The 57,671-nt window shown below is 67.9% G+C and carries 53 protein-coding genes and 4 pseudogenes (2 of these 57 cut by a window edge); 29 read left to right on the forward strand and 28 right to left on the reverse strand.

The genetic code is table 11. From position 1 onward, the window contains the following. The 5 genes from HF577_RS00535 to HF577_RS39065 form a co-directional block, all read left to right on the forward strand. A protein-coding gene (locus HF577_RS00535; RefSeq protein WP_312858852.1) for a DUF418 domain-containing protein crosses the window boundary here: on the forward strand, positions 1-538 show its final stretch. The gene continues 719 nt to the left of window position 1, outside the view; the window shows 538 of its 1,257 coding nt (coding positions 720-1,257); the start codon falls outside the window, past its left edge; it ends in the stop codon at positions 536-538. Further along, the gene (locus HF577_RS00540; protein ID WP_169393690.1) at positions 535-1,806 is read left to right on the forward strand and encodes a sensor histidine kinase; all 1,272 of its coding nucleotides are present in this window, start codon (positions 535-537) and stop codon (positions 1,804-1,806) included. Before HF577_RS00535 ends, HF577_RS00540 begins: the two co-directional genes overlap by 4 nt. A gap of 35 nt (positions 1,807-1,841) precedes the next feature. Next, positions 1,842-2,489, forward strand: coding sequence for a response regulator transcription factor (locus HF577_RS00545; RefSeq protein ID WP_169393775.1), 648 nt, complete (start codon positions 1,842-1,844; stop codon positions 2,487-2,489). A 319-nt stretch (positions 2,490-2,808) separates the two neighbouring features. Beyond that, positions 2,809-3,432, forward strand: a complete 624-nt coding sequence (locus HF577_RS39060) for an amidohydrolase family protein (RefSeq protein WP_211173582.1) — start codon at positions 2,809-2,811, stop codon at positions 3,430-3,432. Continuing rightward, the gene (locus tag HF577_RS39065) at positions 3,432-3,824 is read left to right on the forward strand and encodes an amidohydrolase family protein (RefSeq protein WP_211173583.1); all 393 of its coding nucleotides are present in this window, start codon (positions 3,432-3,434) and stop codon (positions 3,822-3,824) included. The genes HF577_RS39060 and HF577_RS39065 overlap by 1 nt, the downstream gene beginning before the upstream one ends. A gap of 349 nt (positions 3,825-4,173) precedes the next feature. On the opposite strand, the gene phnF is transcribed toward HF577_RS39065, so the two are convergent. Further along, a complete protein-coding gene (phnF, locus tag HF577_RS00555; protein ID WP_169393691.1) occupies positions 4,174-4,950 on the reverse strand; it encodes a phosphonate metabolism transcriptional regulator PhnF in 777 nt (258 codons plus the stop codon). A 145-nt stretch (positions 4,951-5,095) separates the two neighbouring features. Here phnF and phnG point away from each other — a divergent pair, with 145 nt between their 5' ends. The 10 genes from phnG to HF577_RS00605 are packed head-to-tail and all read left to right on the forward strand — an operon-like array spanning position 5,096 to position 12,864. After that, complete coding sequence (phnG, locus tag HF577_RS00560) at positions 5,096-5,578, forward strand: phosphonate C-P lyase system protein PhnG (protein ID WP_169393692.1); 483 nt, start codon at positions 5,096-5,098, stop codon at positions 5,576-5,578. After that, entirely contained in the window at positions 5,575-6,249 is a 675-nt protein-coding gene (phnH, locus tag HF577_RS00565; protein WP_169393693.1) for a phosphonate C-P lyase system protein PhnH, read from the forward strand. The genes phnG and phnH overlap by 4 nt, the downstream gene beginning before the upstream one ends. Position 6,250: 1 nt before the next feature. After that, complete coding sequence (locus tag HF577_RS00570; RefSeq protein WP_169393694.1) at positions 6,251-7,330, forward strand: carbon-phosphorus lyase complex subunit PhnI; 1,080 nt, start codon at positions 6,251-6,253, stop codon at positions 7,328-7,330. Beyond that, positions 7,327-8,247, forward strand: a complete 921-nt coding sequence (locus HF577_RS00575; protein WP_169393695.1) for an alpha-D-ribose 1-methylphosphonate 5-phosphate C-P-lyase PhnJ — start codon at positions 7,327-7,329, stop codon at positions 8,245-8,247. The genes HF577_RS00570 and HF577_RS00575 overlap by 4 nt, the downstream gene beginning before the upstream one ends. Beyond that, positions 8,244-9,023, forward strand: a complete 780-nt coding sequence (gene phnK / locus HF577_RS00580; RefSeq protein WP_169393696.1) for a phosphonate C-P lyase system protein PhnK — start codon at positions 8,244-8,246, stop codon at positions 9,021-9,023. The genes HF577_RS00575 and phnK overlap by 4 nt, the downstream gene beginning before the upstream one ends. An 8-nt stretch (positions 9,024-9,031) precedes the next feature. Further along, positions 9,032-9,751: a phosphonate C-P lyase system protein PhnL gene (gene phnL, locus HF577_RS00585; protein ID WP_169393697.1), complete on the forward strand. Its 720-nt coding sequence runs from the start codon at positions 9,032-9,034 to the stop codon at positions 9,749-9,751. After that, positions 9,748-10,506 carry a DUF1045 domain-containing protein gene (locus HF577_RS00590; protein WP_169393698.1) on the forward strand — a complete coding sequence of 253 codons (759 nt, stop codon included), beginning with the start codon at positions 9,748-9,750 and terminating at the stop codon, positions 10,504-10,506. The genes phnL and HF577_RS00590 overlap by 4 nt, the downstream gene beginning before the upstream one ends. Further along, positions 10,503-11,669: an alpha-D-ribose 1-methylphosphonate 5-triphosphate diphosphatase gene (locus tag HF577_RS00595; RefSeq protein ID WP_169393699.1), complete on the forward strand. Its 1,167-nt coding sequence runs from the start codon at positions 10,503-10,505 to the stop codon at positions 11,667-11,669. The genes HF577_RS00590 and HF577_RS00595 overlap by 4 nt, the downstream gene beginning before the upstream one ends. Next, a complete protein-coding gene (phnN, locus tag HF577_RS00600) occupies positions 11,666-12,247 on the forward strand; it encodes a phosphonate metabolism protein/1,5-bisphosphokinase (PRPP-forming) PhnN (protein WP_169393700.1) in 582 nt (193 codons plus the stop codon). Before HF577_RS00595 ends, phnN begins: the two co-directional genes overlap by 4 nt. After that, on the forward strand, positions 12,244-12,864 hold the full coding sequence (locus HF577_RS00605) for an LbetaH domain-containing protein (RefSeq protein WP_211173584.1): 621 nt from the start codon (positions 12,244-12,246) through the stop codon (positions 12,862-12,864). The genes phnN and HF577_RS00605 overlap by 4 nt, the downstream gene beginning before the upstream one ends. A 94-nt stretch (positions 12,865-12,958) precedes the next feature. Here the strand turns inward: HF577_RS00605 and HF577_RS00610 are convergent, their stop codons facing one another. Genes HF577_RS00610 through HF577_RS00620 form a run of 3 tightly spaced genes read right to left on the reverse strand, consistent with a single transcriptional unit; the run spans position 12,959 to position 16,513 of the window. Further along, positions 12,959-14,692 (reverse strand): PhnE/PtxC family ABC transporter permease, encoded by a 1,734-nt coding sequence (locus HF577_RS00610; RefSeq protein ID WP_211173585.1) that lies wholly within the window; start codon positions 14,690-14,692, stop codon positions 12,959-12,961. Next, positions 14,689-15,549: a phosphonate ABC transporter ATP-binding protein gene (phnC, locus tag HF577_RS00615; RefSeq protein ID WP_169393701.1), complete on the reverse strand. Its 861-nt coding sequence runs from the start codon at positions 15,547-15,549 to the stop codon at positions 14,689-14,691. Before phnC ends, HF577_RS00610 begins: the two co-directional genes overlap by 4 nt. 37 nt (positions 15,550-15,586) lie before the next feature. Further along, positions 15,587-16,513 carry a phosphate/phosphite/phosphonate ABC transporter substrate-binding protein gene (locus tag HF577_RS00620; protein ID WP_211173586.1) on the reverse strand — a complete coding sequence of 309 codons (927 nt, stop codon included), beginning with the start codon at positions 16,511-16,513 and terminating at the stop codon, positions 15,587-15,589. 409 nt (positions 16,514-16,922) lie between these two features. Here HF577_RS00620 and HF577_RS37240 point away from each other — a divergent pair, with 409 nt between their 5' ends. Next, positions 16,923-17,180: a site-specific integrase gene (locus HF577_RS37240; protein WP_211173587.1), complete on the forward strand. Its 258-nt coding sequence runs from the start codon at positions 16,923-16,925 to the stop codon at positions 17,178-17,180. A gap of 455 nt (positions 17,181-17,635) precedes the next feature. On the opposite strand, the gene HF577_RS39540 is transcribed toward HF577_RS37240, so the two are convergent. Further along, positions 17,636-18,151: a transposase gene (locus HF577_RS39540; RefSeq protein ID WP_312858853.1), complete on the reverse strand. Its 516-nt coding sequence runs from the start codon at positions 18,149-18,151 to the stop codon at positions 17,636-17,638. Continuing rightward, positions 18,088-18,585 (reverse strand): IS110 family transposase, encoded by a 498-nt coding sequence (locus tag HF577_RS37820; RefSeq protein WP_312858854.1) that lies wholly within the window; start codon positions 18,583-18,585, stop codon positions 18,088-18,090. The genes HF577_RS39540 and HF577_RS37820 overlap by 64 nt, the downstream gene beginning before the upstream one ends. A 308-nt stretch (positions 18,586-18,893) precedes the next feature. On the opposite strand from HF577_RS37820, the gene uppS reads away from it, so the two are divergent. After that, positions 18,894-19,679, forward strand: coding sequence for a polyprenyl diphosphate synthase (gene uppS / locus HF577_RS00635; RefSeq protein ID WP_169393703.1), 786 nt, complete (start codon positions 18,894-18,896; stop codon positions 19,677-19,679). Positions 19,680-20,628: 949 nt separating this feature from the next. Here the strand turns inward: uppS and wzt are convergent. Continuing rightward, positions 20,629-21,423: a galactan export ABC transporter ATP-binding subunit Wzt/RfbE gene (gene wzt / locus HF577_RS00640; RefSeq protein WP_169393704.1), complete on the reverse strand. Its 795-nt coding sequence runs from the start codon at positions 21,421-21,423 to the stop codon at positions 20,629-20,631. 127 nt (positions 21,424-21,550) lie between these two features. Between wzt and HF577_RS00645 the strand changes: the two genes are divergently transcribed. After that, positions 21,551-22,192, forward strand: a complete 642-nt coding sequence (locus HF577_RS00645; RefSeq protein ID WP_169393705.1) for a TetR/AcrR family transcriptional regulator — start codon at positions 21,551-21,553, stop codon at positions 22,190-22,192. Between the two features lie 690 nt (positions 22,193-22,882). Here the strand turns inward: HF577_RS00645 and HF577_RS00650 are convergent. Both HF577_RS00650 and HF577_RS00655 read right to left on the reverse strand, forming a co-directional pair. Then, complete coding sequence (locus HF577_RS00650) at positions 22,883-23,596, reverse strand: class I SAM-dependent methyltransferase (protein ID WP_169393706.1); 714 nt, start codon at positions 23,594-23,596, stop codon at positions 22,883-22,885. A gap of 80 nt (positions 23,597-23,676) precedes the next feature. Next, entirely contained in the window at positions 23,677-24,234 is a 558-nt protein-coding gene (locus HF577_RS00655) for a GrpB family protein (protein ID WP_312858855.1), read from the reverse strand. Between the two features lie 377 nt (positions 24,235-24,611). Here HF577_RS00655 and HF577_RS00660 point away from each other — a divergent pair, with 377 nt between their 5' ends. Beyond that, on the forward strand, positions 24,612-24,824 hold the full coding sequence (locus HF577_RS00660; RefSeq protein WP_211173588.1) for a tyrosine-type recombinase/integrase: 213 nt from the start codon (positions 24,612-24,614) through the stop codon (positions 24,822-24,824). Here the strand turns inward: HF577_RS00660 and HF577_RS00665 are convergent. Further along, positions 24,821-25,708: pseudogene (locus HF577_RS00665) on the reverse strand (IS5 family transposase). The gene HF577_RS00660 and the pseudogene HF577_RS00665 overlap by 4 nt on opposite strands. 9 nt (positions 25,709-25,717) lie before the next feature. On the opposite strand from HF577_RS00665, the pseudogene HF577_RS00670 reads away from it, so the two are divergent. After that, positions 25,718-26,573, forward strand: a pseudogene (locus tag HF577_RS00670) (IS5 family transposase). A gap of 1,524 nt (positions 26,574-28,097) precedes the next feature. On the opposite strand, the gene HF577_RS00675 reads toward HF577_RS00670, so the two are convergent. From HF577_RS00675 to HF577_RS00700, 6 genes are all read right to left on the reverse strand, one after another. Next, the gene (locus tag HF577_RS00675) at positions 28,098-29,189 is read right to left on the reverse strand and encodes a Gfo/Idh/MocA family protein (protein WP_169393708.1); all 1,092 of its coding nucleotides are present in this window, start codon (positions 29,187-29,189) and stop codon (positions 28,098-28,100) included. Further along, positions 29,186-30,475, reverse strand: a complete 1,290-nt coding sequence (locus HF577_RS00680) for a Gfo/Idh/MocA family protein (protein WP_211173589.1) — start codon at positions 30,473-30,475, stop codon at positions 29,186-29,188. Before HF577_RS00680 ends, HF577_RS00675 begins: the two co-directional genes overlap by 4 nt. Then, on the reverse strand, positions 30,462-31,772 hold the full coding sequence (locus tag HF577_RS00685) for an ABC transporter substrate-binding protein (RefSeq protein ID WP_169393709.1): 1,311 nt from the start codon (positions 31,770-31,772) through the stop codon (positions 30,462-30,464). Before HF577_RS00685 ends, HF577_RS00680 begins: the two co-directional genes overlap by 14 nt. Positions 31,773-31,840: 68 nt before the next feature. Next, on the reverse strand, positions 31,841-32,680 hold the full coding sequence (locus tag HF577_RS00690) for a carbohydrate ABC transporter permease (protein ID WP_169393710.1): 840 nt from the start codon (positions 32,678-32,680) through the stop codon (positions 31,841-31,843). After that, positions 32,673-33,617, reverse strand: coding sequence for a carbohydrate ABC transporter permease (locus tag HF577_RS00695; RefSeq protein WP_169393711.1), 945 nt, complete (start codon positions 33,615-33,617; stop codon positions 32,673-32,675). Before HF577_RS00695 ends, HF577_RS00690 begins: the two co-directional genes overlap by 8 nt. A 268-nt stretch (positions 33,618-33,885) precedes the next feature. After that, on the reverse strand, positions 33,886-34,230 hold the full coding sequence (locus HF577_RS00700) for a Gfo/Idh/MocA family oxidoreductase (RefSeq protein WP_169393712.1): 345 nt from the start codon (positions 34,228-34,230) through the stop codon (positions 33,886-33,888). 119 nt (positions 34,231-34,349) lie between these two features. Here HF577_RS00700 and HF577_RS00705 point away from each other — a divergent pair, with 119 nt between their 5' ends. From HF577_RS00705 to HF577_RS00715, 3 genes are all read left to right on the forward strand, one after another. Then, positions 34,350-35,390: a LacI family DNA-binding transcriptional regulator gene (locus HF577_RS00705; RefSeq protein WP_169393713.1), complete on the forward strand. Its 1,041-nt coding sequence runs from the start codon at positions 34,350-34,352 to the stop codon at positions 35,388-35,390. A 52-nt stretch (positions 35,391-35,442) separates the two neighbouring features. Then, positions 35,443-35,934: a type 2 periplasmic-binding domain-containing protein gene (locus HF577_RS00710; protein ID WP_169393714.1), complete on the forward strand. Its 492-nt coding sequence runs from the start codon at positions 35,443-35,445 to the stop codon at positions 35,932-35,934. A 101-nt stretch (positions 35,935-36,035) separates the two neighbouring features. After that, positions 36,036-36,821, forward strand: a complete 786-nt coding sequence (locus HF577_RS00715) for a polysaccharide deacetylase family protein (protein WP_169393715.1) — start codon at positions 36,036-36,038, stop codon at positions 36,819-36,821. Between the two features lie 195 nt (positions 36,822-37,016). On the opposite strand, the gene HF577_RS00720 is transcribed toward HF577_RS00715, so the two are convergent. The 6 genes from HF577_RS00720 to HF577_RS00745 all read right to left on the reverse strand — a co-directional run bounded on the left by HF577_RS00720 (position 37,017) and on the right by HF577_RS00745 (position 45,080). After that, positions 37,017-37,853, reverse strand: a complete 837-nt coding sequence (locus HF577_RS00720) for an IS5 family transposase (RefSeq protein WP_169393716.1) — start codon at positions 37,851-37,853, stop codon at positions 37,017-37,019. Positions 37,854-37,936: 83 nt separating this feature from the next. Beyond that, the gene (locus HF577_RS00725) at positions 37,937-38,284 is read right to left on the reverse strand and encodes a hypothetical protein (RefSeq protein ID WP_169393717.1); all 348 of its coding nucleotides are present in this window, start codon (positions 38,282-38,284) and stop codon (positions 37,937-37,939) included. 1,269 nt (positions 38,285-39,553) lie between these two features. Beyond that, positions 39,554-40,513 carry a LysR family transcriptional regulator gene (locus tag HF577_RS00730; protein ID WP_169393718.1) on the reverse strand — a complete coding sequence of 320 codons (960 nt, stop codon included), beginning with the start codon at positions 40,511-40,513 and terminating at the stop codon, positions 39,554-39,556. Between the two features lie 492 nt (positions 40,514-41,005). Next, positions 41,006-42,478 (reverse strand): amino acid permease, encoded by a 1,473-nt coding sequence (locus tag HF577_RS00735; RefSeq protein ID WP_312858856.1) that lies wholly within the window; start codon positions 42,476-42,478, stop codon positions 41,006-41,008. A gap of 159 nt (positions 42,479-42,637) precedes the next feature. Next, the gene (locus tag HF577_RS00740; protein WP_246265121.1) at positions 42,638-43,708 is read right to left on the reverse strand and encodes an alpha-hydroxy acid oxidase; all 1,071 of its coding nucleotides are present in this window, start codon (positions 43,706-43,708) and stop codon (positions 42,638-42,640) included. A gap of 1,042 nt (positions 43,709-44,750) precedes the next feature. Next, entirely contained in the window at positions 44,751-45,080 is a 330-nt protein-coding gene (locus tag HF577_RS00745) for a transposase (protein ID WP_246265124.1), read from the reverse strand. Between the two features lie 5 nt (positions 45,081-45,085). On the opposite strand from HF577_RS00745, the pseudogene HF577_RS37825 reads away from it, so the two are divergent. Beyond that, positions 45,086-45,250 (forward strand): annotated as a pseudogene (locus HF577_RS37825) (transposase); the annotation flags it as partial. A gap of 80 nt (positions 45,251-45,330) precedes the next feature. On the opposite strand, the gene HF577_RS00755 reads toward HF577_RS37825, so the two are convergent. Continuing rightward, positions 45,331-47,025 (reverse strand): AMP-binding protein, encoded by a 1,695-nt coding sequence (locus HF577_RS00755; RefSeq protein ID WP_169393721.1) that lies wholly within the window; start codon positions 47,023-47,025, stop codon positions 45,331-45,333. Between the two features lie 431 nt (positions 47,026-47,456). Between HF577_RS00755 and HF577_RS00760 the strand changes: the two genes are divergently transcribed. The 4 genes and pseudogenes from HF577_RS00760 (at position 47,457) to HF577_RS37255 (ending at position 49,846) form a co-directional block, all read left to right on the forward strand. After that, a protein-coding gene (locus tag HF577_RS00760) for an IS5 family transposase (protein WP_407692176.1) occupies positions 47,457-48,349 on the forward strand; the annotation gives its coding sequence in 2 pieces (ribosomal slippage) (positions 47,457-47,838 and positions 47,838-48,349; 894 coding nt in all). Between the two features lie 197 nt (positions 48,350-48,546). Continuing rightward, complete coding sequence (locus HF577_RS00765; RefSeq protein ID WP_169393722.1) at positions 48,547-48,711, forward strand: hypothetical protein; 165 nt, start codon at positions 48,547-48,549, stop codon at positions 48,709-48,711. Positions 48,712-48,720: 9 nt separating this feature from the next. Continuing rightward, positions 48,721-48,870 (forward strand): annotated as a pseudogene (locus HF577_RS40040) (ATP-binding protein); the annotation flags it as partial. A gap of 13 nt (positions 48,871-48,883) precedes the next feature. Next, on the forward strand, positions 48,884-49,846 hold the full coding sequence (locus HF577_RS37255) for an ATP-binding protein (protein WP_211173591.1): 963 nt from the start codon (positions 48,884-48,886) through the stop codon (positions 49,844-49,846). Between the two features lie 418 nt (positions 49,847-50,264). Here HF577_RS37255 and HF577_RS00775 read toward each other — a convergent pair whose 3' ends face one another. From HF577_RS00775 to HF577_RS00790, 4 genes are all read right to left on the reverse strand, one after another. Beyond that, a complete protein-coding gene (locus HF577_RS00775; protein WP_211173592.1) occupies positions 50,265-51,377 on the reverse strand; it encodes an IS5 family transposase in 1,113 nt (370 codons plus the stop codon). A gap of 514 nt (positions 51,378-51,891) precedes the next feature. Then, positions 51,892-52,851 (reverse strand): dioxygenase family protein, encoded by a 960-nt coding sequence (locus HF577_RS00780; RefSeq protein WP_246265125.1) that lies wholly within the window; start codon positions 52,849-52,851, stop codon positions 51,892-51,894. Positions 52,852-53,296: 445 nt separating this feature from the next. Continuing rightward, the gene (locus tag HF577_RS00785; protein WP_169393723.1) at positions 53,297-54,451 is read right to left on the reverse strand and encodes an alpha-hydroxy acid oxidase; all 1,155 of its coding nucleotides are present in this window, start codon (positions 54,449-54,451) and stop codon (positions 53,297-53,299) included. A gap of 249 nt (positions 54,452-54,700) precedes the next feature. Beyond that, positions 54,701-55,918 (reverse strand): FAD-dependent monooxygenase, encoded by a 1,218-nt coding sequence (locus HF577_RS00790; protein ID WP_169393724.1) that lies wholly within the window; start codon positions 55,916-55,918, stop codon positions 54,701-54,703. Between the two features lie 797 nt (positions 55,919-56,715). On the opposite strand from HF577_RS00790, the gene HF577_RS00795 reads away from it, so the two are divergent. After that, on the forward strand, positions 56,716-56,889 hold the full coding sequence (locus tag HF577_RS00795) for a hypothetical protein (protein WP_169393725.1): 174 nt from the start codon (positions 56,716-56,718) through the stop codon (positions 56,887-56,889). 654 nt (positions 56,890-57,543) lie between these two features. Here the strand turns inward: HF577_RS00795 and HF577_RS00800 are convergent. Then, a protein-coding gene (locus tag HF577_RS00800; RefSeq protein WP_211173593.1) for a LysR family transcriptional regulator crosses the window boundary here: on the reverse strand, positions 57,544-57,671 show its final stretch. Its footprint extends 769 nt past the window's final position; 128 of the gene's 897 nt are visible here — the last part of the coding sequence; its start codon lies beyond the right edge, outside the window — the gene reads right to left on this strand; its stop codon occupies positions 57,544-57,546.

Below are 57,671 nucleotides of genomic sequence, written 5' to 3' on the forward strand. Positions count from 1 at the left end.
GTACGGCGGCTCGTGGCTCGCGGTCGACGTCCTCGGCGGCCGGGAGGCGTTGATCGCTGCGTTGGCGCCGCTGGCGACGCAGGTACATCTGTCGCCGGAGCAGCTCGTCGAGCTGACGACGAGCTCGAGCATGGGCACATCGGGCACCTTGACACCGGCTTTCCTGCTGGTGGACGCACCGCACAGCGGTACGACCTTCGAGGTCATCGGTTCCACCGGGGTCGCCGTCGCGGTGCTCGCGCTGTGCCTGATGCTCGCAGAGCGCGGCCGGGTGACGGCTGCGGTCGAATGGCCCCTGGCCGCGGCCGGTGCCATGGCTGCCACCATCTACGCCGGTCACATCGCGGTGATGGCCCTGCTGACCGCCGCAGTGCCGAGCTGGCAACAGCAGCAGCCCTGGCTCGCGACGGTGCTCTTCGTCGTCGTCGCGATCCTCCTCGCCCTCGCCTGGCGTCGGTTGATCGGGCGCGGCCCGGTGGAGTGGGTGCTGCACACCGTGTCGACGCGCGCCGGCCGCTCGGGTAGAGATCAGGGATGACACCTCCGCACCCGGTGGCGCCCGTTCCCGCTGTCGACCGCGTCGCGGCCTGGCTGCGGGCGCACCGGATCGCGGTGGACGCCGTGGTCGCCGCGATTGCCGCTCTGCCGAGCCTGCAACTGGCGCGCACCGGCCTCGACGTCGTGCTCGCCGTCGTGGCCTGCGCCGCGCTGGTGGCCCGCAGGGTCCGGCCGGTGGCCGTCGGCCTGGTGGTGGCCGGCGTGGGCGTCGCCGCGATCCTCACCAACTCGACCCCCGCGATCGTCGTGGTGGCGGTGCTCGTGACGGGATACTCGCTGGCGGCGTACGGGCCTCGGTGGTCGGGCGTCGCCGCCGCAGTCGTCTCGGTGGCGGGCGCCGGGCTGATGCTGCTGGTCATGACCCTCCGGATCGGGCCGGCAGCGCCTCTCGCCGTTCGCTCGGTGCTCGGCGCGGCGGCGGTGCTGGCCGTCATCGTCTGGCTGGGCGGGGCGCTGCGGCGGGCCGGCCGACGCAACGTCGAGCACCTGCGCGAACGCACCCGCCTGCTGGAGGCCGAGCAGGCGACCCAGGAACGGCTCGCCCGGATGGCCGAACGTGCCCGGATCGCCCGGGAGATGCACGACATCGTGGCCCACTCGCTCTCGGTGATCATCGTGCAGGCCGACGGCGGCCGGGTCGCCGCGGCGAACGACGGGTTCGGCCCGGGGACGAGCCCCGCGTCGATGTTCGGGGACATCGCCGACACCGGCCGCTGCGCGCTCGCCGACATCCGTGCCCTGCTCGGGCTGTTGCACGAGGACGACCGCGAGGAGACCGACGACGGCCTCGGCGCCCCGCAACCCGGCATCGACGCGATACCGGCCCTGATCGAGGAGCAGCGCCGCATCGGCACGCACGTCCGTCTGGTCGTCACGGGCGAACCGCGTCCCTTGCCCGCGGGAACGGCGTTGACGGCCTACCGCGCCGTTCAGGAGGCCCTCACCAACACGCTGAAGCACGCCGGGCGCGGAGCGCGGGCGGTGGTCGAGCTGACCTGGCACGTCGATCACCTCGCCGTCGCGGTGGTCGACGAGGGCTCGGCGCGTCCGCCGGGCCGTCCGCCCGTTGCCGGCAGCCTGGGCGGACACGGGCTGCGGGGCATGCGCGAACGCGTCGGCGCGCACGGGGGCTTCGTCGATACGGGCCCGGAGGGAAATGGCTTCGCGGTGCGCCTGCGGCTGCCCTACGCCGCCCCGCCCACGCCCTCCCCCGAACGCCCTCTGATCGTGCCGCGGGCGATCACTTAGGCTCGTCCGGCGTGGGCGATGGGCCGTTGCGCGTCATGGTGGTCGACGACCAGGACCTCGTCCGCGCCGGCTTCCGGATGGTGCTCGACGCCCAGCCCGGCATCTCCGTGGTCGCCGAGGCCGCCGACGGCGACGAGGTGCTCGCCGTGCTCGCCGACCTGCCCGCAGACGTCGTCCTCATGGACATCCGGATGCCCCGCGTCGACGGCGTCGAGGCCACCCGCCGCGTCGTCGCCCACCACCCCGACACCAAGGTGATCGTGCTGACCACGTTCGACCTGGACTCCTCGGTGACCGCCGCGATCGCCGCCGGCGCGAGCGGTTTCCTGCTCAAGGACGTCACACCGGAGTTCATGATCGAGGCGGTGCGCAGCGTGCACCGCGGCGACGCCGTCGTCGATCCCGTCTCCACCCGGCGGCTGCTGCGCCAGGCGGCACCGCTGCTCGCGGGGTCGCCGCAGCCGGACCGCGGCGACGCCGCGCGTATCGCCGCCCTCACCCCGCGGGAGCGGGAGGTGCTCACCCTCATGGCCCACGGCGCCACCAACGCCGAGATCGCCGCGGCGCACTTCGTCGCCGAGACGACCGTGAAGACGCACGTGGGCAACATCCTGGCCAAGACCGGCTCGCGCGACCGGGTGCAGGCCGTGGTGCTCGCATTCCGCACTGGTCTGGTGCACTGACCGCTTCGGAACGGGAGCCGAGTCGGATTTGGATCAAACCCCACACCACCGACAACAGCGTCCGACTTCCGGGGCGGGCTGATATGGCTCGGCGAGCGCGACCTCTCCGCGGCCCGCGCCCGGTTCGACGCCGGCGTGCGCCGGGTGCGGCTACGCCCCGGCGCTGGGTCACGTCGCCGAGGTCGACGCGGCCCTGGGCGCCCACGAGGCCGCCATCGACCGCCCCGCCCCTGGCGGTGCCGACCGTACAGTTGATTCAGCAGGCGCCGTCGATCTTGATGGTGCCTTGAACAGTGGATCGAGAGCCTGGAGCGGCCACATGGGCAAGATCGCATTCGAAGAGGCCTTCAGCGCGGGTGAGGGAATCCCGGACTACGTCAACCCCGAAAACTTCCTCGACGCCGGGAGCACCGAACCGGACTACGTCAGCCCTGATATCTCCCAGCGCCTGGCAGACCTCGGCGCGGGACGGCTGGCGGAGATGGACGCCGCCGGCATCGACTACCTGCTGCTGTCGCTGACCGCGCCCGGCATCCAGGCGATCACCGACCCGAAGCGTGCCGTCACCCTGGCCCGGCTGGCTAACGACAAAGCCTGCGCGGCCGTGGCGGCCCATCCCACCCGCTTCGGCGGCATGGCCGCCCTGCCCATGCAGGACCCGGCCGCGGCCGTAACCGAGCTCGAGCGCTGTGTGAACGAGCTCGGGTTTCCGGCGGTCATGCTCAACGGCTTCACCAACATCGGTGACGTCGAGACGGGCTGGTACTACGACCACGAGCGCTACCTGCCGTTCTGGAAGCGTGTCGAGGAACTTGGCGTGCCGGTCTACATTCACCCGCGCGACCCCTGCCGGGTGCCTCGGCCGCCTACGAGGAGCACCCGGAACTGTTTGGGGCCGTATGGACCTTCACGGTCGAAGGCGCCACCCACGCGCTACGCCTGATGACCAGCGGCCTGTTCGACAAGTTCCCCGAACTGACGATCATTCTCGGACACCTGGGCGAGACCCTGCCGGCCAATATGTGGCGCATCGAGCATCGCGCGGCCAAAATGGGCAAACTTGTCAAGGCCCAGAAACCGCTGCGTCACTACTTGCAGAACAACTTCTACGTCACGACCAGCGGCAACTTCCACACTCCGACGCTCAACGCCACCATGGACGAGTTGGGCTCCGACCGCGTGCTGTTCTCCGCCGACTACCCCTACGAGTCCATGCGTGAGGCCGCCGACTGGTTCGACAACGCCGCCATCAACGAGAACGACCGGGCCAAGATCGGCTACCTCAACGCCAGGCGCCTGTTCAACCTGCCAGAGAAGATCGGCAAGCAAGCCTGACAACGGCACGTCTCGGCACCACCGATCACCTGCCGGTGATCACGCCACCGCCGGGCTCGACCCACGACCGGTGGCAGCAGCGCAGGGCTCATTGATCGACGGAGAACCTCCGGTTGGAAGGCGATCGGGCGCTGCGCCGCACGCTGTTCCGCTCGCGCATCTGGCGACCCGCACTCGTCCGCGCCGGAATGCTCGGGGCGGTGGTGCCCGACGGAGACGCCTACCTCACCCGGTGGAGCGACACCACCGACAAGCGGCACGGGAGGCAGTTCATCACAGAGCCCGCAGCAACCAAGCACGTCGCGCACGAGCAGGCCGGCGGGCTGGTGTCGGCCGAACCGCAACGTTGTCAGTCGGACTCCGGCCTCGCCTGCGGCAGGGCATCGGCGGCCGGGTCCCCGTGCTGCACGTCGAGCTCGACCCGATCGGCTGCAAAGCGTGTGATGTTGTAGAGCAAGGGCGTGGTGTCGGGAAGCGTGTTGAGCGCCCGCACGACGAGCACCATCGATCCGGCGGGAAGCTCGAGCTCGATCGCTTCGGCAGTGGTTGCCGCGCGCCCGGCGATCGTGGTGGAGGTGCGCACGTAGTCGTGGATGCCGACGGCACGCAGCGCTGCGGTGATCGAGCCGTCGGGCCCGTAGTGCTCGACGAGGCCGGGCACGCGGTCCGCGACCAGCCACGCGGTCCCCCGCGCGATCGGCAGGCCGTCCACGCACCTCACCACCTCGAGCCGGAGGGCAGGACGGCCTGCGAGGCGGAGGCGTTCGACGACGTCGGGAGGCGGGTCGGTTTCGATCGCCGACTCGAGCAGCTTCCCGGAGGCGACCGCGCCGCGCGGCCCCAAGCTGTCGGTCAGGCGGGTGCGCAGGCCGATGCGGTGCACCAGCACGGCGTGCTCCGCCACGAAGGTGCCGCTGCCCCGGCGGGCGACGACGAGGTGATCGGCCGCGAGCGCGGCGACGGCCTGCCGCACCGTGTGGCGGTGCACGTCGAACCTGAGGGCGAGCTCCGTCTCCGACGCCAGTTTCGAGCCGGGGGGCAGTGAGCCGCCGACGATCTCGCCGCGCAGCTCGTCGGCGATCAACCGCCACGCCGAGTAGCCGCTGGGCGATCTCCGCGTACCCACTCGGGCACCCTACCGACCCCGCCCGACCGTTTCGGTCCGTTCCCGGAGAGTTCACCTCGCCGCGGGCTGTGCGGCGCCAGGGCGGGCTACCGTTCAAGTTATCTAGATAAGTAGACAACTTGACTCCCCGGAAGGGAGGCTGCGGATGCGCGCGACCACCACGGCCGCACCGGCTACCGCTGCCCGGCAGAAGTGGATGCGGACGCTCGCGCTCGCCGAACCTGCCGACCTCGCGGCGGCCTGGCAGGACTGGCAGCCCAAACCCGAGGTGCGCCGGATCCGTGGCCCGGAGATCGGGCTGGTGATGGTGCGAGGCCGGATCGACGCGGGCGGTGCGCGGTTCAACCTGGGCGAGGCCACCGTCGCCCGGGCCACCGTGCATCTGCACGGCGAGGCCCTTCGATCCGACGTGCTCGGCATCTCCTACGTGCTCGGGACCGACCTCGAGCACGCGGAGCTGGCGGCGGTCTTCGACGGCCTGCTGGTCGACCCCGACCTGCACGACCGGGTACTGGCCGAGGTCGTCGCACCGCTGGCGCGCACCCAGGCCGAACGCGACGAGCGCCGTCGCCGCGACGCCCGCAGCACCCGTGTGGACTTCTTCACCGTCGCACGGGAACACGCGTGACCGGCCCGGCGGGCGCGCCCGCCATTCCGGCCCCCGGGTTCGCCGACCCGACCCGCGACGCCCAGCGCGCGTTCCGGGCCGTGCTCGACGCGCTCGCGCATCCCACGCGCTCCTACCCGCTGAGCGGTCCCGCCCGCTCGCCGGCGGCGCTGGGCCGCGGCCTCGCCGCTGTGGCGCTGACCCTGCTCGACGAGGACTGCTCCACCTGGCTCGGGGGCAGCCTCGGCGCCGACGCGGAGTGCGCCGCCTGGCTGGGCTTCCACACCGGGACGCGGCTCGTCGCGGAGCCGGCCGACGCGCAGTTCGTCCTCGCCGATCCACGCTCGCTGCCCCCACTGGCCCAGCTCCGGCGCGGCACCGACGAGGCACCGCACCGCTCGGCCACCGTCCTGCTCGACGTCCGCGGATGCACCGGCACGGCCCGGTTCCGTGCGGCAGGCCCCGGCATCGACGGCGCGACCGGTTTCGCCGCCCCGTGGGCCGACGCGGAGTTCCTCCCGCAGTGGACCGCGAACACCGCGACCTTCCCCCGCGGCGTCGATCTCCTGCTGGTCGACGAGGACGCCATCGCCGCACTGCCGCGCACCACCCGACTGCACGCCGTCGGCCCCGCACCGATCGGTTCCGCGTCAGCTCCTCCCACATCAACCCGTCCCGCACAGGAGGCATGACATGTACGTCGCCGTGAAGGGCGGGGAGCGCGCCATCGCGAACGCGCACGCGCTCCTGGCCGAGCAGGGCCGCGGTCACCCGCACCTGCCCGTGGTCGACCCGGCGCAGGTCGAGGGCCAGTTCGGGGTCCTCGTCTCCCGGGTCATGACCGAGGGCTCGCTCTACGACCCGGAACTCGCGGCACGCGCGCTGCTGCAGGCGCAGGGTGACGTCCTCGAGGCCGTCACCCTGGTGCGCTCCTACCGCACCACCTTGCCGCGCTTCGGTTACACCTGCGCCATCGACACGTCCGGACTGGCGCCGCAGCGGCGCATCTCCGCCACTTTCAAGGATCTTCCCGGCGGGCAGCAGCTCGGAGCGACGTTCGACTACACGCACCGGCTGTTCTCCGCCGCCGGTGCGGCCACTCCCGATCGGCGCGTGTCCGACGGGGTCGATGGCGAGGATCAGGCCATGCCCCGCGTGGCCGATCTGCTGGGCGCCGGCGCGCTGATCGAACCGGATGCCCACCCCGACCAGGACGCGACGCAGCCGGGCGACCTCACCCGCGAGCCGCCGGTCTTCCCGATGAGCCGGGCGGAGCGGCTCCAGGCGCTGGCGCGCGGCGACGAGGGCTTCCTGCTCGGCCTCGCCTACTCGAGCCAGCGCGGTTTCGGCAACACCCACCCCTTCGCCGGGGAGGTCCGGGTGGGCGAGGTGGAGGTCGAGTTCGACGCTCCCGAGTTGGGCTTCGGCGTTCCACTGGGGCGCATCGAGATCACCGAGTGCCAGATGGTCAACCAGTTCACCGGCAGCGCCGAGACGCCCGCGCAGTTCACCCGCGGCTACGGCCTCGCCTTCGGCCGCAGCGAGCGCAAGGTGATGTCGATGTCGATCGTCGACCGGGCGCTGCGCAGTGCGGAGTTCGACGAGCGCGTCGTCTCCCCGGTCCAGGACGAGGAGTTCGTCATCAGCCACAGCGACAACGTGCAGGCCACCGGATTCGTGGAGCACCTGAAGCTGCCGCACTACGTCGACTTCCAGGCCGAGCTGATGCTGGTCCGCCGTCTGAACGAGGAGTTCAAGGAGTCGCGCGCATGACCGCCGATCTGATCGGCTACAACGTCGGCTACCTCGACGAGCAGACCAAACGGATGATCCGCAGGGCCCTGCTGAAGGCCGTCGCGATCCCCGGCTTCCAGGTGCCGTTCGCCAGCCGCGAGGTGCCGATGCCGCGCGGCTGGGGCACCGGAGGCGTGCAGGTCACGGCCGCCATCATCGGCGAGCAGGACGTCCTCAAGGTCATCGACCAGGGCGCGGACGACACGACGAACGCCGTCTCGATCCGGAACTTCTTCAGGTCCGTCGCCCACGTAGAGACCACGACGCGAACCGACGAGGCGACCATCATCCAGACCCGCCATCGCATCCCCGAAACCCCGCTGGCAGAGGGACAGGTGATCGTCTACCAGGTGCCGATGCCCGAGCCGCTCCGGTTCCTCGAACCGCGCGAGACGGAGACCCGCCGCCTGCACGCGCTCGAGGAGTACGGGCTCATGTTCGTCAAGCTCTACGAGGACATCGCCCGCTTCGGGCACATCGCCAAGACCTACGACTACCCGGTGCTCGTCGGCGGCCGCTACCTGATGGCGCCGTCACCGATCCCGAGCTTCGACAACCCCAAGATGCACATGAACCCGGCGCTGCAGCTGTTCGGTGCCGGCCGCGAGAAGCGCATCTACGCCGTGCCCCCGTTCACGAGCGTCGAGAGCCTCGGCTTCGAGGACTTCCCCTTCGAGCCGCAGCGGTTCGACGATCCCTGCGCGATCTGCGGCGCGACCGGCGGCTACCTCGACGAGGTCATCACCGACGACGCCGGGGGCTCGATGTTCGTCTGCTCCGACACCGACCACTGCGAGCGGACCGCGGCTGCGCCGAACGACACCACGTCGACCGCCACCACGTCGACCACCACAAGGCCGAACCCCGCCACGCCGAACACGAAGGCGATCGCATGACCGACGAACGTCCGCTGTTGGAGGTGCGTGGCGCCGGCCACCGCTACGGCCTGCGGTACGGATGCCGGGACGTGGACTTCGATCTCTGGCCGGGCGAGGTGCTCGCCGTCGTGGGCGAGTCGGGATCGGGCAAGTCGACGCTGCTCGGCACGCTGTCGCAGCGGCTCGAGCTGACCGAGGGGAACATCCGCTACCGCATGGCCGACGGCCTGCCGGTCGAGCTCGCGGGGTTGTCGGAGAGCTCCGTGCGGCGGCTGTGGCGCAGCGAGTGGGGCTTCGTGCACCAGGATCCGGCCGACGGCCTGCGTATGCACGTCAGCGCGGGCGGCAACGTCGGCGAGCCGCTGATGGCCAACGGCTGGCGCCACTACGGCCGCATCCGCGAGACCGCGGCCCAGTGGCTCGAGCGCGTCGAGATCCCCGCCGACCGGATCGACGACCACCCGTCGACCTTCTCCGGGGGCATGCGGCAGCGGCTGCAGATCGCCCGCAACCTGGTGGTCTCACCGCGGCTGGTGTTCATGGACGAGCCGACCAGCGGCCTGGACGTGTCGGTGCAGGCGCGCCTGCTCGACCTGATCCGCAGCCTGGTCTCCGACCTCGGCCTCGCGGTCGTCGTCGTCACCCACGACCTCGCCGTCGCGCGGCTCATCTCGCACCGCACGCTCGTCATGAAGGACGGCCGCGTCATCGAGTCCGGTCTCACCGATCGCGTGCTCGACGATCCGCACGCCGCGTACACGCAGCTGCTCGTCTCCTCGGTCCTGCAAGGGTGATCCGCCACATGAACCGACAGACGCCGATCCTGGCCGTCTCCGCGATCGACAAGACCTTCACCATGCACCTGCAGGGCGGGCAGCGGCTCGCCGTGCTCGAGCGCCTCGAGTTCGAGGTGTTCCCCGGCGAATGCGTCGTCCTCGGCGGCCCCTCGGGTGCCGGCAAGAGCACGATCCTCAAGCTGGTCTACGGCAACTACGCCGCCGACCGTGGCCGGATCGTGCTCGGCGCGGGCACGGGCGCGGTCGACATCGCCGCCGCGGACCCGCGGTCCGTGCTCGCGGCCCGGCGCCACACCATGGGCTACGTCAGCCAGTTCTTGCGTTGCGTACCCCGGGTCCCCGCGCTGCAGGTCGTCGCCGAGCCGCTCGTCGAGCGCGGCGTCGCACCCGACGAGGCGCGCGAGCGCGCCGCGGACTTGCTGACGCGCCTGTCGATACCGCCGCGCCTGTGGTCACTGCCCCCGGCGACGTTCTCGGGCGGCGAGCAACAGCGCGTCAACATCGCCCGCGGCTTCCTGCCCGAGCTTCCGCTGCTGCTCCTCGACGAGCCCACGGCGTCGCTCGACGCCCGCAACCGGGACGCCGTGATCGAGCTGATCCGAGAGAAGCGCAGCCGGGGCGTCGGCATGCTCGGCATCTTCCACGACGTGCAGGTCCGCACCGCCGTCGCCGATCGGGTCCTCGATGTCGAGGCCTTGGCGCCAGGCGCCGGGGCCGCAGCATGACGGCCCGGTTCGCGATCTACGCCGCACCCGGCACCGGGTCGGCCGACGCCGCCGCGGTCCGCCTGCGCGAGCAGGCGGAGTCCTGGCTCGGCCGCCGCATGGACGGGACCCGCCCGGATCCCCGGCTGCCGAGCGGCTGGACACGCGCGGCCGTCGACGAGATCACCGTCAACGCCCGGCGCTACGGTTTCCACGGCACCCTCAAGGCCCCGTTCCGGCTGGCCGAAGGCCGCTCGGTCGAGCAGCTGGAGCAGGATCTCGAACGGTTCGCCCGGACGGGCCGCCCCATCGCACTCCCGCAACTGCGCCTGCATCGCATGGACGGCTTCTTCGCCCTGGTGCCGGGCGCCGACGCACCGGAGCTGCACGAGCTCGCCGCGGCACTCGTGACCGGATTCGACGCCTACCGCGCGCCCGCCACGGCGACCGAGATCGCCCGCCGCAACCCCGACGCGCTGACCCCGCGGCGGCGCCGGATGCTCGAGACCTGGGGGTATCCGTACGTGCTCGACGAGTTCCGCTTCCACCTGACGCTCACCGACCGGATCCCGCCCGACCGGCACGGCCAGGTGCACGACGCGCTGGCCGCCTGGTTCGCCGACTGCCTCGGCCGGACGATCGCCGTGGACGCGCTCACCCTCTGCACCCAGCCCACGCCGGGCGCGCCGTTCCGGCTGCACTCGGTGCACCCGCTTCGACGCCCTGCCGACCGTCCCCGCGCCTGCGCCGCGGCCGCCCACGAAGGAACCCGATGAGTCGCGAGACCGTCCTCGGCAACGCCCGCATCGTCCTGGACGACGAGATCCTGCACGGGTCCGTCCACATCCGCGACGGCGAGATCGCCGACATCACGGCCGGCCCGGCCGCAGGCGAGGACCTCGACGGTGATCTGCTGATCCCCGGCCTCGTCGAGCTGCACACCGACCACCTCGAATCACACGCCCGGCCCCGCCCCGGCACCCGGTGGGACGCGGTGCCCGCCGTGCTCGCCCACGACGTGCAGCTCAGCGGCGCAGGCGTGACAACCGTGTTCGACGCCGTCCGGATCGGCACGCTGGAGGGCCGCGACGACGAGACCACGTTCGCCCGCTCCCTCGCCGCCGGGATCGAGCAGGCCCAGCAGGCCGGGATCACCCGCGTCGAGCACTTCATCCACCTGCGCTGCGAGGTCTCCGCCCCCTCCGTCGTCGCCGAGTTCGAGGCCTTCGACGACGTCTCGTCCCTGCGCCTCGCCTCGCTCATGGACCACACCCCCGGACAGCGCCAGTACGCCGACGTCGAGGCCTACCGGCGCTACATGCTCGGCAAGGGCCGGTTGCCGGCGGACGCGATCGAGGAGTTCATCGCCCAGCTCAAGGAGATCGCGCTCGAGCACTCAGTGCCGAACCGGAAGGCGATCGCCGGGCTCGCCGCGGACCGCGGGATCGCGCTCGCCACCCACGACGACGCCACCGTGGAGCACGTCGAGGAGGCCGCGTCGTTCGGCGTGCGGATCTCCGAGTTCCCCACCACCGAGGTCGCGGCGCGCGCCGCCCGCGAGCGCGACCAGCTCGTCGTCATGGGCGCACCGAACATCGTCCGCGGCGGCAGCCAGTCCGGCAACGTCGCCGCAGCCGCGCTGCTCGACCTGGGCCTGCTCGACATCCTGTCGTCGGACTACGTGCCGTCCAGCCCGCTGCAGGCGATCGTGCAGCTCGACGCCGACGGCCGTTGTCCGCTGGTGGAGGGGGTCCGGCTGGTCAGCGGCAATCCGGCCCGCGCCGTCGGGCTCGACGAGCGCGGCGTGATCGCCGTCGGCAAGCGCGCCGACCTGGTGCGGGTGCACCCCCACGCGCTCCCGGCAACACCGCGTCATCCGCGCGGGCACGTGGTGCCGGTCGTGCGCGCCGTCTACCGGCAGGGGGTGCGGGTGTCGTGACCGCGCGAATCGGACCAGGCGCCTTCGTGGCGGTCGTCGGCGCGAGCGGCGTCGGCAAGGACGCACTGATCAGCGGGGCGCGCGCGCACTGCGGGCGCGCTGTGCACTTCCCGCGGCGCGTGATCACACGGCCGCCCGGGCCCGGCGAGGACTTCGACTCCCTGAGCGAGGCCGCTTTCCTCGACGCCGAGGAGCGCGGCGACTTCGCGGTGTCCTGGCGGGCGCACGGTCTCGCGTACGGCATTCCGGTCTGGGTGGACGAGCCGGTCCGCGCAGGCGAGGTCGTCGTCGCGAACGTCTCCCGCGGAGCCGTCAGCGCGCTCGAGGAACGTTACGACCACGTCGTGGTCGTCCGGGTCACGGTGTCCGACGCCGTACGCGCCGCGCGACTGCGAGCCCGCTGCCGGGAGTCGGTCGACGCCATCGCGCGGCGGCTGGCCCGGGTGGACCCGGCGCCGGAGCGCGTCGCCGACCACGAGATCCGCAACGACGCCACCGTGGCCGAGGGCAGCGCCCAGCTGCTCGCGATCGTCACGGCGGCGCTCGCCACGACCGGCCGATCGGGAGAGCGGGTGTGAGCGCGCAACGCCTCTCGGAGCAGCCCGTGATCGGGCCGGACGTGAGCATGAGCGACAGCGTCCTCGGCCGCTACACCGAGATCGGTGCGGGAACCCGGCTCTCGAACGTCGTCATCGGCGACTACAGCTACTGCGACCGGCTTTGCGATTTCGCCAACACCACCGTCGGGAGGTTCTCGAACATCGCGAGCTTCGTGCGGATCGGGGCGACCGACCACCCCCTGGACCGCGCGAGCCTGCACCACTTCCTGTACCGCAGCGCCAAGTACTGGGACGACGCCGAGGACGACGCCGAGTGGTTCCAGCGGCGCCGCGCGCGCCGGACCGTGATCGGTCACGACACCTGGATCGGCCACGGGGCACAGGTCAAGCCGGCGGTGACGGTCGGGGACGGCGCGGTGATCGCGTCCGGGGCGATCGTGACCACGGACGTCCCCGCCTACGCGATCGTGGCGGGTGTGCCCGCGAGGGTGCTGCGCTACCGGCAGCCGCCGGAGATCGCCGAGCGCCTGCGGGACCTCGCGTGGTGGGACTGGGACCACCGGACGCTACGGGCCCGCCTGGCGGACTTCCGCAGGCTCACCGCCGAGGAGTTCCTCGACCGCTACGGGGACTGACCGGGTCGGCAGCGCGTGGCGTCGTCGAACTCCGCCGATCTCGGGGTGCGGTCGGGCGACCGTCCCGTCGGGGTGCGGCGACGCCACCGACCGGTCAGCGGAACACCCGGCGCATCCACGCCGCGATGCCCTCGACGACGAGCACGGTGCCGAACACCATGATCACGAGCGTGGTCACCTGGCCATGCAGCGTCAGCACGGTCGAGGCGTTGGTGAGGTAGAAACCGACGCCGCTGCCGCCGACGATGCCGAGGACCGTCGCCGCCCGGATGTTCGTGTCGACGAGGTAGAGCGAGTTGCCGATCAGCGACGGCAGGCCCCGCGGCCACGTCGCGGCGAGATAGCGCTGGCTCCGCGTGGCGCCCGCGGCGCTCAGCGCGCGTTCCGGGCCGGGGGGAAGCTCCTCGAACGAGTCCGCGACCAGCTTGCCGAGCAGTCCGACGCCGCCGAAGGCGAGTGCGACCACGCCGGCCTGGTTGCCGAGGCCGGTCACCATGATCAGGAAAATCGCCAGTACGAGCTCCGGTACCCCCCGGAAGATCACCAGGATGGTGCGGAAGGTGGTGCGGACGGCGTTGTTCGGCGCGACGTTGCGAGCGGCGAGCGAACCGACGAGCAGTGACAGGACGAGGGACAGCACGGCGGATGCGAAAGCGACCTCGACCGTCACGAGCAGGGCCTGGGCGAACTCGTCGAGGCTGTGGCTGCCGAAGTTCGGCGGCCAGAAGCTCTGCAACGTCGGCACGACGTAGTTCCAGCTGATCTGCCCGAAGTCGACGTCTGCCATCCAGTAACCGGCGACGACGATCGCGACGGCGGTCCACGCCCAGCTCAGGTTGCGCACGCGAGCCCGGGTCCAGGGGCGACGCAGAGCCGCTTCGACGCCGAGGGCAGCCACGTGGCCGCCGGGCGGCTGCCCGCGGACGGGCGGGCGCTTCCCGGCCGCCCGCAGGATCCGGCCGCCGAGGCCGTTGCCCACGGCGTCGACGCCGAGCAGGTTGCTGCGGATCATCGAGGAGATGATCTCGAGCACCACGCAGAGCACGAAGATCACAGCGGCAATGCCGAGGCCGCGCCCGTAGCCCTCGGGGAACTGCGCGAAGGCCACCTTCATCGCGTAGCCGAGGCCGCCGACCCCGGCGTAGCCGAGAATGGCCGAACCGCGCAGGTTGATGTCGAAGCGGTGCAGCACCGTGGCGATCCACGACGGCAGCACCTGTGGGAACACCGCCGACCAGAACTCCTGCGCCTTCGAGCCGCCCGCGGCACGTACGGCGAGCTGCGGACCGTGGTCGATCTGCTCGATGGCGTCGGCGAAGAGCTTCGAGATCATCCCGATGGAGTGGATCCCGATGGCCAGGATCCCGGGGAGCGAGCTGCCGAGTGCGAAGGCCAGCGAGAACGCCAGCGCCAGCACCACGTCGGGCACGGCGCGGGTGATGACCCCGATCGCCCGACCGAGGACGCGCAGCCAGCCTGCCGGTGTCGTGTTTGCCGCGGAGACGTAGGAGACCGGGATCGAGATGAGTGCGGCGACAACGGTGCCGAGGATGACGATGCCGAGCGTCAGCCCGATCAGGTACGCCAGATCGGGCGGCGCGGGGAGGCTGACGGGGTCCATCAGGCTGAACACCTTGACCGCGTTCTGCGTGCTCGCCGCCACGTTCGACCAGGAGAAGTCCAGCGTCGTCAGTGAATAGACCCCGAAGGCGAGCATGAACAGGACGGCGCTGCAGCCCGCGATCCTGCTCGTGGGGATCCGAGGACGCCGGAGGCTCGCCGCGGTGTCGGCCTCGGGCGGGCGGCTCGTCGTTCTCGCCGCGGTCACCGCCGCCCGCCCCGGGCCGCCGTCCCTACGGAGACGCCGTCGCCGACGTCGATGGCCCCCAGCTCGGTCTCGATCGCCGTCAGCTCGGCGGTGGACGCGGCGACGCGCCCGTAGATCTCCATCACCTCCGCCCTGCCCAGACCGTCGGTGGTGGTGTCGAGCACGACTTCGCCGTGGCGCAGACCGACGATCCGGTCGCCCCAGCCGAGCGCCAGGTCCACCTGGTGGAGGCTGCACACGACGGTCAGGCCGTCGTCGGCGGCGATCTCCCGGATGAGCCGCATGACCTGGTCGCTCGACTCCGGGTCGAGGCTCGCGACAGGCTCGTCGGCCAGCAGGATGCGCGGATCCTGCATCAGCGCTCGCGCGATCGCGACCCGCTGTTGCTCGCCACCCGAGAGCTGATCGGCACGCTGGTAGGTCTTCTCGAGCAGGCCGACCCGTTCCAGATGCGTGATCGCGAGGAGCTTGAGGGAGCGGGGATAGGCCCACAGTCCCAGGCGCGGTCCGCGTAGGCGGGACAGTGCGCCGGTCAACACGTTCTCCAGGACCGTCAGCGACGGCACCAGCTCGAACCGCTGGAAGATCATGCCGACCCGGCCGCGCAGGGCGCGCAGTGCCGCGGGTCTCAGCGTGGCGACGTCCTCGCCGAGGACCTCGACCACACCCGCGGACGGGCGCTCCAGCCCGTCGAGGTGGCGGAGCAGCGTCGACTTGCCCGACCCGGAACGGCCGAGCAGCACGACGACCTCGCCCTGCTCCACCGTCAGGTCGACGGCGCGGAGGGCTCTCGTGGAGCCGAAGTCCTTCGTGACCCGGGACACCGAGATGATGGGGGTGGGCTTCGGGCTGCTCATGACCGCGTCGGTCCGTTCCGTCGATCGGGCGCGCCGGCTACTTCGAGCACTTGGCCGCTGGGATGGACGTGCAGAGATCGGTGATGGACTTGTAGTACGACGCGTCCTCCTTCTGCGCGCCGAAGTACCCCTCTGTGAAGCCCTCGGTGAGGGGGACGCCGGAGGCCTTGATCGCGTCGAGCGACGCGCCCTGCAGTGCCGCGGTGAGCTTGGCCTGCGCATCTGCGGGCAGCGTCGTCGAGATCGCGAGCGGGCCGCCCGGGACGTACTCCTTGCCGATGACCGTGACCTCGCCCTTCGCGACCGCTGGGTCGACAACCGTGTCCTCGGCGAAGCCGACGTCGCACTGCTTCGAGGCCACGGTCTGCTCGGACTTGTCGTGGGCACCTGCGAAGTAGGCCGTGAAGTCGTTGAACGTCGGGTTGCCGTTCGCGTCGGTGCCCGAGCTGTTGACGTCGAGGCCGGCCTGGTGCAGCTGGTACAGGCCGAAGAGGAAGCCGGAGGTCGAGTTGGGGTCGACGAAGCAGACCTTCTTGCCCTTGGCGTCGGCGAGTGTGGTGATCGGCGAACCCGCGGGCACGATGGCCTCGGAGTAGTAGCCGGGATCCTGGACCTTCGGCGAGGTCAGCGTCGCCGCGACCGGTGTGAGCTTCGCGCCCTTGTTGACGGCCATGACGTACTGCAGGGCCCCGGAGGTGATCATGTCGACCTTGCCCGCGACCGCGGCGGCGATCAGGGCCGTGTAGTCGGAGGTCGGGTAGTACTCGACCTTGTAGCCGGTCGTCTTGGCGATGTAGTCCTCGAGCGGTTTGTTGTTCGAGTCCGAGCCTGCCTGGTCCGGCGTGGCACCGAAGACGATCGTGCCCGCGGACTTGGCCCAGGTCCCGGAATCGGCCTGCGAGCCGGACGGGGCGTTCCCGCCACAGGCGGTCAGCGCGCCGAGGCTGATCAGCGCGGCAGCCACAAGGGTTCCGATGCGCGTAGTGCGAGACAAGAGCACGGAGAAGCCTTTCGCGAGGTGTGCGAGCGGATCGGGGAGGGGACGGGCCCCCGGTGACCTGCAAAGTAGGTGTCCGACATGGCCCCTCGGCCGTTCTGCGGTAGCGGGCGAGTGACCTTGTATGAACATCTAGACAACTCGCGGTCGGGTGATCGCGGCGCTGTCTTCCGGGTCACTTCGGCCGCAGCGACCACTCGAGCCCCACGCCCGAATCCCCCGTAGCGCGCCTGTTCGAGCTCGACGGGTGGGATGTCGCCGCAGCTTCGAACAGTCGTCGGTGGTTGAAATCGCCGCACGCCGGCCCAGGATCCGGCGCGAGTAGGCATCGAGGACGAACGCCACGGAGACCCTCCCGGACCAGGTCGCCACCGCCGTGCACCACGTCGCACGCAGTCAGGTCGGCGGGCTGCGGTTCCACGACCCCCACCACTCCTACCCCACCTGGCTCGTCGACGACGGCGTCCCGCCCAACATGGTGCAGCGGGTCATGGGACGCGAACGCTCGTCCACGACGCTGGACCGCTACGCCCGGCGCACCGACAACAGCGTCCGCATCCTCCAGGCGCTCGACGACCAGGCCGACGACGAGGACCCCGACGACCCGACGGAGCCTGTCCCCGCTCCGGCCTGAGACTGCTGCTCCGGGAATGCTCCGAGAAGGGAGCCATCATGCGAAACGGCCTGGCCGGAAGCTCTGAAAAGAGCCCCTGACCAGGCCGTTCGGCTGTGGGCGATACTGGGATCGAACCAGTGACCTCTTCGGCGCCTCTCTGTGTCAACACCTGAGCTACTTCCGGGCGGCCGTAGGCTGCGTGGTGGCGGGTCCGGGAAGTGACTTGTCCGAAGAGTCGGCTATCGGGGTTAGGCCGGCCGCGCTGGATTTAGTAGTCGCCCCCGAGTGTCCTCCCGGGCCCGTCGCCTGCGAGTCGCGCACCAACTTCCGGTAGACCACATCGGACAGCCGCCGTTTCAGACACCGCAGCGCCTCCTTGTGGCTCTTCCCCGCCGCACGTTTCCGCCGGTAGTACTCCCGGCCCGCGGTGTCGTGACGGATCTAGGTAATCGCCATGACATGCAGCGCATAGTTCAACTGCCGATCCCCGCCCGCGACAACCGATGCCGAACCACATCCCCAGAGGACACCGCGATCGGCGCAGAGCCGGTGTAGGACGCAAACGCCCCCGCCGAGGCGAACCGACTGATCGACCCGACCCGCGCCAAGATCTTCCCGGCCAGCATCCCACCGATGCCAAACAGCTCGGTCAGCGTCGTTCCCGACTCCCCGACCGCGGTGGTGATCTGCTCGCCGGTCGCGGCGATCCGGCCATCAAGCCGGCGGACCTCGGCAACCAGGTCCACCGCGAGCCGCCGCCGGATGGACCCGAGAACATCACGCGGCCGAACCCGACGCAACAAGCCCGCAGCATCATCGGCAGTCAGTCCCAGATCAGCGCCACCCGGCAGCAGGTGCGCGAGCAGCACATGCAGTCGATTCACCGTCTGAGTACGGGTCTTGACCAGGTCGTCGCGGTGCTCGGTCAGCGCCCGCAGCGCCATCGCGAGCTCGTCGAACTGCACCGACACCACCCAGAGGCCGTCCACGCGGCGACACCCACCGAGACGGCGTCAGCCTCATCAGTCTTCCGGCCATGACCCGTCGAGAGCGCCCGCACCCGCGCGGCCAGCTTCGCCGGCACATCCAGCACCGCCAGCCCGTCGGCGAGCAGCCTGGTCGCCAACGGTGCACCCAACCCGCCCGCACCCTCGATCGCCCACCGCGACCCTGACCAGCCCCGGGCGAACCGGCGCAGTTGCCGATAACCGTCCCGATTGGCCTCCACCCGAAGCGAGGTCCGCGGCTGCAACGATCCGTCCACCGCCACCGCGGTCCAGGATCGCTTGTGCGGATCAACCGCGATCACCACCGGACCCGAGCCAGCACTCCGACGCGACACCCAACCTCCTCCACGACAGCCAGCAGGAGCTCGAGGAGACGGCACACCGACTTCGGGCGAAGCAGGCCTCTCTTCAGCCACTCACCTCGACGGCGATGGCCGGGACGCAGGCCGAAGAACAGTCAACCCCACACGGGGCGACACGTGTGAACCGAGCGACCCCGACCACCGCCTCAGAGATCATGGCTGCAGACCTGATCTCCTGCCGGCATTGAACAAGTCGGTGTGAACGCGGACGCGGTAGCCCGTCAGCTAGCCTCTCGTGACGTCGCATGCCGTCTGAGCAGGAGTTCCCTGACGGTACGTGGCAAGTGGTAACAGCGGCTCATTGGCCGTTCGCTCCGAGATTGCTCCGTCCCTGGAGAAATCGCCGGCGGTAGCCTTCCGCGATGCGACATGGCTGGCTGGCCTCACCGATCCATCGCCTCTACGAGCGTCGGTTGCAGTGTTCCGTGACCGCCGGCGAGCTTCCTCGCCACGTCGGCCTAGTCATGGACGGTAACCGGCGCTGGGCCCGGCAGATGGGGATGGACAACCCCAGCATCGGTCATCGCTACGGCGCCGAGCACGTCGACGAGGTCCTGGGCTGGTGCCGGGAGCTGGGCATCGAGCACGTCACCGTCTACGTCGCCTCGATCGACAACCTGCACAAGCGCAACGGATCCGAGGTCACCTACCTGCTCGACGTAATCGAGAACATCGTGACCGAACGCCTCGCCCGCCCCGGCAGCTCGTGGCAGGTTCACCTGGCCGGTCGACTCGACGTCCTGCCTGACTCAACGGCGCACGCGCTCAAGCTTGCTGAGGAGCAAACTCGTGGCTGCGCCACCGGGGCTCACGTCACCATCGCCGTCGGCTACGACGGGCGCACCGAGGTTGTCGACGCGCTCCGTTCCCTCCTTGACGTCGAAGCCCGTGCCGGTGCGAGCCTGACCGAGGTGGCGGCCCGGATCTCTGACGAGGCGATCGCCGCGCACCTCTACATGGCCGCTCACCCCGAACCCGATCTGATCATCCGAACCAGCGGGGAACAGCGGCTGTCTGGCTTTCTACTCTGGCAAGCCGCGAACGCCGAGCTGTACTTCTGCGACACGTACTGGCCAGCCTTTCGCAAGGTCGACCTCCTGCGTGCGCTGCGCGACTACGGCCGACGCGAACGCCGCCTCGGCCGGTAGTCGCGCTTAGCGCGCGCAGACGTTGAAGCGGAACGAATCGCCGCAGAACCCCCACCCGCGGCGATGGGCCAACACCTGCTCTGAGGTGCGCGAACGCCTGTCGACGGTTCTCGTCGCTTTGCGCTGCCGGTGGGCGTCCTGACGATCGACCGACGAACGGGCTCGGCCATCGTCCGACCCAAGCAGCAATGGACGTCATGGCGGTCTACCGGGAGTGGCTGCCCCTTGTTCATCTCAATCCACGAGGACGTCGCAATAACGATACCGTTCCCACCATGGGCAGAGGCAGGGCGAAGCAGAAACGTGATCATGGCCCGGTCCGGACGGCGGCAGCGCAGGTGTTCCCGCCCCCGTCGGGCCGGTCCCTCCCGCGCCGAGCGGTGGCGGTAACAAGCCGGCGCCGGACCACACTTCCGCGTGCGCAGGCACATCACCGGCCGCCGATCCTCTGCTTCAGCGGTAGTTGGTGAACCGTGTCTGACCAGCCGTTACGCGACCGCGGGCGCTCTGACCTGCCGCACAGTGTCTGCGCGTGTCGTCATGTAACGGCCAGGATTGGCGGTCTTCTGTACCCGATTTGTACCGGGAGTGCGAGACACCAGCTTGGGAACCAGCGTGTCGGCCGGTCGCACTGGGCCTGAGCTGCTCTCGCCGCCGGTCTGTCTGCGCCGCCGTTGACCGCTGGTGACCGCCCTCAAGGCCCGTGAATGGCCCGTGGCTGAGGCGCTGACGAGCGCACGTCAGAGCGCGTATGGCATACCGCGACAGTGAGATGGACGAGTGGGCGGCGGGTCGGCAGCTGCCCTCGACGCACCAGGACCCGGCTCGCCGTGTGGTAGCCCTCCGGGAGTTCGACGGGATGCCACACCACCAGTGGCATCAGGGTCGCAGCCGGCCTGTAGTCGTACATCGACATGACCTCGTTGTTGCGTTGGGTATCGGTGCGCGGTCAGAAAGGTTTGCCGCCCGCCGCGTCGACCGGTTCACGGTTGTTGTTGTCATGCGGAGCCTGACCCTTGTACGCCGCGAGGGTTTCCTCTAATGGCCCATGCATGCGCATCCGGCCTTCGTCCATCCAGATGGCGGTCGTACACAGCTCTCTCAGCAGGTCGTCGACATGAGAGGCGAACACTAGGATCCCGGAGCGTTGAGCGAGGTCCACGAGCCGCTGACGTGCCTTGGCGAGGAATGCCGCGTCGATCGAACCAAGGCCTTCATCGAGGATGAGAATTTCGGGGTCGATGGCAGTCACCACGCCGACTGCGAGCCGGACTCGCATACCGGCAGAGTAGGTGCGCAGAGGCATGCTCAGATAGTCGCCAAGCTCGGTGAACTCCGCGATGTCGTCGAACCGCTTCTGCATCTGCTTGCGAGTCATGCCGAGGAACAGACCACGGATCGTGATGTTCTCGTAACCCGAGACTTCGGGATCCAAGCCCACGCCGAGGTCGAACACGGGCGCGACCCTGCCGAAGATCCGCGCGCTGCCCCGTGTCGGCTCGTAGATGCCGGACAACAACCGCAAGAGGGTGGACTTGCCAGCACCGTTGTGCCCCACCAGAGCTACTCGATCGCCTTCGCCCAGCGACAAAGTGATGTCCTGCAGGGCCTCGATGATCGGGACCTTCGCGCTGGTGGCGATCTTACTGCCGACCTTGCCGAGCACCTGCTTCTTGAGGGACCGGGACTTGGCGTCGAAGATCGGGAAATCGACGTAGGCGCCCCGCACGTCGATGCTCACCATGCGCTACCACCCCTGCTGATCGACTGCCGTACGCGAACCAACATTATCATTCGTGTTCGGCCGGTCGGGCCGGCCACGGTCGAAGGTCGGGACCAGGCGCCCACCAGCGGGAGGTAGCGTGCGATCGGTGAGTGAGCGATCCGCCGACCAGGGCTTTCATCCTCCACAGCAGGCCCGCAGCCGGGAGTCCCTGCAGAAAGTGTTGGCCGCCGCTGAGCACGTGCTGGCCAGCCAGGGCATCGAGGAGTTCACCGTCGCGGCGGTCGCTGAGCAGGCGGGCATGTCGGTGGGTGCGATCTATGGCCGGTTCTCAGGCAAGGACCAGCTGCTCCACGCCGTGAAGGACCAGTTGCTCGGACTCCTGGAGACCAGCGTCAGCGAAGCCCTTCACTCACCGGCGCCCGGGCTCAAGGGGATCATCGGCGCCTTCACCCAGGCTCTGGCGCGCACCTTCACACGCCACAACCGGATCTTCCCCGAGTTGCTCGACGGCCAGCGCACCGAAGGACGCGAGCGTGGCCTCCAAGCGCTGGCCGCAATCCAGCAAGCCTTCGCCGAAGCCGTCCAACCCTGCCTCGAGGAAGTCCAGCGACCGGACCGCGCGATGGCCATCCGCATGGCCACTCGAACAATCATCGGCTCCTGCGTGCACCGTGCCGCCACCTGTCGATTCTGGCCCGACGACATGACCTGGAGCACGTGGGCCACCGAAACAAACGAAATGGCACTCGCCTACCTCACTTCACCGGACGATCGAGATCAGCTATAGAGGCGGAAAGTGTTGAGTGAGAGCCGGTTGCCCTCGTGGAGGTCGATGGGATGCCCACCATGCCCGATTGTGGGTGAACGGCCAGTTAAGAGCGTGTGGCCCGGCCGCTCCACACGGGCGACCCCGGACTCGACGAATTGTTCGCCCACGCCCTGCATGACCCGCTCCTCGCCACAGCCTGACCACACGGCCACACGGCCACACGGCCACACGGCCCCGACCGGAGACCAGCCGGAAGCCCTCGGCAATCACACCACGCTCCGCTGGCCGATCCTGACAAGTTGCCCCCGCTGGCGACAGCGCAGATTCGCGGGCGTCCGATCAGGCGCTATCGGCCTCGCGGCGCCAGACGTAGCGGGTGAACGAATCGGGACACGGCGCCTACCTGCGATGGCGCGGCGAGACGTCCTGTGAGCTGCGCGAACGCTCGCCGGTCGTTCTCGTCGTTTTGCGCTGCTGGTGGGCGTCCTGACGAACGTTTGACGAACGGCCCGACCCGGGTGCGCACCTCACCATCACGGGCCCGTGTTGTATCCCGTCGACATGGCGCAGCCAGACCACGCGACGCCCCCGTGCGCAGCCTCTCCACCTATCCGCCACCGGAGTCCTGCCAGGCCTGTGCCGGGGCGTCGCGCAGTAGCCCTCGGGGAGGTCGACGGGAAGCCGCACCCGGCCCCGACCGAGACGAGGTCAGCCCGGCAACCGGCTGGCCCGTACGAGGAGGAAAGGCGGGAGTGCGGCTCGCTGGGGTTGCTCGGCGATGACGAGGGGGTGCGCCAGCGGCTCGGCGACCATGGTCAGGGTGAAGTCATGAGCGATGAGGGCGTTGAGATAGTGCGAGATCATCCGGTGGTGGTTGCCGGCACGGCGCACGCCTTGTGGATTGGCGGAGCGCCAGAATCCCTCGGTGGAGTAGCTTCCGATCACTCGCTCGGCTCCGACCCAGCGCGCGTGAGGAGCCTCGAAGCACGGATGGGGCACGGTGAAGGCTAGTTGACCCCCGGGAACCAGTGCGCGCCGAATCGAGGCGATAGCGGCATTGAGATCGGGGACATTGTTGAGCGAGAGGCCAGCGGTCACCCAGTCCGCCCAGTCGTCGGCGACGGTGGCCAGGCTACATCCGTCGTCCACGCGATATGTCGCGCCGGTGGCGCCCGTCGCTTCGATCGCGCGAGCCCGTTCGATGAGGCGGACCGTCGGATCCACCCCCACCACCTCAGCACCCCGGCTCGCGGCCGCACGTGTGATCAGGCCTTCGCCGCAACCCAGGTCGAGCACTCGCTGCCCGCTCATGCCCATGGGCAAGACATCAACCAGCACGTCACGGGCGAACTGGTGCATCGCGGACCCTCGATCGACGTGATCGGCGTACCAGTCCGCAATGGTGTCCCAGGTATCGGCCATCGCGCTGGAGTCTACGGATGCGGTGGAGGCCCCGGTTTCAACTGGGACGTACATCGCTGCAGATTCTTCAGAGCTCTGAGTCAGCGCTCGGGCATCCAGTTGACCGCACCGGCCCACTCCTCGGCGCGGGCAGTAATCTCGGCGATCAAGGTGCCCTTCGCGTCCGCGTAGGCGTTCATGTCCGGCCAGTCCCGCTCGGCCAGCTCGTGCTTGAGTTCGGCGTACGCCCGCCGGTCGGCTGCGTCTCGGCGGAGCCAGTCGCGGAATAGCAGGTGGCGGCGCTCCCACTCGCTACCCTGCGCACAGACGTGTACCTGCACGCTCAGATCGACAGTACGCACCATGCGGTGGCCCGGCTGGCGGACCCGCAGGTGGTAACCCGCCCGCCTCAAGGCCGGGAGATAAGACGGCTCATCCTCGACATCGGGGACGCTCAGATCAATGTCGATGATCGGCTTGGCGTCCAATCCGGGCACAGAAGTGGACCCGATGTGGTCCACACGTCGAGCAGTAGCGCCCAACGCACCGATGATCCGCTGACGCTCAGCGGCGAACTTCTCCGGCCAGGTTAGGTCGTAGGGGACAACGATGATGTCGCGCTTCTCCTGGCCACCGATCAGCTCGGTCTCGTCAGGCACGTGATCAAGCATGCCGCACCACTGCCGGGTGGACCGAGCCACCCACTGCACCGTCCGTCTGAGCGTCCTGCCTCTCGTCCGCGTCGACGAGCTTGGACGTTGAAGCGGAACGAATCCGGGTAGGACGCCTACCTGCGACGATGCGTCGATACCGCCCGTGAGATGCGCGAACGCTCGCCGGTGGTTCTCATCGGTTTGCGCTGCCGGTGGACGTCCTGACGAACGATTGACGAACGGCTTAGCCCCGGAGCCTTCACCACTACGGGGCCCGTGCGGCATCCCGTCGACCTGGCGCAGCCCGACCGCGCCGCACCCCGGGCGCAGCATCCCCGCCCCATACGCTGCCAAGCCTGCCAGGCCTGCGCCCGGGGTGGCGCGTGGTAGCCGTGCACCACGTCGCACGACACCAGGCCGGGGGGCTGCGGTTCCACGACCTCCGCCACTCCTACGCCACCTGGCTCGTCGACGACGGCGTGCCACCGAACATGGTGCAGCGGGTGATGGGACACGAACGCTCGTCCACGACGCTGGACCTCTATACCCGGCGCACCGACAACAGCGTCCGCATCCTCCAGGCGCTCGACGACTAGGTCGTGTCCTGTAGGTCGGTGCGCAGCCACAACACGATCGAGGCGATGATGATCTCGGCTCGGTAGTAGGCGGCGCGTTTGGCGTATCGGGTGGCCAGGCCCCGGAACTGCTTGAGCCGGTTGAAGCAGCGCTCGACCACGTTCCGGCCGGCGTAGATGACCTGGTCGAACGCGGGCGGGCGGCCACCGGCCGAGCCCTTCGCACGGCGATGCCGGACCTGGTCGCGGCGTTCGGGGCAGGTGAACGGGATCCGCCGCTCACGCAGCGCGGCCCGGGTGGACAGGTGCGAGTAGGCCTTGTCGGCCACGACTCGGTCCGGGCGGGTGCGGGGCCGGCCGGGTCCGTCACGCCCGACGTTGATCTGGTCGAGCATCGGCAGCAGTTGCGGGTTGTCCCCGGCCTGACCCGCGGTCAGCATGATCGACATGGGCAGGCCACGCCCGTCCACAGCGAGGTGGATCTTGCTGGTCAGCCCGCCTCGGGACCGTCCGAGGGCTTCCCCATCGACGGCGAGGTCTTCGACCCAGTCGGTGGCGCATCCCCCTTTTTGCGGGCTCCCGCCGAATGCTGGTGGGCCCGCACGTTGCTGGAGTCCACGCTGATCGTCCACTCCACGTTCCCGACCGAGTCGTCCTTGACGACCACCTGGTCGAGGATGCGTTCCCAGGTGCCGTCGGCGGTCCAGGTCCGCAGCCGCTCGTGGGCGGTCTTCCACGGCCCGTACCGATCGGGCAGGTCCCGCCACGGCGCCCCGGTGCGCAGCCCCACAGGATCGCGTTGATCACCTGACGGTGATCACGCCAGTACCGGCCCCGGCCCGCGACGGGGGTAGCAGGGGTTCGATCCGGGCCCAGGCCTTGTCGGTCAACTCACCACGACCCACCACCCGGCCATGATCAACTACCGCAGGTCTCCGCCCGTGACACCACGGCAGCAGCGACTCGTTGACGACCGACTCTGGGAGCTGATCCAGCCGCTGCTGCCCGCCCGACCCCGACCACGAGGCCCCGGTGGACGGCCACGGGTCGATGATCGAGCCGCGTTGGAGGGGATCCTGTTCGTGCTGCGCACCGGCTGCCGTTGGCGCGACCTGCCCCTGCAGCTTGGGTGCGGGTCCGGGCACACTGCCTGGCGCCGCCTGCGAGCCTGGCAGGACGCCGGGGTGTGGGACCGACTGCACCGCATCGTGCTCGAAGAGCTGTCCGAAGCCGAGCTGTTGGACTGGTCGCGCGGCTGTATCGATGCCGTCTCGGTGCGGGCGAAAAGGGGGGCGAGCTGACCGGGCGAAATCCGACCGACCGCGGCAAGTCGGGCAGCAAGTACCACCTGCTCTGTGACGCCAACGGGCTGCCGCTGCATGCGCTGATCTCGCCGGCCAACACCCATGACAGCAAGCTGTTCGAGCCCTTGCTGGAGACCAACCCCGGCGTCTGCAGGCATCGCGGCCGCCGGGGACGCCCACAACGCCGGCCGGCGAAGCTGCACGCGGACAAGGGCTACGACTTCCCGCGCTGCCGCGCCTACCTGCACCGACGCGGGATCAAGGTACGTATCGCCAGGCGCGGCGTCGAGAGCAGCACCAAGCTCGGCCGACACCGCTGGGTGGTCGAAGCGCACCATCTCCTGGCTGCTGCGGTTCAAGCGACTCGGGGCTGCGCTACGACCGCACCGAACCCACCCTCACCCCGCTACTGACCCTCGCCATGGTCCTGATCAACCTCCGCCGCCTCGTCGAGAACGAGTTCTGAGACCAGGTCTAAGCCGACGATCATGGCGCGGCGGCCGCAGAGTGAGTTTCCGCTGGTGGAAACCACGAAGGCCGGTGTCTCCGTCGGATGACACCGGCTTCCGTCGACCGTCGGGACGACAAGATTTGAACCTGCGACCCCTTGACCCCCAGGACGTGCGGGTAGCCGTTTACTCACGGGAAAGCGTGCATCGTGGGCGTGGGAGGCCCGACTAGCGGCTCGCGAGCAGGCGAGCGCGCGACGTGTGGTCCCCGTGCGGTCCCGAACCAACGCGGTCTTGATCTGGGCAGCCTCGGGATTGGGCCAGCACGGAACGCAGGAACCCCGCAGTGGTGGCCAACCGGCCAACGATGATGTGGAGCACAGCCAGCGCGGCGGAGGGCGGTGTCGCCGTCCTCGCTCGTGGCCTGACCAGAGGTACCTTCCAAGGCGCTGGCGAAGGCACCGCCTTCAGTAAGCCACAGGTTCCGATCTGCCTCAGCCGCCGTGATGGACCGGTCCAGGAAGACGAGATAGTCGAGCGCTCATCGGACGGGCGCGCGAGGCAAGAGTCAGCCACACCAGCAGCTCCAAGCGCAACAGCCAAAGCGAAGCACTCTTTCGGACGCTGCTGACCGAGCCAGAATCACTTATCCTGCGAATGATCGGCGATGTTGCCTCTCATTTTCCGAGACTCCTCAACATGGCCTCTGAGCTGGAGCGTAAAGCGTCCCACACCGCCGGTTACGCCCCAACACCTCTCATCAGTCCTGGCCCTTTCTGATGGATAAGTCATGTGCGGATCTTGTCGTTGCTGCGATGGCGTCCCGGATCCGCAGTAGCCGCCGCCCGGCGTGTCGTCGTCGAGCCTTCGCATCGTCTACATCAACGGCGGGCGGACCGTCCGGCTGGGACGCGAGCAAGGCCGCGACCCTCTGATGACGGTTGCTCGGGGCCAAGAGACAACCGACCAGCTTTGAGCACGGTCAACGTGACGCCCTCGCGCAGGTTCACCGTCGGCGGATGGTTCGCCTCAGCAGCAGACCAGCGCTGGCGCGCGTGACCGCAAGTCAGGGCCCAAGCTGCCCGTGCAGTTCACCCAAGGTGCCCGGCCACACGCGGAGCCCCTCGAGCAACTCCGAGTGGACGCCCTCAGCGGGACCGGCCACGCCTGGTTCTGATCTGGCCTTGCCGCTTCGCCTCGTCGAAGACGTCCCGGAGCGATACCCATTCCCCCGGCCGCCGCTCGGCCAGCCAGAAGCTCATCCCGCTGACGTACTTCCTCCCGCGCACGACCGCCCCGGCTTCGTCGGGCAGCCGGTAGCTGTCCCCAGTAGACAGTTCGATACGTCCGCCGGTGACGACAGCCGTATGTGCGCGGTCGCCGTCCTGGGCTCGTAGCGGTGCGCCGTCCGCAAGCACACCCGCCTCGAGCTGGGAAAGCTGCGTGGTACCGCCTCGCCGTCGTGGACCCGCCCCGAATGCCAAGGAGCGGCCCGGCGTCCATTGAGCGCCCCCATCAGCGAGCCGACCTGACGGCCGGAGTCACCGTGCTAGATGTTCTGGTGACAGGTCTGTGGCCCCGTTCTGTGCCCGGATCGCCAGTTCGATGGCCTTGAACGCGTGGTGCTGAGTCATCGCGTTCTCGGTGCGCTCGAGGCAGTCGAGCACGAGCTGGCCAAAGAACGGGTAGCCGACCTTTCCAGCGACCCGGAAGTGCGTCTCCTGCCGCCCGTTCGCGAGGAACAGGTGGCCGGGCCCGTCTGTCGTGGCAAGGTTCATGTATTTCCGCTGCTCAATGTACCCCTCGGTGCCCAGGATGAAGGTACGACCGTCACCCCAGGTCTGTAGACCGTCCGGGGTGAACCAGTCGCAGCGTAGATAGCCGGTGGCGCCGGTGTTCGTGACTAGATTCGCGTCGCCGAAGTCGTCGAGTCCTGGGTGCTCGGGATTCGCGTAGTTCGCGATCTGGCTGTTGACGACCTGAGCGTCTGTTGCGCCCGTATAGTGCAGGATCTGGTCGATGTTGTGGCTGCCGATGTCGGTCAGGATGCCGCCGTACTTCTCCTTCTCGAAGAACCACGCCGGCCGACTAGCGGCGTTCAGACGGTGGGGACCGAAGCCGACGACCTGGACGACTTTGCCGATCGCGCCTTGCTCGATGAGCTGCTCGGCGAACACCGCCGTCTCGACGTGGACGCGTTCGGAGTAGTAGACGGCGTACTTCAGCCCGGTGCGCTGGACCGCCTCCCGAGCAGCGGCCAGCTGATCAAGCGTCGTCAGCGGGGCCTTATCGGTGAAGTAGTCCTTGCCGGCATCCATCACCCGCAGGCCCAGCGCACACCGCTCATTGGTGACGGCCGCCCCAGCAATCAGTCGTACCTCCGGATCGTCGAGAACTTCGGCCTCGGTCCGGGCCACCCGCACGTCGGGGAAGCGCTCACGGAATCGCTCGACCTTGGCCGGGTCGGGGTCATACACCCACTTGAGGGTGGCGTTGGCCCCGATGATCCCCTCGCACATCCCATAGATGTGCCCGTGGTCGAGGCCGACCGCCGCGAAGACGAACTCGCCGGCCTCCACGACCGGAGCGGGCAATGGGGTGGGTGCGTATGTGCCGCCCTCGGACGTGCTCATCGGCTCGCCTTCTGCTCGTGGTCGGGACCTGTGGCCCCCGAGACGGTGATCGAGCCGGCGAGGTCAGTGACAGAAGCGGACGTGGCGAAGAACCTCGGCGCGCGCTCCGTCAGGGTCCCCGGCCGGTAGTACGGGTCGTCGCCTGCGAGCGGCAGGTCGACGGTGCGGCGCTCGATTCCTGCTCGGTAGACCGCTGTGATCAACTCGATCGTTCGACGTCCGTCATGACCGTCGATGGCTGGACGGCGACCGGTCTCGATGGCCGTCAGGACGTCGTCGATCTGCCCCTGGTGCCCGGTGTGCGCCAGCGGCTCCTGCGTCGCGGTCAGCGCCTGCAGGCGCTCGAGCAGCTCGGCGTTGCCGCCCGGCGCCGGGAACCCGTTCGGCTGGGAGATCTCGGCGACGACGTCGCCCCCCAAGCCGATACTGGCCTCGCGGCCCTGCACGACGATCTGCTGGCGCTCTCCGTGGTGCACCACCGAGCTCGTGATGGTCGCCAAGGCGCGCTGGTACATGAGCACCGCCACCGACAGGTCCTCGATCTCCGCGTTCTCGTGCGCGGCGTTCGCGAGGACGGCCGTCACGGACTGTGGCGCGCCCAGCAACCACAGCAGCAGGTCGATGTGGTGCACCGCGTGGTTGAGCGTGCAGCCGCCACCCTCCTGCTCCCAGGTACCGCGCCACCACAGGTCGTAATAGCTCAGACCTCTCCACCAGGCCGAGTCGACCTGCACGTGCGAAACCGGTCCGACGAGGCCCGAGTCGAGGACGGCCTTCAACCGCGCCACGTCGTCACGGAAGCGATTCTGGGCCACAGTGGAGAACATCGCTCCGCCCTGCTTCTCCGCACGCAGCATGGCGTCGCACGCCGCGAGCGAGGGTGCCATGGGCTTCTCGCACAGCACGTTGATCCCCGCGGAGAGAAAGTCGACGCTGATCTGCTCGTGCGTCGCCGGCGGCGTGCAGATGCTGACGAGATCGAGGTCCTCGTTCGCGAGCAGTTCGGCATGGGACGCATACACCTTCGCCTGCTCTAGGCCGAGCTCACGGCGCCGCACCTCTGCTCCTTCGGGCAAGATGTCGCAGCAGGCGACGATGGCGCACCGGTCACTGAACGTCTGGTAGGCGCGTATGTGGGACGGGGAGATGTTGCCCATGCCGATGATTGCAACCTTGATCACGTAGCTAATCTCTCCTCTGTTCAACATATTCGGCGGTCGGTGAGACGATCGATGTACTACTACACCTGTCTTGGACGTACCTGGTGTCCGGTCAGGAGGCTGCATCGATGGAGCGCTGCAGCTCCTCGACGAACGCTTTGCCAGCATCTTCTGGACTGAGCTGACCGAACAACGCCTGCTGGTTGTATCGGCCGATCATGGTCTGCACATCGCTCGCGCCGTTGGGCGTCGGTGCCGGCGCCGGCCCTGATTCGGTCGCCATGGCCGCCGTGAAGTCGAATGCCATCTTGGTGTTCGCATCGAGGCCGGCAGAGAGCGCGTCGCGGAACTTGGGGTTGGCCGGCACGCCCCGGTCGACACCGAACAGCTTGGCAACGCGGATGTCGTTCGTCAGGAAGTTGATCAGCAGGCCAGCCTCGGCCGGATGTTCCGACCGCGCGGAGGCCGCCCAGTACATCGAAGGCTTGAGGTACTGGAACCCGGGTTTGGTGTCGGGATCGGTCGGCCAGTTCGCGATTACGTACGTGAACTTGGGTGCCGCGCTCTGGTACGACGTGAGCGACCCGGCGGGGATGAACATCATCCCGACCCGACCGGTGACGATATCGGCCTGGTCGAGGGTGTTGCCGTTGCCCTCGGCCCACTCCGATGCCGAACCGGATGCGCCGGCTTTGATCCAGTCCAGTTCACGCTGAAAATAGCTTGCCACGGTTTCCGGGGAGATTGCGACCTTACCATCGCTGCCGTAGAGCTGATCGCCGTGCTGTCGCGCCCAGATGTTGAGAGGGAAGGCGTCGTTGCCGAAGAGGCTGACTCCATTCACCTTTCCGCCGGATGCGGTCTGGAGCTGTACGGCGGCCTGGGTGAACTGTTCCCAGGTCCATGTCGCGGTGTCGGGCAACGCGACACCGTACTGGTCGAAGAGGGTCTTGTTGATGATCACGCCGTTCGGCGCCGCCCCGATCGGCACCGCGTCGAGCGTGCCGCCGACACGGCCGGAGTCGAGTGTGTCCGGACTGAGAGCGCTCGTGTCGAGAACGCTGGAGACCTTCTGGAGGTCGAGCAGGGTGCCACGATTTGCATAGGAGGTTAGGTACACCTCGTCGAACTGCATCACGTCGGGCATGTCACCCGCGGCCGTGGTGGTGGCGAGCCGGTCCCAGTAGCCATTCCAATCGGCGTACTGCGGCTCGACCTTGATGTTCGGATGATCCGCCTCGAACAGCTTGATCGCCTCGAGCGTCTTCTGGGTGCGCGCATCCGCTCCCCACCAGGACATCGTCAGGGTGACCGGCTTGTCTGTGAGCCCGACGTCGGTGGGACCCGCGCCGATCCCGCATCCGGCAAGGACCAGGGCGGCGGCAACCACGAGGGCGGCGCCCCTGAGCATGCGCCGTTGCATACGATGCACCATTGCACTTCCTCTCTTACGTGTTGGCTTTCCAAGCGATGACGCCTGCGTCCGGCTCCCTATTTTCCACCCGTGGTTGCGATCCCACGCAGCAGTAGACGTTGCCCGAACAGGAAGACCAGGAAGACGGGGACCAATGAAATGACGCTCATCGCGAAGAGCGCTCCGAAGTCGGACTGCGACTGGGCGTCGATCAGCGAGCGAAGCGCGACCGGAACCGTGTACAGGTCAGGCTTGGTAACGAAGATCAGCTGCGAGAAGAAGTCGTTCCATGTCCAGATGAACGTGAAGATCGCCGTCGTCGCGAGCGCCGGAATCATGAGCGGTAGCATGATCTGAAGGTAGATGCGGGCATGACCGGCTCCGTCGATGCGCGCTGCCTCGTCGAGCTCGACCGGTATGCCCCGGATGAACTGCACCATCAGAAAAATGAAGAAGGCGTCGGTCGCGAGGAACTTGGGCACGATCAACGGCAGGAACGTGTTGATCCAGCCGATCTGCGCATACAACACGTACTGCGGAATGATCAGCACGTGGACCGGCAGCATGATCGCAATCAGCATGATGACGAAGGCGATGCGTTTCGCTGAGAACTGCAGGCGCGCGAACGCATAGGCAGCAAGGGAACACGAGATCAGGTTACCGACCACCGAACCGGCGACCACGATGGCCGAGTTCAGCAGGTAGGTACTGAAGGGGCGGGCGAGGGCGTTCCAGCCGTCCGGGTAGTGCCGAAAGTCGAACGTATCGATGAGGAGTCCGGGGCTGGTGAAGATCTCGTCGTTCGGCCGCAGTGAACTCGCCACCATCCACAGCAGCGGATAGATCATCAGGACGGCGACCACGATGAGCGCGACATGCTTCGACAGGGCCCGTACCCAGCGGCGGAGTTCAGTCATTGTAGAAGACCCAGTACTTTGCGGCCCAGAAGTTCACGGCCGTGAATGCAGCGATGATGATGAGCAGTAGCCAGGCGAGTGCTGACGCGTAGCCCATCCGCAGGCTGGAAAATCCCTCCTGGTAGAGGTACAGGGAGTAGAACAATGTTGAGTCTGCCGGCCCTCCGGTACCGTTCGAGATGATGAAGGCCTGAGTGAAGGTCTGGAAGCTGCCGATCAGTCCCAGTACCAGGTTGAAGAAGATGATCGGACTCAGCATCGGCAGCGTGATCGAGCGGAACTGGCGCCATCGGCCTGCACCATCGGTCGAGGCCGCCTCGTAGAGCTCCCGTGGGATCTGCCGCAGGCCGGCCAGGAAGATGACCATGGGGGACCCGAACGTCCACACGTGCAATACAATCAGCGTCCCGAGCGCGGTCTGCGGCTCGGCAATCCAGGCCGGACCCTGTATGCCGAACAGTGAGAGCAGCGCGTTGAGCAAACCTTGGCCACCGAACACGAGTCGCCACAGCACCGCGATGGCCACGCTCGCGCCGAGCAGCGAAGGCAGGTAGAACACGGAGCGATACAGGGGCAGTCCGCGAACTCCTCGATCGAGCAGGATCGCGAGCGCAAGTGCGACGGCAAGCTGGAGTGGCACTGACACGAGCACGTAGATTGCGGTGACCAGGAGCGAGGCGCCGAGTCGTTCGTCCCCCAGCATGCGCTGGATGTTCTCAAGTCCTGTGAACTGCGGGTTCTGCAGCAGGTTGTAGTTGGTGAACGCCAGATAGAGCGACATCAGCATCGGACCCAAGGTGATGCCGATAAGTCCGATCAGCCACGGCGCGAGGAAGATCGCAGCTGCTTTGTTGTCGCGGCCGCGCGCAGCCTTTTCCCTGGCTGATTGCATTCCCCGCGGGGCGCTTAGCGCGCGCAGCTCTCCCAGCGCTGTCACGAGCGGCCCCCAGGCGAGGACGGCTCATTCGCGAGGTTCATGTTCGGCTCCTCATCGAGACGTTCGTGCTGTCACGTCAGGTTGCGGTGGGACGGAGTCCTGGCCTTTCTGCGGGCCACTTCTTCCGAAGATGTCGGACCACGAGTGATTGGCTGTACCAGCCGACAGGTGGGCGTCGGTCTCGGCTACTCCAACTCCAGCTAGCCGGGCACGCGTTCGAAATGTCGGCTCTGGCGAGCGAACGACGGGCCCGACCCAAGGTCCGTCCTCACCGTCGTAGCGAGCGATCTCGTCGAACTCTGGAAGCCTCATACACCACACCCAGGGCGCTGGCCTCCAGGGCAGCGGCTGCTGAGCCGCGATGTGCCGCGGGCGGCGTGCAGACAACGGCGATCTCCGGCGCGGCCTCGCCCAGCATCCGGTCCAGCTCGTGATACCGGCGCGGAATACCCCAGGAGTCCGCCGCCCGCTCGACACGCTCCGAGCGGACGTCAACGATCGCCTCCACCGTGACCCGGTCGCGCAGAGCCGTAAGGGCAGGCAGGTGACTGCCGGATGCGACCGCACCAGCACCGCCGACGACGGCCCTGACCGGGCTCGATGTCCGAGTCACGGATGCTCCTTCGCGCCGGCGCCTCGATAGTGATCGTTCACTCTGTGGCTCGTGCAAGATAGTGAACGATCACCTCTCTGGCGTCAACTGTTAGTCTTTCCCGCTGAGAAGGAGCTGCGATGACCCGAGGACCCGACGCCCGCCGTCCGACGATCATGGAGGTGGCCGCCCTCGCGGGCGTCTCGCACCAGACGGTCTCGCGGTACCTCCGACACAACGGTGGCCTGAAGCCCGCCACTGTCGAGAAGGTCGACGCGGCGATCCGCGCGCTGGACTACCGACCCAATCTCGTGGCTCGATCCATGCGGACCAAGCACTCGAACCGCCTCGCCATCGTCCTGCCCACCCTGCCCGGCTTCGTCCCCGTCAGGCTGCTCGCCGGCGCGAGCTCCGTCGCACATGAGGCCGGCTACCAGCTCGAGATCGTCAGCCTGGACGGCAGCAGCGAGGTGCGAGCAGAACGGACCCGGGAACTCGTCGAGTCCGGTTACGTCGGCGGAGTGCTCTCACTGGCACCCCTGCCCGGCTTCGACCCCGGAGCCCGGGCACACGGATCGGCCACCATCGTCATCACACCGGAGTACGACCAGAACCTGCACGGGGCGGGCGCTCTGGCCGACGGCTCCATGGAGGGCGAAATCGTCGCCTACCTGTCCTCGCTCGGCCACCGCAGGTTCGTCCACCTCGCCGGCCCGGACACGTTCCCCTCTGCACGTAACCGCAAGGCCGCCTACCTCGAGGCGATCGACCGGCTCGGCCTGGAGTCCTACGCCGTATTCGACGGAAACTGGACCGCTCGCGCCGGCTACGAGGCGATCCGCGACCTCGCCACCGACGCCGGCGTGACCGCCGTCGTCGCTGCGAACGACGTGATGGCCGTTGGCGCCATCCGCGCCGCCCTCGACCGCGGGTGGCGGGTACCGGAGGACCTGAGCGTCATCGGCTGGGACAACGAGGAGATCGCACGCTACGGCTCGCCGTCGCTCACGACGGTGGCCGTTGACAGGGAGCGGCAGGGCCGCGAGGCGATGCAGCAGCTCATCGCCGAGGTCCGCGGGGAACCCGCTCCGCCACCGGCCCCCGAGACGATCAACACTCTCCTCATACGCGAGTCAACCTCTGCACCCGGCGCCCCCGCGATACGGGTGGAACTTCCGTGAGGGTAATGGTAATCCCCTTGACCAGAGTGACACCGTCACCGGCCGCGTCGGGATGATGTTCATCCCCGCCGGATCACTCACCTCGTACCAGAGCGCCGCGCCCGGCTACACCTACGTCATCGCGAACTGGCCGACCGGTCCCGACACGAAACCCTGGTTCCAGTACCTGAAGCCCTCGATGTACTGGGCGGCCTCCGCGCGGTCGGAGCATCCAGCTGAAGCCGGCCTGCTGATCGACTTCCTGACCACCGACCCCCGTGTGGCGAAGCTGTTCGGCGTCGATCGCGGCGTGCCGGCCAACCCGCAGTTCCGCGATGCGCTCTCCGCCGGCCTCGATGCGAACACCAAGATGGCATTCGACTTCACCGCGGCCATGGCGACCGAATCAGCGCCGGCCCCGGCGACGACCCGCAACGGTGCGAGCGATGTGCAGATCATGATCGGTCGATACAACCAGCAGGTGTTGTTCGGCCAACTCAGTCCCCAGGACGCAGGGAAGGCCTTCGTCGAGGAGCTGCAGCGCTCCATCGACGCAGCCTCCTGATCGGACCGGGTACACGGTTTCACCATGCCACCTCTGGCGCGACTGCGAGGCCAGTCGCGCCAGGGGGGCGTGCTCACCAGCAGAGGAACGGATGGCTCGGCATGATCGACGACGTGGCAGAAGGCGGCGGTGTCTGCGCCGGAGTTGAGCAGCACGTCGGCGGCAGACCCGACCTGGCTGAGTTGGTCGGCTCGTCCGTCGTCGCCGTGGACACGGCGAGCGGCCAACCGCATGTTGTGCTCACCTTCGACGACGGCCCGGAACCAGGCGGAACGGACCTGGTTCTTAGCGCCCTGGCCGAGGCCAGAGCCACCGCGACCTTCTTCGTCCTGCTTTCACGGACCCGCCGTCACCCGTCGCTGCTGGCAGACGTTGTCGCGGGAGGCCACGAGGTCGCACTGCACGGGCCCGACCACCGGCGCCTCACACACCTGCATCCCGACACGGTAGCCGTCCGCACCGCGGACGCAAGGCGTGAGCTGGAGGACGTGACAGGGCGATCAGTGCGTTGGTTCCGGCCGCCCTACGGCGCCCAGTCACCGGCGACCTGGCGCGCCGTCGCCACCGCCGGCCTGACGCCGGTGATGTGGAGCATCTCGTGCCACGACTGGCGCGACGTGACCGACGACGAGCGACTGGAGCAGATCGGCGCGATGGACAGGCCAGGAGCGGTGGTGCTCGCCCATGACGGCTTCGCCACCCTGGTCGATGGCGTGGATGACGGACCCCGACCAAATCTCGACCGTGGCGCATTCGTGCGGTCACTTCTGGAAATCTGTACGGCGAAAGGCCTCTCCGGCTGTTCACTCGAAACGGCCCTTCAAACGGGCCGCGCGGTCCATCGCGTATGGCTCGATCAGACGAACCCGAACCACGAGTGCGGTTAACCTGTGTCGGATTCCTAGACTAGGGGACTGAAGCGGGCAGCCGATCGCACGACGTCGTGCGGACCGGAAACAGCCCGGACTGCACCAACTCAGCAGAGTTATGCCGAGACCGTGATCGCCGGGACCCCTGCGCCGGCACAACATGTGAGAGCCAACCCGCTGCGCCGTCGTTCTCTGAGAGCGTGTTTGAGAAGATCAATTTGCAGGTGTGCAGACGCGCCGTGCTTGACGGGTAGCAGGAGTTCCGCGGGCGATCCGACGGGTGATGGTGCTGATCGCAGCCCAGCGGATCATGGCTTCGGACACGGCAGGGTCGCGTTCGTAGTCCCGTGCCAGACGGCGATGTGCAGTGATCCAGGCGAAGGTGCGTTCGACGGCCCAGCGACGCGGTATGACGGCGAAGCCGCGCTGGGCAGCGGGCTTGCGCACGATGTGCAGGGTGGTGGCCAGGATGGTGGTGGCCCAGTCGAGCAGGCGGCCGGCGAACCCGGCGTCGGCGAAGACGAACCGGACCGGTGTGTGCAGGTAGGTCTCCAGCAGGACCGGCTTGGCGCCATCGCGGTCCTGGACGCCGGCGGAGAGGACGACGACGGTGAGCAGCAGCCCGAGGGTGTCGGTGACGATGAACCGCTTCCGCCCGTTGATCTTCTTGCCGGCGTCGTAGCCGCGGGAGTTCCGCCCGACGGTGTTGGCACCCTTGACGCTCTGGGAGTCGATCAACCCGGCGCTCGGTTCGGCGTTGCGGCCTTCCTGGATCCGCAGCTGCCCACGCGCCACCGGCAGGATCTTCTCGGTCACCTTGGCCTCCTCCCAGCGGTTGAAGTACCAGTACACCGTCTGCCAGGGCGGGAAGTCGGCCGGTAGCTGCCGCCACGCACAACCCGTCCGCACCACGTAGAGGATCGCGTCCACCAGGGCGCGGCGGGGGTGCTTCTCCGGCCACCCTCCAGTCCGCACCTGCGGCAGCTGCGGCTCGATCAGAGCCCACTGCTCGTCACTGGTGTCCGAGGGATACCCCGCGCGTCGTGCCATCCGGCCAAACTTGATCAATCGGCGGGTGAGGTCACGCAGGCGCGCCGATCCTTCTCATACACGCTCGCTCTCAAGGAGCAGCCTCACTGCAGCCACCGAGGTGGTGCCGGCGGTTTCGGCACCCGCGCCGGGCCGTTGCGGTCCCTCGTGTAGGACTCGTAGTCGACGAAGTGGCGCCGCCGGCTAAGGTAGTGCGCGTAGTGCTCAAAGTGCCATCGGCACGCGTCGAAGAACGCCTGGTGGCCGTTCAGCCCGAGTCGCGTGCACAGCCGCTCGACGTCGTCGAGCCCGTTCACCAAATCCGCGCACTGTCGGGCATAGGCCCCGTTCGCCCCGTAGAGCACGCCGGCGGGCAGCTCGTGGACCGCGCACGACAGCCAGTCCATGGCGCGCCGGTACTCGGCGCGGTCAAGGTCTGCCTGCTCCGTCATGACAGTCATGATGCCGGCATCGACTGAACTGGCAGTCCACTACAACCGCTCGTTCGATCCGCAAACATGCGCGAGCTCGGCTGGCCGGCGAGGTTTCCTCGCTCGACGGCTGGGCCGGCGGGTCTACAACAGCGGCGCGTGGCGCGAGATCGACAGGCGGCGCACCGACGTGCAGTACCGCGACCTCGCCATCGTCGGGCACCTCCTTCGTTCGCCTGGATCACCGCCTACCGCCACTTCCCCCACTACGAACGCCACCCCGCCATGTCCGAGGCCATGCTCCGCTGGGCCGCGATCACCACAATCACCCGTCAAACGCCCGCGGCTGGCCCGCAACCCGCCAACAGAAGCACACCTCACACCCTCAACTCGATCTTCTCAAACACGCTCTAAGAACGCGTTTGAGAGGGGTCGGCGTGTCGACGTGATCTTGCCGGCCGGATGGTCGACGGTGGCCGGATGGTTCGGCATGCGCAGCGGTACCCCTCAGACACACACGCCTCGGGCGAGCTGGCCATCTGGCGTCATCGCCGTCGCGTAGCAGCGCACGGAGCCGGTTGATCTGGACGGTGCTGGCATGGTGAGGTCGTGGCGTGCACCAGCAGGGTCCGCAGCGCTTCACGATCCCGTGCGCCGACGTAGCTCCCGGTCCCAGATTGATCTCATTCGCGCACCGGACGTCATCGCAGACGCTGCAGCCGATGGCGAAGATCCGGGTCCCGGACCTCATGCGCGAGCTGAGGCGCGGGAGTCGGGGTCAAGATTCGCGCGCCGTTGACAGGGCGCCCGGGCACTGCCTCAACTTCGGGGAATCGCCCATCGCAGCATCGCCCCCATCCACGTGGCTGCAGCAGGTGCGGCAGCGGGTGGATCCACACGCGCTCATGCTCGTGAACCATCCCGTTCCGGCTGGATGACGGTCCCATGACCAGTCGCTGCACGACTTCGTCCGCTTTGCGGCGTCCATGGTGGTGGACGGGCTCAGTTGTAGGCCACGTGCCACGGTTTAGGCCGCCGGCCCCAGCCCTGGGAACGAGCTCGTGACTACGTCCGCACGTACTACGGGTTCGTCGGCGCCACGACGCCGACCACTGACCGAACACGCTCTCAATGAACCGGAGCGCCTCCGCGTGGCCCGAGATGCGCTGGCCGAGGTCGGGGAACCCCGGCGCCGGTGTCGAGCAGACCCGCGCATGCCCCGCGTAGCGCCGGGCACTTCACCGCGGTGGGTTCCTGATGTCCTTTCGGAGGGGCGAGCTGGGGCTCCCTCTATGGAGTCGCTTGGTCATCTAGTTCTCGACCGCATCTGACCACGACCTCGCGTAGCCAGCGGTGCGCGGGATCCCGTTCGCGGGCCTCGTCCCAGGACATGTACTCCACAAGCCGGGGCAGGGAATGAGGTAAGCGCAGTATTCGAACCTTTGCCGCACTGCACGCCACAACTCGTGACGGGACAACTGCCAGACGCTCGGTGCCCGCGATGAGGGCTGGTGCAGCCATGACGCTTTCGACGACGATCATCTGAGAATCATGATGGCCGTTGCGGAGGTAGCTCAGCGACGGGAGCAGGTTGGACTGGTGTCGAAACCAGTGCACCCACTGTGCTTGGCGGAGGTCCTCGCGCGTCGGTTGATCACTGAATGTTGCGTTGTCAGCGGAGGCAATGCATACCCAGGGATCTTTGAACAACTCGGCGCTTGAGGTGGGGCGGTTGATGCCTCGCGGAAGGATCCACGCGTCGAGCTCACGAAGCAGGTTGTCGTGTGCATCTGTGATCATCTCGCTGGGATGCAGGAGCCGCATGCGCGCGCGGGGAGCTCGCAGGGTCATCTCCCGCATCAGTAGTGGTCCGAGCGTATGAATGACGTAGTCCGACGCCATGATGGTGAAACTACGTGTGCAGGTGGCAGCGTCAAAGACCGAGGCGACGCCAAAGACCCTCTCCGCGTAGTCGGCTGCTTCCCGCACCTCATCTGACATAGCAGCAGCGAACGGTGTGAGCCGGTAGCCGCGGGGGCCGCGTACGAGGAGGTCATCGCCGAAGTGGCGGCGGAGGCGGGCAAGGGCAGAGCTGAGCCCGGGTTGGCTGCGTCCCAATCGTTCCGCGGCGCGCGTGACGCTCTTTTCTACGATCAACGCTTCGAGCGCAAGCATCAGGTTGAGATCGACATTGGCGAGGCGTTTGCGGTCCATCATCTTGTCAATGATACGTGTCGATAGCAGGGACATCTGGGCTGCCTGTCGACGATGACGCTGCTCGTTCTATGATGAAGGTTCGAGTGCCTTCTGAACCACCCAGCTTACATGTGGTTCTGCATCCCTTTGTGCCGGTACCGGTGTACCTGTTGCGGACCAGTAGGGGATACGTATTGGTCGACACCGGGATCGATCCGGACGCCATCAAGGACCCAAAGGGCACGTGGGGCCAGAGCTAATGCGCTCGCTGGTGCCGTACATGACCGAGGCAAACCACCCGTACGCACAGCTGGCGTTGGTTGGTGTCGACATCGCCCGCCCCCCAGGTACGCGGCCGACTCACCGAGGAGCCGGTCCGCCGCGGCAAGCGGTTCACAGATGCTGCCGCTATCGAGCGACGCCATCATTCTAAACGGATTGCCGCACTACAAGGGCGGCCCGACGGCTAACAATGATTGATGTTGGCGCGCCATCGCTCGATCTACTACTAATTCAACCTGGAGAATGCATAGTTTTTTGCTTGAATCAGTCCTGCCGCCGGGAGAATTGTGAATGCCGGCGTCCGTAGCCGCCGTAAACGACCAGGCCAACCGCCATCCAGATGACGAAGCGCAGCCAGGTCTGGATTGTGAGGTTGATCATCAGCCACAGGCATGCGAGCACGGACAAGATCGGGATCAGCGGCATCATGGGGGTGCGGAATGCGCGCGGCAGTTCGGGGCGGGTGCGCCGCAAAATGATCACACCGGTCGACACGAGCAAGAACGCGAACAATGTCCCGATGTTGACCATCTCCCCCAGGGTGTCGGCCGGTATGAACGCAGCAGCGAGCTCCACCGCTGCGCCGACGATCAGTGTGCTCCGAGCGGGGACGTCTGCTGAGTTGATGCGCGCCAAGTGGCGCGGTAAAAGCCCGTCGCGTGACATCGCGAGCAGCACTCGAGTCTGCCCAAGCATCGCCACGAGTACGACCGTGGTCAGGCCGGTCAACGCTCCTAAGGAGATCACAACGACCGCCCAGCCGACCCCGTTGAGCGCGAATGCGGTGGCCAGCGTCGCCGTGGTGCCGTCGGGCCGGGTAGCCAATGCCGTGTAGTCGACCATTCCGGTGAGCACGAGCGAGACTGCCACGTACAGCACGGTGATCGGCACCAGTGCACCGAGGATGCCGCGGGGTACGGCCTTCTGCGGGTTGCGCGTCTCCTCGGCGGCGGTGGCCACGATGTCGAATCCGACGAACGCGAAGAACACCAGCGATGCCGCCGCGAACAGTCCGCCCACCCCAAAACTGCCGCCCCATCTACCGCCGAGCACGGTCAGCAGGCTCTCGTGCAGCGACGATCCTCCGTTGGTGGCGCATCGGCTGGTTGTCGACGGCGGGATGAACGGGGTGTAGTTGGACGCCTTGACGTAGCGGGCGCCGACCGCGACCACCAGAACCACCACCAGCACCTTGAACGCCGTGATGATCTTGCTCACCCGACTCGACATCTTCACCCCGAGCACGAGGACTGTCGTGAGCGCTATGGCGATCAGCAGGGCGGCCCAGTCGAACCCGATCGCTCCCCACCTCAACTCCGTTGCTGGCAGCGGCACCCCGACCAGTCCCAGAAACTGCACGAGGTAGGCCGACCATGCCCTGGAAACCAGCGCGGCCCCTACTCCGCACTCCAGCACTAGGTCCCAGCCGACCACCCATGCCAACAGCTCGCCGAAAGTGGCATACGAATAGGTGTAAGCGCTGCCGGCCACGGGGACGATGGAGGCGAACTCGGCATAACACAACGCGGCCAGGCCACACGCGACCGCCGCGATCACAAACGCCAACGAGACCGACGGCCCGGCCACATCGCCGGCGATGCTCGCAGTCACGCTGAAGATCCCTGCGCCGACCACGACCGCAACTCCGAACACCACCAGGTCCAGCGCGCCCAGCTCCTTGCGAAGACGTCGACCCGGCTCGTCAGCATTGGCCAGGGACTGCTCAACGGACTTCACCCGGGACCAGCCACCCCGGACGGCGGACGCCCTACCAGGCCAACTCACCGAAGCGCCCCCACCAATCGCATGCAAATGCCGTCCGAGGCCGGTGACAGGCGCCGCGTAGCTGGCCCCATTCAGTAGATCCGCTGCTGCAGGCACCGTGTACGTACTCGCTCACAGGACGTTGGCCCGCAGCGCAGAACAGTCGAGCTCGCCGACACCAGCAACCCCGAGCAGGGTCAGCACGGTCAACATCTCCGCACGAAGCAATTGATGCACCCGGCGGACCCCGGACTCGCCGTCAGCAGCCAACCCATAGGCGGCAAGTCGCCCGATCACCACCACATCAGCGCCCAGCGCCAGGGCCGTGACGATGTCGCTGCCACGCCGGATCCCACTGTCGAACGCGACCTGCACCCGTCCGGCAACGGCCGATACGACCTCGGGCAATTGGTCAAGTGCCGCAGGCACGCCATCGAGCTGGCGACCGCCATGATTGGAGACCAACACACCGTCAGCCCCGGCCTCGACCGCTGCACGTGCATCTGCCCCGGTGAGCACACCTTTCGCAACCCAGGGCAGCGACGTCTCATTCATCAGCTCGCCGAGCTGCCCCCAGCTCCACCCTGGCCCGGAATGCGCGAAGAGCTTCCTAAATACGTTCTCCGGACTGGTCGGACCACCGGGCGGATAGTTACCAGATGCTACTTCGAAGTTCCGCTCGAATCGGTTCCGCAAGTCGCGTTCCCGCCGGCCGGCGGTGGGAAAATCCACGGTGACGCAGACTGCCTGGTATCCCGCCAGCTCGATCCGGCGCAGCATCTCCACGAAATGCTCCGGGATGCCCATCGGGTGCAGCTGTGCAATGTAGGACGCGCCAGGTGCGGCCTCGGCAACAGCTTCGAAAGAGTAGGTCCCTGCCTCCGGCACAATACTCACAACCCCCTCGGCAGCATTCGCCCGGGCCACCGCGCGCTGTCCCTCAGGATGGAACAAGCCATCCGCGCCGAACGGCGCGGTGAGAACGGGAATCGCCAGAGGTACACCCAAGAAGCTGGTCGACAACTCGGGCGTCCCGCAACCGGTCATGACCCGCGGAACGAAGCTCCACCGGTGGAACGCTCCCCGGTTGTCCCGCAGCGTCCGCTCCTCACCGGCTCCACCCTCGAGAAAGTCCAGTACATCTGTCGGCAACGCAGAACGCGCGACGTCGGCGATCTCGGAAAATGTCAGGAAGGAGCCCATACCACCCCAGAATGACGGGGGCGTCCTCGCAGGGAGTAAATCCATGGATGTCTTCTTCCATTTCGGCGACATATTCGATTGATTTAGTAGAATGCGGATGCCCTGACTGGTAGGCCCTCCACGAAGCAAGCAAATGCCGGAAACATTCCGTTGATTCATTAGCTTGCCCTGTCTAGCTCGGACGAAACACCTGTTGCGATGTTGTCCTGCGAGTCTGCTGAGCCTCAGGCCCTCCGGAAGTCGCTCGAGGTGAGGACCTCCGTCGTGTCAGCAGCGGCAGGGCCGCCGACGGCCTTACAGGCCGCCGACGGCCTTTCAGTACGCGCAGCGGGTCGCGCACTCCGGATCCTTCCCGGTGGGGTTGTCGCGGCTCCGCCTCGCTCGACAGCACGGCGCCCCCCGCCGCTTGCTATCGACTCGGTAGGCCGTCCACGGGTCTCACCAAACGCAGTCTCCTGCGTCGTCGGAGGGATGAATTAACGAACAGGAATACGCGAAACGGCGCCGGATGATGTCAGAATCGCACCGCAGCAGCCAGAAAGGTAGGTCATCCTGGTGGCACGTCGGCAGCAGTCCGGACTCTGCGCCAATGTCACTGGAGATCCCCACCGTAGCCCGCAACGGAACGGTTAGCTCGGTGAGCCGCGGTCATCGAAAAAGGGGGGCCGCGTGGTCCGTTGTGTTCAGTACCGGGTCTTGTCATCGTCTGCGCTCTCCCTAGGGGTGCGATTTCATACTCTCCCTAAGCTAGGCGTCCCGCCCGGGGTTTGCCAGGTTCCGTTGCCAATAACGGACATCAGCAACGCGATATTTCGCGGTCCAGACATATGGGCGAGAGACGGCGAGCGGTAGTCAACCTCAGATCAAGGGTCTTTACCCGATCGAAGCATTGCAGCTGTGCGCCCACCAGTCCGCGCAAGCAGGTTGGAGCAATCTCACGACCGGCGGCGTGAATGGCGGCCGCGACGCCGAACATCGGCAGCCAACTCGGCTCGGCGATCGCTGACATGGCCTCCCCGTAGCGTGAGAACGTGATCTATCGTCACGCCCTGGATGACAGTCTGTTGCGCGCCCGGCCATAGACTTGGCAGAACAGCCGCTCCGCGCTGATTGGGGCATCGGAGCGCTGCGGCGGGCTGACATCAACGGCAAGCACGATCCGACCGTCCGCAGCCTGGGGCAGCGGCAAGGACGCCAGCGTCCGACGGATCCGCTCCGGTTCCACCCGGCCATGGTTCAGCGCGTCATACATCGCGCCGTGCCCGCGCCGATGCTCGGCCGCCAGGGTTAGGTCGACCAGCGTCCTCATCGGCCCATCGGCACACAACACCGCATTGGTCAGCTTGAACAGCACATCAGCCCGCGCGGTCAAACTCCCGGAGCGTGCGGGGGGCCGACACCGTCGGGCGTGAGTGCCGCGGCTACGACGCGGGCAAGAAAATCAACGGCCGGAAGCGGTTCATCGTCACCAACACCCTCGGCCTGCTGCTGGTCGTGGTGGTCGTGGCTGCATCGCTGCAAGACCGCGACGGCACCAAACCCGCCCTCGACCCACGACCCCGCTGCTCGTCGTCACCATCGGCGGGATCGGGGGCGCCCTGCAACGGCTGCCGTCGTGGGTGTTACGTGGTGAGCTGGGCCTTGCTGCGCAGCCAGCGGCGCAGCAGCTCCTTTCGGACCTTGCCGGTCTCGTTGTGGGGCAGCTCGGGCACGACCTCGACACGGCTGGGCTGGTACCACTGCGTCATGCCGCGCTCGTCGAGATAGGTGCGGATGTCGTCGAGCGTCGGCGGGGTGGTACGGGAGGTGATCACCGCGCAGACGAGTTCGCCGCCGTTGCCGTCGGGGTAGCCGACGATGGCGACTTCGTCGACGCCGGGATGGGTGAGTACGGCGGCCTCGACGTCGGCGACGGGGATCATGAACGAGCCGCCGATCCGGTCGGTGGCCCGGCCGAGGATCCGGATGCCGCCGCGGCCGTCCGGGACGGCGAGGTCGCCCATGTCGTACCAGCCGTCGTCGTGGTCGGTGACGACGACGACTTCCCCGGTGTCGCGCCCGACCGTGGCCAGGCACACCTGGCAGCCGCGCAGGTACACGCGACCGGGCGAGTCGGCGGTAATCGTGCCGTCCCCGCGCAAGTCGATCTCGACGCCCGGTCCAGGCCGGCCCACGCTCCGCGCCGCCCAGTCCGGTGGATCGTCAGGCCGCGTCACCGTGCCGCCCGCCTCGGTCGACCCCCACGCGGCGTGCAGAGTCAGGGCGAACATCTCGGAGATGTCCGCGACGAGGGGGGCAAGGATCGCGGTGCCCGCAGCGCCCCCGGTGCGCAGCGCGGGCAGCGGCCGGGGTCGCTGCCGCAGCTCGGCCACGAGCTCCGCCCATGCCGCCGGTGCCCCCCACAGCGTGGTCGTGCCCGTCTCGGCCAGCAGTTCGATTGCTCGCGCGGGCTCCCAGACGTCCATGAACACCGCGGTGCCACCGACGAGGAGTGGGATGAGGTTGGCGTGGATGATCCCGCCCGCATGGCACACCGGGGACGACGTGGCGAACGTGTCGTGCGGGCCATGGTCGAAGATGTCGGCGTAGTTGGCGACCGCTGCGTGCACGCTGTTCAGGGTGTGCAGGGCGGCCTTGGGCTCACCGCTGGTGCCCGAGGTGAACAGCACCAGGCCGATCCGGTCCGGGTCCGGTGTGAGACGGTTCAGGGCGTCGGCATGGGCGCGTTCCCACGGGGGCCGCTCGAACTCGCAGAAGTTGATCTCGTCCTCGGCAGCGCCGTCGCCGAGGATGACGCGGTGCCGCAGATCCGGCAGGCGCGGAGCCAGCTTGGCGAGCGCTGCGGCGTGGGCGAATCCGGCCCATCGGTCGATAGTGACGCATACCGCCGCCCCGAGGCGGTGCAGCACGCGTTCCAGCTCGTGCGGGCGGATGGTCGTCATGATCGGAGCGACGACCGCTCCGATCCGGGCGCATGCCAGCACCAGCGCGTTGACCTGCCACCGGTTGGGCAGCTGGAGCGCCACGACACGGCCCGGACGGACGCCCAGCTCGTACAGGGCACCGGCGAAGCGGTCCACGTAGTCCGCGTACTCCCGGTAGGTCAGCCGCTCAACGCCCGAGCCCGCCCGGTGGGCGACGATGGCGAGCGAATCCGGGGTTTCCTGCCGCCAGCGAGCCAGATCATCCAGTGGCGTTTCCGCCCGCCACGCGCCGAGCGCGCGGAAGCGCTCGATGTCCGAACGGGACGGACGCAGCCCCAGCGCCCTCCGGAAGTCCATTCCACCGGCCGTGTCAATTGCGACGGCTCCTGCCACGACCTCAAACTAGCGTGGCGAACCGGTCGGGCGTGCGACTCTGGGAAGTCTTGGTCACAATGCGTCGGGAATGTGGAATGTGATTACGGTCACGAATGCGGGCGTTCCACCACCACCGGTTCGAACGCCTCCCGGTACGGCTCGTGCACAGTGACGTCGAACCCCCGGCCTGCGAGCAGCTGCTCGGCATCTGAGCACGTGCACAGACCGCTCGCCTCTTATCCCCCGCGATCCTGGCCGGCACTTGGCGGGACCGGACGGTGTCATCCATGACGGAGCGGGGCCGGTCAAGTAGCTGCTCGGGATGGGTGGTGTCCGTTTTTCGGGTGGTTCCGGCGGTGGTTGGACAGGCGTGCGTGCGGCGTGTTTGAGAAGATCAACTAGGGCGTGTCCTGGATGGGTCATGACCTGCGGTCGGTGATCATGTTCGGGTGGTGGGGAGTGGGGAGCTGACCGACAAGGCGTGGGCGCGGATCGAGCCGTTGCTACCTCCGGTCGCGGGTCGAGGGCGGCGGTGGCGTGATCACCGGCAGGTGATCAACGCGATCCTGTGGAAGCTGCGGACGGGCGCCCCGTGGCGCGACCTGCCCGAGCGCTACGGACCCTGGAAGACTGCCCATGAGCGGCTGCGGATCTGGACCGCGGACGGCACCTGGGAACGCATCCTCGACCACGTCGTGGTCAAGGACGACTCGGTCGGCAACGTGGAGTGGAGCATCAGCATCGACTCCAGCAACGTCCGGGCTCACCAGCATTCGGCTGGGGCCCGGAAAAAGGGGGCTGCACCACCGAGTGGGTCGAAGCGCTCGCCGTCGACGGGGAAGCCCTCGGCCGCTCCCGAGGCGGACTGACCAGCAAGATTCACCTGGCAGTCGACGGCCGCGGCCTCCCGATGTCGATCATCCTCACTCCGGGGCAGGCCGGTGACAATCCCCAACTGTTGCCGCTACTGGACCACATTTCGGTGCGCCGCGACGGACCCGGCCCACCGCGGAAACGACCCGAGCGGGTCCTGGCCGACAAGGACTACTCCCACCCCTCGACCCGCGCGGCGCTGCGACACCGCGGGATCGCGTTCACCAGCCCGGAGTGGACCGACCAGATCGCACGCCGCCACGCAAAGGGCTCCCGCGGCGGTCGCCCACCCACCTTCGACCCCAACATTTACGCCGACCGCAACGTGGTCGAGCGCTGCTTCAACCGGCTCAAGCAGTTCCGCGCACTCGCCACCCGCTACGCCAAACGCGCCGCCTACTACCGCACAGAGATCATCATCGCCGCAATCGTGTTGTGGCTGCGCACAGGCTTACAGGACACGGCCTAGCTAGCCCCTGAGCAGATCGGGCGCACCGGCCGGTCGGTGGACTAACGGGCCGATCTGTATGCGTTGGGCGCGACGCTTACGAGCTGGCAACGGGCGATCCGCCATTCGGTTCCGGCGACCCGTTGCGCCTCACACACGATCACCTGCCTCGCCTGCCGGTGCCGCCCGCCCAGGTGAACCCGGCTATACCGAGGCCGTTGTCCGAGATCGTCATGCGACTGCTGGAGAAGGAACCCGACCACCGCTACCAGACCGCGGAAGGTCTGGCCCATGACCTGGAACTGGTGCGCGAGGCTCAGGCACATCCGGCGGCCGCTCCGGCGCGCATCGGCGAGCACGACGTTTCGCTGCGACTGCTGTAGCCATCGCGGCTGGTAGGGCGCGACGGCAAGATGGCTGCGCTGGACGCGGCGTTCGAGGACTCGCTGACAGGTGGCTACCAGGGAGTGCTGGTCAGCGGGGCACACGGACTGGGCAAGACCGCGCTGGTCGATCAGCTTCGACCGGTGGTGACGGGCAGGGACGGCTGGTTTCGTGGTCGGCAAGTTCGAGCAGTACCGGCGGGATTTGGAGTGCAGTGCGGGTTTCCACGCGTTTCGGGCGTTGGGCCGGCTGCTCTTGGCAGAGCCGGAGGACGAGCTCAGCGAGGTCCGCGGACTGATCGTCGAGGCGGTCGGAGCGAACGCGGGTCTGTTGAGCGCGGTGGTGCCGGAGTTCGCCGCGCTGTTGGGGGTGGCGCCCGATGCGGGGGATCCGGTGACCGCGCAGGTTCGCATGCAGCGCGCGGCTGTGCAGGTGCTGCGGGCGGTTGCGTCGCGGAAACGGCCGGTCGTGGTGTTCGTCGACGATCTTCAGTGGGGCAGGCGTACCCGGCTGGGCTTCGTCGATCTCGTGCTGAGCGAGGACCCGATCGAGGGCCTACTGCTGGTGGGGGCCCACCGGGAGACCGACGTGGACGCGGCACATCGGCTGGCCATGCTGCTGCCCCGGGGGCGCGAGCAGGCCGGCGTGCGGTGGCTGGCGCTCGACAACCTGCCGGTGCCGAGCCTCGTCACCATGGTCGCCGAGATGCTGCACGTGGACCGGGCCACGGCGGCGGGCCTGGTCGAGGTGATCAATGATCGCACGGCCGGCAACCCGTACGAGACGGTGGAGCTGCTTAACGCGCTGCGACACGAGGGCGTGCTGAAGGCGACGGGCGCCGGCTGGCGGTGGGACGACGCGGCCGCGCGGGCAAGCCTGGGCGAGCCCGAGGTGGCCGAGCTACTGGCGGCGCGGGTCGCGGCGATACCGCCGACCTCCCGCGCGCTGGTCGAGGCGATGGCGTGCCTGGGCGGACGGGTCGAGGCAAGCCTGCTGCCGACAGCCACAGCCGCATCGGCGGGCCAGGTGGAGCTGCAGCTGGCGCCGGCCCTCGCCGAGGGCGTCCTGGTGGTGGAGACCGGGCTTCGCGACCCGTGCGGTTTCGCCACGACCGCACCCGTGAGGCCATCCTGAACGGGCTGGACCCTCAGCGGCAACGCACGCTGCAGCTGACCATGGCCCGGCGCCTGGCCGAGATGCCGCAGCTGTTCGCGGTCGCGGCCGAGCAGTACCTCCCGGTGATCGACGCCGTCACCGACGCGGCTGAGCGACAGCTTGCGGTGAGGCTGCTACGCCGTGCCGCCGATCAGGCGGCGTTGGTCGGGGAATACGCCTCGGTGAACGGGCTGCTGGTTGCCGCGGCTGATCGAGCCGGAAGAGACCGCCGCGCTGGTGGAGGTGCACACCGGCCGCCACGCAGCCTTGTACGGCCTGGGGCGCCTCGAGGAGGCGGACGAGGAGTACCGCACGATCGAGGGGCTGTGTCCCGACGCGATCCGACGTGCCGAGGCGACGGCGGTGCAGGTGCGCAGCCTGACCCATCGAAAACGCTTCAGGGAAGCGATCGATCTCGGCCTGGAGTCGCTGCGCGAGTGCGGCATAACGGTCCCGGGTCAGGACCGGCTCGACCAGGAGCTGGCCCAGCGGTTCGAGTATCTGTTTCGGTGGCTGGACACCGACGCCGCGATCTGGCTGGGCCGGAGATTACCGACCGGCTCCTCTCTTCTTGGAAGCGCTCGACCGCCAGGGTCCTGAGATGGCAGAGCGTGTCTCGGCAGCGGCGCTCGCGGCCATTCCGGCCTCTCGACCTCAGAGCGTGTTTGAGAAGATCAACTCGCGGGTGTGAAGGTGCGCGCTGCTGACGGGTTGCGGGGCCGCCGCGAGCGATCCGGCGGGTCATGGTGGCGATCGCGGCCCAGCGGATCATCGCCTCCGATACCGCAGGATCGCGCTCGTAGCCCCGTGCTAACCGGCGATACGCGGTCAACCAGGCCAAAGTGCGCTCGACCGCCCACCGGCGCGGGATCACCGCGAACCCGCGCTGGCCGCCGGGCTTGCGCACGACGCGGATCGTGGTGCGCAGGAAGTGGGCGGCCCACTGCAGCAGCCGGCCGGCGAACGCGCTGTCGGCGAACACGAACCGGACCGGTGAGGCGAGGTATGCCTGCAGCAGGACCGGCTTGGCGCCGTCACGATCCGGAATGCTCGCCGCGCAGACCACGACGGTGATCAACAGACCGAGGGTGTCGGTCACGATGAACCGCTTGCGCCCGTTGATCCGCTTCCCGGCGTCATAGCCGCGGGGGTCGGCGCCGACGGTGTCCGCACCCTTGACCGTCTGGGAGTCGACCAGCCCCGCGCTGGGCTCGGCGTTACGGCCTTCCTGGACCCGCAGCTGTTCGCGGACCGCAGCCAGGATCTTCTCGGTGACCTTCGCGTCTTCCCAGCGGACGAAATACCAGTACACCGTCTGCCAGGGCGGGAAGTCGCGGGGCAGTTGCCGCCACGAACAGCCCGGGCGCACGACGTAGAGGATCGCGTCCACGATTGCCCGACGCGGGTGCTTCTCCCGGCGGCCACCGGTCTTGACCGGCGGTAACAGCGGCTCGACCAGCTCCCACTGCTGATCGGTCAGGTCCGATGGGTAGCCCTTGCGCCGTGCCATCGGTTCACGGTGGACCGATCCACCGTGATGATCACGCAGACACGCCGGACCATCTCAAACACGCTCTCAGAGAGGATTTCCAGAGCTTCACGAGCCTTGACCAAAAGGAGCCTCGTCCGGCACGCGGCCGGGACGCGGAAGAGCTCGACTCCTCACACACCGACCGAGCGCGCTACCTGGCCCGAGCGGGTTCGTGGCGGACCGTCAGCCGCGAGCTGTGGGTCTGGCTCACCACGAGAAGCCCAGTCGCGAGATGTCCACTGGACCTTCGTTTCCCCAGATCGTCCATGGCCTTGGCAGCTCCTCCAGGCTCTCCTCGAATCCGGCCACTTCCATGCGCGAGCACTGTCGGCGGCCGCAGCGGCAAGTTCGCCACGTTGCGCCACCCCCAGCGTCACCGCCCGCGCGCCGAGCCCTGACAGCAACATCCAGGCGTCGAGAAATGTCGCCTGGTATGGGTGGTCCTGCACCGTCACGGTTGCAGACGATCTCCGCGAGGGCGCCACCGCGAGGCTCAGGCTCCCGCTCCGGCCGGCGACGGTCGCTGCGGCTGCAGGACGAAGTCGTACTCGACGGTGAAGAACGGCTCCGCGGACTCGCCGCCGTTCGGCGTCGGCCCCGGCTCGTTCTCGACAAAGCTCACCACGAGCTCCTTCTTCACGCCGTACACGACGTCGTTGTCCAGGTGTGGCGTCCCCTCCCGGAACAGGTGGGTGATCACCCGTTCGTAGCCGGGCGCCTCGATGAGGAAGTGAACGTGTGCGGGCCGGAAGGTACTCATGTTGGTGAGGTTGACCAGCTCCCTCACCGGGCCGTCGTCCGGAATCCCGTACCCGAACGGGACGATGGTTCGCACGCAGTAGCTGCCGTCCTCGCGGCTGGTGTACTTCGCCCGCAACCGCGCCTCGTCAACACTCAGCTGCGATTCGTAGAGGCCGTCGGAGTCAGCCTGCCACACGTCGAGCACGGCCCCACCGACCGGCTTTCCATCGATATCTCGAACGACGCCGTGGATGTACAACGGAGCACCCGGGATGCCCTCGGACATGTCGGCGCCGTACTCCGCGTCCGGTGAGCGATCGAGGTGGAACGGGCCCAGCACGGTGGCGGGAGTCGCGGCCGGATCCCATTTGTTGCTCATCTGCACGACGAGCATCGACAGGCCCAGCACGTCGGAGGCGAGGATGAACTCCTCGCGCTTCTCGTCACTGATCTTGCCGGTCCGAACCAGCCACTTGATGGCGGCCGCCCACTCCGCCTCGGCGAGCTGGACCTCACGCGCGAACGCGTGCAGGTGGCGCACCAGCGCGGTCAGCAGCTCGGCGGCGCGCGGGTCGTCTCCCGAACCCCAGCGGGGCAGGGCGATCTCGGTGATGTTCTCCTCGGTGATGTACGGCATCCTCAATTTCCCTTCATTTCGGCGCGCGGGACTGCAGCTATATCCGACATGGCGCGCATCTTTCTGCAGCGGCATCCCGCGGCAGGTACTTCATTCCACTGTCCGGAGCGATCACGAGATGCTCCGGCACTCAGCTGTGGCGGTCATCGGCGGAGATCCCCCTCGAGCGCGACGTTCGCGAGCTCCTCTGCGGGCGAACCAGACGCCTTCGTGATGCTTGCAGTAACGATCGGCTCGCGCACAGCTGGGACCACGGTCGGGGCCCGCTGCGTGGCAGTGCAGCGACAATCTGACAAGTCCGAGGCGGCCGCCGAATGCCTCCTCATAGAGGGCGTCGAATGTCGCCTTGAAGCTGTCGACGATCACGTGTGGGTGATTGCCTTGCAGCGCCCACTGGCCAGGCCGATTCAAGGAGAGACCCCCACTAATTGCATCCCATTACAGTCCGAGGCTGGCGACAGCCGTCCCACTGGCTGGCCCGCTCGCGTAGATCCGCTGCAGTCACTTTGTGCGAACTGCCTCACAGGACGAAGTTGGCCCGTACCGCGGAAGAACCGAGCTCGGCGACACCACCAGCGCCGAGCAGGGTCAGCACGGTCAGCATTTCCGCACGAAGCAACTGATGCACCCGACGCACGCCGGATTCGCCGCCAGCCGCCAACCCGTAGGCCGCAAGTCGCCCGATCACCACCACATTCGCGCCCAGCGCCAGGGCCGTCACGATGTCGCTGCCTCTCCGAATACCACTGTCCAAGGCAACCTCGACCCGCCCCGCAACAGCCGATACCACCTCGGGCAACTGGTCGAGCGCCGCCGGTACACCATCGAGCTGTCGACCGCCGTGGTTGGAGACCAGCACGGCGTCGGCCCCGGCCGCGACCGCAGCGCGCGCATCCGCGCCGGTAATCACGCCCTTTGCGATCCAGGGCAGCGACGTCTCGTTCATCAGATCGCCGAGCTGGACCCAGCTCCAGACCACACCGGAGTGCGCGAAGAGCTGCCCGAACACATCCTCCGGACGGTTCGGCCCGTCGGACGGATAGTTGCCAGAAATCATCGTGGTTATATCCGATCCGAATCGATCTTGCAGGTCGCGTTCCCGCCATCCGGCGGTGGGACAATCAACCGTGATGCAGACGGCGTGATATCCGGCCTTTTCGATCCGGTGTAGCATCGTCACGAAGTTCTCCGGGCTGCCCATGGGGTGCAACTGCGCAATGCGAGCCGCGTCAGGTGCGGCCTCGGCAACGGCTTCGAACGAGTAGGTTCCCGCCTCGGGCACGATGCTCGCGACCGCCTCAGCGGCATTCGCCCGAGCCACCGCGCACTGCCCCTGAGGGTGGAACAGACCATCCGCGCCGAACGGCGAGGTGAGCACCGGCATCGCCAACGGTATGCCCAAGAAGCTGGTCGACAAATCCGGCATCCCCCGACCGCTCATCACCTGCGGAACGAAGTTCCAACGACGGAACGCCTCCTGGTTCTCCCGCAGACTGCGCTCCTCACCGGCCCCACCCTCCAGAAAATCCAGCACATCTGCCGGCAGGGCGCACCGCGCAGCTTCGATGACCTCAGACAACGCCGCGCAGGAGCCTGGAGTGCTCCAAGATGGCAGTCGCATATCAGTAGAAGACGGATCCAACATTTCTTCCTTCGATTTTGACAGGGTGGTCATGTCGGGACTGTAGTGCGGTGCAGAATTTGGACACGCGCCAGGCAGCACGCCGTCCACGAGCCGGCGCACAAGTTGCCCAGTGAACGACTATTCGATCTTCCTTCGATAGTGTCTTCGCCTCAGACTGTTTCGCGATGCCGCCATTGCCGGCTACGTCCGCTGGCACAACGTCCGCGTTCAGTCGAAGAATGGCTTCGTGCTCGCCTCCCACCATTCCGAGCCTGGACCTGTTACCCGGTCAAGGCTGAATCACAAGCCACTAGACCGATCAATTTCCGTGACTGCCTTCTCGACGTCATGCGCGTACAGCCACTCGTTGTGGCGGAGCGGATTCGCCGCCGCGAAGCTCGCGTCCCGCGCGCGCTGCTCCGGCCCGTCGGGCAGGTGGTTGACGTCCTTGCGGCCGTTGCTGCGCAGCTGCACGGATGTCGCTCGCTCGATGCGGGCGTCTTGGTAGGCCCGCAGCCCCTCGGCAAGGCCAGCGTCACGGTCCGCCAGGCAGAGCGCGAGCGCCGCGGCGTCCTCGATCGTCTGAGCTGCGCCCTGTCCGAGGAACGGGAGCATGGGATGCGCCGCATCGCCGAGCAGCGCGATCGAGCCCTCCACCCACATCGGCAGCGGTTCGCGGTTGAACAGTGCCCATCGGCCGACGCTCGGTGCTTCGGCGATGATGCTGCCGAGGCGCGGATCCCACTGCGTAAACTCGGACCTCAGGTCCTCGATACGGCCCTCGGCACTCCATGATTCGACCAGCCACTCCGTTTCCGGCACGATGGCGACGAGGTTGACCAGCGCTCCACCGGAGATCGGGTAGTGGATGACGTGGCGCCCCGGGCCCAGCCAGAGCGTGTGTACCGGCTGGCGCGCGAACTCGGGCGCCTTGTCGGCCGGCACCAAGCAGCGGTACGCGCATAGTCGGGTGAACTCCGGCTCGGTCGCCGTCGTCACGGCAGAAGCCACGACGGAATGAATGCCGTCGGCACCGATCACCACGGCCGCGGTGGTCGAGGTGCCATCGTCGAACCTGACGTCTACGGTGTCGCCCCGCTGTTCGATTCCCGTACAGCGCTTGCCCAGCACGACGGTTTCCGGGTCGATCGCTGCCAGTAACGCCGCGAGCAGGTCCGCGCGGTGTGCCACCAAATAGTCCTCGCCGTAGAGTTCGCGGCACTGCGTTCCCAGCTCCTGCGAGAACAGCACCGTGCCGTCGCTCCAGCGCCGGAACTCCCAGGCGGCCTGCAGCGGAACCGCCATCCGCTCCAGGACGGGGAGCACCCCGAGCCTGCGGATCAGCCTGACGGCGTTGGGCGAGACGACCAACCCGGCGCCGACCGCCCCGAACTCTCGTGCCTGCTCGTAAACGCGTACGCGACGCCCGACGCGTCGGAGGAATGCGGCCGCGGCGATCCCGCCGATGCCACCTCCGATCACAACGATGTCGGCGCCTTCTCTCGGAGCCTCGTACAAGTGAACCTCCCTTAACGTTCCCGCGTGTATCGCCGGGATCGACGCGTTGACCTTTTGTCAACCACCCGGCCAGTCAGCACGCACAGCGGATCGCGCGCTCCCGCTCCTTTCCGGTGAAGTTGTCGCGTGCTCGGCCTCGTTCGACGGCACGGTGCCCCGCAGCTCGTCATCGGCCCGGTAGACGCCACGAGTCCTCCCAGGCACGGTTGCCCTCGTCTTCACACGAGACGGATCAGCGAGCTGGGATACGCGAAACGGCGTCTAGCGGACGATTCGGACTCACATTTCAGCGCCCCGTGAAGTAGGTCGTCCTGGTGGCACACCGGCAGCTGTCCGGAGTAACACCATTGGTCACCAAGAGATCGCTGCCGCCCGCAACGAAACGATCGGCTCGGCCAGCTGCGGTCGCCGAAAAACTGACGGCATGACCCGTTGTTCCAGCACCAGTAGTGATCATTTTCCTGTGCTCTCCATAGGAACGGTCGAAAGCATGCTTCCCCAAGTTAGGTGCACGGCCAGGGCCTTGCCAGGTTCAGCTGCCTATAATGGACATCACCGATGCAATACCTCGCAGCCCGGACATGGCAGCGACTCGGCGGGGGGTGGTCAACCGTCGGATCCGGCCGCCATTGCTCTGGCCCGTTGCCGGATCAACGTCCGCCACGGTTCTTCCGCAATCGCCGGCCCAACATCCCGAGCACGTTGCGGCGGCCTGACACGAGAATTGGGCTGCCGCGTCTCCCGCTAGCCCCGGCTCTAACGGGTGACCGGGACTGCGGACGGGGATGGTGTGGTGGGTGAACGCGGTCGACGCCGACGGCGGACACCGAGACGGTGCCGGCCTGGCCGAGGTCACCGGGCTGCTCCCCGCCCGTGTCCTGGACGACTCGGCCGGAACCCGGGTGATCGTGCGCCGGGAACGTTCACTTCCCGGCGCCCAGCTGGATCTGATCGAAACCCGAGGCGGGTAGCTACACGGCGTTCGCCACCGACACCCGCGCCGGCAACTGGCCTGGCTCGACGCACAACATCGCGGGTACACTGGGGTCGAGGTCGGCATCCGCTGCGACAAGGACACCGGCCTGGATCACTTCCATCGCGGACGTTCGCGATCATGGCTGGGCGGTCATGCTCGCCGTTGACGTACTGATATGGCCCAGCGGCTACTCCTCGACGGACCTCTCGCCAACGCCGAGCCGAACACCCTGCGCTACCGTTTGCGCCGCGTGGCTGCCCGTCTCACCCGCGGCCAGCGACGGGTCTGGGCGCGCATCCAGCAGTCCTGACCCTGGCCCCACGAGCCGGCCCCGGCGTTCGTACGGTTGCATACACTGCCGATCCCGACTGGCTGAACCCGTGAAGCGCCCTGTGCAGCTGACGGGGGTCACTTCAATGTGCACCACGCCGGCGTGCGGCAGTCCGTGTGAGTCGTCAGTGGAAGACCGCGATAGGAGGGCATCGTCTGGCCGTAGCTCTGGGGGTCGTCGGGGGTTCCGGTCGCGACGACGGCGGCGATGTGGTGGTCGAAGTGCTGGCCGTCTTCGGCGAAGTCCTCAGAGGGGTGGCGGAGTCTGGGCGGGCGGGCGAGCTCAGCACACGTGCGGCGGTCCCCAACCCCTTGTCGGTCATTCATCGTCGGTGGCGAGCACGACGTCGAACGTGGTGCACACTAGGTCCACGAAGGCAGCGGCAGCCGCCGTGAGGTGCCTGTCGGACGAGGCGATAAGGGAAACTCCCCACTGCGGCAGGCCGG

Origin of the sequence: Pseudonocardia xinjiangensis (assembly GCF_012911925.1) — a bacterium.
GTDB lineage: Bacteria > Actinomycetota > Actinomycetes > Mycobacteriales > Pseudonocardiaceae > Pseudonocardia > Pseudonocardia xinjiangensis.

Bases quoted from the DNA above. Each gene is read 5' to 3' on its own strand.
- HF577_RS00730 (WP_169393718.1), bottom strand. From the start codon at position 40,513: ATGTCCCTGCTATCGACACGTATCATTGACAAGATGATGGACCGCAAA.
- HF577_RS39065 (WP_211173583.1), top strand. From the start codon at position 3,432: ATGACCAGCGGCCTGTTCGACAAGTTCCCCGAACTGACGATCATTCTC.
- HF577_RS00545 (WP_169393775.1), top strand. From the start codon at position 1,842: ATGGTGGTCGACGACCAGGACCTCGTCCGCGCCGGCTTCCGGATGGTG.
- HF577_RS00775 (WP_211173592.1), bottom strand. From the start codon at position 51,377: ATGGCACGGCGCAAGGGCTACCCATCGGACCTGACCGATCAGCAGTGG.
- HF577_RS00675 (WP_169393708.1), bottom strand. From the start codon at position 29,189: ATGAGCACGTCCGAGGGCGGCACATACGCACCCACCCCATTGCCCGCT.
- phnL (WP_169393697.1), top strand. From the start codon at position 9,032: ATGAACCGACAGACGCCGATCCTGGCCGTCTCCGCGATCGACAAGACC.
- HF577_RS00780 (WP_246265125.1), bottom strand. From the start codon at position 52,851: ATGCCGCTGCAGAAAGATGCGCGCCATGTCGGATATAGCTGCAGTCCC.
- HF577_RS39060 (WP_211173582.1), top strand. From the start codon at position 2,809: ATGGGCAAGATCGCATTCGAAGAGGCCTTCAGCGCGGGTGAGGGAATC.
- phnG (WP_169393692.1), top strand. From the start codon at position 5,096: ATGCGCGCGACCACCACGGCCGCACCGGCTACCGCTGCCCGGCAGAAG.
- HF577_RS00540 (WP_169393690.1), top strand. From the start codon at position 535: ATGACACCTCCGCACCCGGTGGCGCCCGTTCCCGCTGTCGACCGCGTC.
- HF577_RS00650 (WP_169393706.1), bottom strand. From the start codon at position 23,596: ATGGCCGATACCTGGGACACCATTGCGGACTGGTACGCCGATCACGTC.
- HF577_RS00570 (WP_169393694.1), top strand. From the start codon at position 6,251: ATGTACGTCGCCGTGAAGGGCGGGGAGCGCGCCATCGCGAACGCGCAC.
- HF577_RS00715 (WP_169393715.1), top strand. From the start codon at position 36,036: ATGATCGACGACGTGGCAGAAGGCGGCGGTGTCTGCGCCGGAGTTGAG.
- HF577_RS00785 (WP_169393723.1), bottom strand. From the start codon at position 54,451: ATGACCACCCTGTCAAAATCGAAGGAAGAAATGTTGGATCCGTCTTCT.
- HF577_RS00690 (WP_169393710.1), bottom strand. From the start codon at position 32,680: ATGACTGAACTCCGCCGCTGGGTACGGGCCCTGTCGAAGCATGTCGCG.
- wzt (WP_169393704.1), bottom strand. From the start codon at position 21,423: ATGGTGAGCATCGACGTGCGGGGCGCCTACGTCGATTTCCCGATCTTC.
- HF577_RS00685 (WP_169393709.1), bottom strand. From the start codon at position 31,772: ATGCAACGGCGCATGCTCAGGGGCGCCGCCCTCGTGGTTGCCGCCGCC.
- HF577_RS00720 (WP_169393716.1), bottom strand. From the start codon at position 37,853: ATGGCACGACGCGCGGGGTATCCCTCGGACACCAGTGACGAGCAGTGG.
- HF577_RS00725 (WP_169393717.1), bottom strand. From the start codon at position 38,284: ATGACGGAGCAGGCAGACCTTGACCGCGCCGAGTACCGGCGCGCCATG.
- uppS (WP_169393703.1), top strand. From the start codon at position 18,894: ATGCGACATGGCTGGCTGGCCTCACCGATCCATCGCCTCTACGAGCGT.
- HF577_RS00595 (WP_169393699.1), top strand. From the start codon at position 10,503: ATGAGTCGCGAGACCGTCCTCGGCAACGCCCGCATCGTCCTGGACGAC.
- HF577_RS00710 (WP_169393714.1), top strand. From the start codon at position 35,443: ATGATGTTCATCCCCGCCGGATCACTCACCTCGTACCAGAGCGCCGCG.
- HF577_RS00575 (WP_169393695.1), top strand. From the start codon at position 7,327: ATGACCGCCGATCTGATCGGCTACAACGTCGGCTACCTCGACGAGCAG.
- phnC (WP_169393701.1), bottom strand. From the start codon at position 15,549: ATGAGCAGCCCGAAGCCCACCCCCATCATCTCGGTGTCCCGGGTCACG.
- HF577_RS00740 (WP_246265121.1), bottom strand. From the start codon at position 43,708: ATGGGCTCCTTCCTGACATTTTCCGAGATCGCCGACGTCGCGCGTTCT.
- HF577_RS00705 (WP_169393713.1), top strand. From the start codon at position 34,350: ATGACCCGAGGACCCGACGCCCGCCGTCCGACGATCATGGAGGTGGCC.
- HF577_RS00590 (WP_169393698.1), top strand. From the start codon at position 9,748: ATGACGGCCCGGTTCGCGATCTACGCCGCACCCGGCACCGGGTCGGCC.
- phnK (WP_169393696.1), top strand. From the start codon at position 8,244: ATGACCGACGAACGTCCGCTGTTGGAGGTGCGTGGCGCCGGCCACCGC.
- HF577_RS00680 (WP_211173589.1), bottom strand. From the start codon at position 30,475: ATGCAGCCTCCTGACCGGACACCAGGTACGTCCAAGACAGGTGTAGTA.